The 57,671-nt window shown below is 38.0% G+C and carries 50 protein-coding genes and 1 other RNA gene (2 of these 51 cut by a window edge); 29 read left to right on the plus strand and 22 right to left on the minus strand.

The features are described 5' to 3' along the window. The 3 genes in view from cydB to cydP are tightly spaced (each overlapping or abutting the next) and all read right to left on the minus strand, a layout consistent with a single transcriptional unit that may run on beyond the window. On the minus strand, positions 1–816 hold the 5' portion of the coding sequence (cydB, locus tag FY049_RS17190) for a cytochrome d ubiquinol oxidase subunit II (protein ID WP_004719675.1). The gene continues 330 nt to the left of window position 1, outside the view; 816 of the gene's 1,146 nt are visible here — the first part of the coding sequence; it begins with the start codon at positions 814–816; its stop codon lies beyond the left edge, outside the window. Beyond that, positions 813–2,399, minus strand: coding sequence for a cytochrome ubiquinol oxidase subunit I (locus FY049_RS17195; protein ID WP_004719676.1), 1,587 nt, complete (start codon positions 2,397–2,399; stop codon positions 813–815). The genes cydB and FY049_RS17195 overlap by 4 nt, the downstream gene beginning before the upstream one ends. Next, a complete protein-coding gene (gene cydP / locus FY049_RS17200; RefSeq protein WP_056511741.1) occupies positions 2,399–2,590 on the minus strand; it encodes a cytochrome oxidase putative small subunit CydP in 192 nt (63 codons plus the stop codon). Before cydP ends, FY049_RS17195 begins: the two co-directional genes overlap by 1 nt. Before the next feature lie 546 nt (positions 2,591–3,136). Between cydP and FY049_RS17205 the strand changes: the two genes are divergently transcribed. Then, positions 3,137–3,733, plus strand: coding sequence for an NAD(P)H-dependent oxidoreductase (locus FY049_RS17205; protein WP_446084051.1), 597 nt, complete (start codon positions 3,137–3,139; stop codon positions 3,731–3,733). A gap of 70 nt (positions 3,734–3,803) precedes the next feature. Here the strand turns inward: FY049_RS17205 and FY049_RS17210 are convergent, their stop codons facing one another. The 3 genes from FY049_RS17210 to FY049_RS17220 are packed head-to-tail and all read right to left on the minus strand — an operon-like array spanning position 3,804 to position 5,767. After that, positions 3,804–4,418 carry an OB-fold-containig protein gene (locus FY049_RS17210; RefSeq protein WP_004822174.1) on the minus strand — a complete coding sequence of 205 codons (615 nt, stop codon included), beginning with the start codon at positions 4,416–4,418 and terminating at the stop codon, positions 3,804–3,806. Between the two features lie 14 nt (positions 4,419–4,432). After that, entirely contained in the window at positions 4,433–4,744 is a 312-nt protein-coding gene (locus FY049_RS17215) for a Rieske (2Fe-2S) protein (RefSeq protein WP_162242519.1), read from the minus strand. Between the two features lie 18 nt (positions 4,745–4,762). Next, a complete protein-coding gene (locus FY049_RS17220) occupies positions 4,763–5,767 on the minus strand; it encodes an adenosine kinase (protein WP_262781493.1) in 1,005 nt (334 codons plus the stop codon). A 313-nt stretch (positions 5,768–6,080) separates the two neighbouring features. On the opposite strand from FY049_RS17220, the gene FY049_RS17225 reads away from it, so the two are divergent. From FY049_RS17225 to FY049_RS17235, 3 genes are all read left to right on the plus strand, one after another. Then, the gene (locus FY049_RS17225) at positions 6,081–6,548 is read left to right on the plus strand and encodes a GNAT family N-acetyltransferase (RefSeq protein WP_004719686.1); all 468 of its coding nucleotides are present in this window, start codon (positions 6,081–6,083) and stop codon (positions 6,546–6,548) included. A gap of 536 nt (positions 6,549–7,084) precedes the next feature. Beyond that, the gene (locus tag FY049_RS17230) at positions 7,085–10,024 is read left to right on the plus strand and encodes an insulinase family protein (protein ID WP_056511732.1); all 2,940 of its coding nucleotides are present in this window, start codon (positions 7,085–7,087) and stop codon (positions 10,022–10,024) included. A gap of 27 nt (positions 10,025–10,051) precedes the next feature. Continuing rightward, positions 10,052–11,200: a phospholipase A gene (locus FY049_RS17235; RefSeq protein WP_446084052.1), complete on the plus strand. Its 1,149-nt coding sequence runs from the start codon at positions 10,052–10,054 to the stop codon at positions 11,198–11,200. 409 nt (positions 11,201–11,609) lie between these two features. On the opposite strand, the gene FY049_RS17240 is transcribed toward FY049_RS17235, so the two are convergent. After that, on the minus strand, positions 11,610–13,481 hold the full coding sequence (locus FY049_RS17240) for an ABC transporter ATP-binding protein (RefSeq protein WP_446084068.1): 1,872 nt from the start codon (positions 13,479–13,481) through the stop codon (positions 11,610–11,612). 397 nt (positions 13,482–13,878) lie between these two features. Between FY049_RS17240 and FY049_RS17245 the strand changes: the two genes are divergently transcribed. Together FY049_RS17245 and FY049_RS17250 are read left to right on the plus strand one after the other, a co-directional pair. Then, complete coding sequence (locus tag FY049_RS17245; RefSeq protein WP_004719695.1) at positions 13,879–14,235, plus strand: type II toxin-antitoxin system RelE/ParE family toxin; 357 nt, start codon at positions 13,879–13,881, stop codon at positions 14,233–14,235. Next, entirely contained in the window at positions 14,228–14,530 is a 303-nt protein-coding gene (locus FY049_RS17250; protein WP_004719697.1) for a helix-turn-helix domain-containing protein, read from the plus strand. Before FY049_RS17245 ends, FY049_RS17250 begins: the two co-directional genes overlap by 8 nt. 401 nt (positions 14,531–14,931) lie before the next feature. On the opposite strand, the gene FY049_RS17255 is transcribed toward FY049_RS17250, so the two are convergent. From FY049_RS17255 to FY049_RS17265, 3 genes are read right to left on the minus strand one after another with little or no spacing between them, the layout of a single operon-like run. Next, positions 14,932–16,494 (minus strand): PepSY-associated TM helix domain-containing protein, encoded by a 1,563-nt coding sequence (locus FY049_RS17255; RefSeq protein WP_446084053.1) that lies wholly within the window; start codon positions 16,492–16,494, stop codon positions 14,932–14,934. Positions 16,495–16,497: 3 nt separating this feature from the next. Then, positions 16,498–16,776: a hypothetical protein gene (locus FY049_RS17260; RefSeq protein ID WP_056511720.1), complete on the minus strand. Its 279-nt coding sequence runs from the start codon at positions 16,774–16,776 to the stop codon at positions 16,498–16,500. Between the two features lie 60 nt (positions 16,777–16,836). Then, complete coding sequence (locus FY049_RS17265) at positions 16,837–18,996, minus strand: TonB-dependent siderophore receptor (RefSeq protein ID WP_446084054.1); 2,160 nt, start codon at positions 18,994–18,996, stop codon at positions 16,837–16,839. 229 nt (positions 18,997–19,225) lie between these two features. On the opposite strand from FY049_RS17265, the gene lpxB reads away from it, so the two are divergent. Further along, positions 19,226–20,401, plus strand: a complete 1,176-nt coding sequence (gene lpxB, locus FY049_RS17270) for a lipid-A-disaccharide synthase (RefSeq protein ID WP_056511715.1) — start codon at positions 19,226–19,228, stop codon at positions 20,399–20,401. 159 nt (positions 20,402–20,560) lie between these two features. On the opposite strand, the gene FY049_RS17275 is transcribed toward lpxB, so the two are convergent. Continuing rightward, positions 20,561–21,433, minus strand: coding sequence for a DUF2797 domain-containing protein (locus FY049_RS17275; RefSeq protein ID WP_004719710.1), 873 nt, complete (start codon positions 21,431–21,433; stop codon positions 20,561–20,563). Between the two features lie 32 nt (positions 21,434–21,465). On the opposite strand from FY049_RS17275, the gene FY049_RS17280 reads away from it, so the two are divergent. Further along, the gene (locus FY049_RS17280; RefSeq protein ID WP_419354821.1) at positions 21,466–21,936 is read left to right on the plus strand and encodes a DUF6231 family protein; all 471 of its coding nucleotides are present in this window, start codon (positions 21,466–21,468) and stop codon (positions 21,934–21,936) included. Positions 21,937–22,061: 125 nt separating this feature from the next. Then, positions 22,062–22,664 (plus strand): YidB family protein, encoded by a 603-nt coding sequence (locus FY049_RS17285; RefSeq protein WP_004719714.1) that lies wholly within the window; start codon positions 22,062–22,064, stop codon positions 22,662–22,664. A 56-nt stretch (positions 22,665–22,720) separates the two neighbouring features. Here FY049_RS17285 and FY049_RS17290 read toward each other — a convergent pair whose 3' ends face one another. The 3 genes from FY049_RS17290 to glnL form a co-directional block, all read right to left on the minus strand. Then, a complete protein-coding gene (locus FY049_RS17290) occupies positions 22,721–23,437 on the minus strand; it encodes a hypothetical protein (protein ID WP_327857281.1) in 717 nt (238 codons plus the stop codon). Between the two features lie 120 nt (positions 23,438–23,557). Then, on the minus strand, positions 23,558–25,042 hold the full coding sequence (gene glnG / locus FY049_RS17295; RefSeq protein WP_004719719.1) for a nitrogen regulation protein NR(I): 1,485 nt from the start codon (positions 25,040–25,042) through the stop codon (positions 23,558–23,560). Beyond that, entirely contained in the window at positions 25,032–26,138 is a 1,107-nt protein-coding gene (glnL, locus tag FY049_RS17300; RefSeq protein ID WP_034613940.1) for a nitrogen regulation protein NR(II), read from the minus strand. Before glnL ends, glnG begins: the two co-directional genes overlap by 11 nt. Before the next feature lie 363 nt (positions 26,139–26,501). Here glnL and rimO point away from each other — a divergent pair, with 363 nt between their 5' ends. From rimO to lpxA, 12 genes are all read left to right on the plus strand, one after another. Beyond that, a complete protein-coding gene (gene rimO, locus FY049_RS17305; RefSeq protein WP_004719723.1) occupies positions 26,502–27,845 on the plus strand; it encodes a 30S ribosomal protein S12 methylthiotransferase RimO in 1,344 nt (447 codons plus the stop codon). A 65-nt stretch (positions 27,846–27,910) separates the two neighbouring features. Beyond that, entirely contained in the window at positions 27,911–28,639 is a 729-nt protein-coding gene (pyrH, locus tag FY049_RS17310; RefSeq protein ID WP_004719725.1) for a UMP kinase, read from the plus strand. A 125-nt stretch (positions 28,640–28,764) separates the two neighbouring features. After that, positions 28,765–29,319, plus strand: coding sequence for a ribosome recycling factor (frr, locus tag FY049_RS17315; protein WP_004719727.1), 555 nt, complete (start codon positions 28,765–28,767; stop codon positions 29,317–29,319). A gap of 7 nt (positions 29,320–29,326) precedes the next feature. Beyond that, a complete protein-coding gene (gene uppS, locus FY049_RS17320) occupies positions 29,327–30,079 on the plus strand; it encodes a polyprenyl diphosphate synthase (protein WP_004719730.1) in 753 nt (250 codons plus the stop codon). After that, entirely contained in the window at positions 30,079–30,903 is an 825-nt protein-coding gene (locus tag FY049_RS17325; protein WP_004719733.1) for a phosphatidate cytidylyltransferase, read from the plus strand. Before uppS ends, FY049_RS17325 begins: the two co-directional genes overlap by 1 nt. Continuing rightward, complete coding sequence (ispC, locus tag FY049_RS17330; protein ID WP_446084055.1) at positions 30,904–32,100, plus strand: 1-deoxy-D-xylulose-5-phosphate reductoisomerase; 1,197 nt, start codon at positions 30,904–30,906, stop codon at positions 32,098–32,100. A 2-nt stretch (positions 32,101–32,102) separates the two neighbouring features. Beyond that, entirely contained in the window at positions 32,103–33,458 is a 1,356-nt protein-coding gene (gene rseP, locus FY049_RS17335; RefSeq protein ID WP_224963653.1) for an RIP metalloprotease RseP, read from the plus strand. 36 nt (positions 33,459–33,494) lie between these two features. Then, complete coding sequence (gene bamA / locus FY049_RS17340; protein WP_327857280.1) at positions 33,495–36,068, plus strand: outer membrane protein assembly factor BamA; 2,574 nt, start codon at positions 33,495–33,497, stop codon at positions 36,066–36,068. A gap of 43 nt (positions 36,069–36,111) precedes the next feature. Further along, complete coding sequence (locus tag FY049_RS17345; RefSeq protein WP_004719741.1) at positions 36,112–36,597, plus strand: OmpH family outer membrane protein; 486 nt, start codon at positions 36,112–36,114, stop codon at positions 36,595–36,597. A gap of 3 nt (positions 36,598–36,600) precedes the next feature. Continuing rightward, on the plus strand, positions 36,601–37,671 hold the full coding sequence (lpxD, locus tag FY049_RS17350) for a UDP-3-O-(3-hydroxymyristoyl)glucosamine N-acyltransferase (protein ID WP_056511700.1): 1,071 nt from the start codon (positions 36,601–36,603) through the stop codon (positions 37,669–37,671). Between the two features lie 2 nt (positions 37,672–37,673). After that, positions 37,674–38,159, plus strand: a complete 486-nt coding sequence (gene fabZ / locus FY049_RS17355) for a 3-hydroxyacyl-ACP dehydratase FabZ (RefSeq protein WP_004719745.1) — start codon at positions 37,674–37,676, stop codon at positions 38,157–38,159. Then, positions 38,156–38,944 carry an acyl-ACP--UDP-N-acetylglucosamine O-acyltransferase gene (lpxA, locus tag FY049_RS17360; RefSeq protein ID WP_004719746.1) on the plus strand — a complete coding sequence of 263 codons (789 nt, stop codon included), beginning with the start codon at positions 38,156–38,158 and terminating at the stop codon, positions 38,942–38,944. Before fabZ ends, lpxA begins: the two co-directional genes overlap by 4 nt. A 71-nt stretch (positions 38,945–39,015) precedes the next feature. Here the strand turns inward: lpxA and FY049_RS17365 are convergent, their stop codons facing one another. Further along, positions 39,016–39,867 (minus strand): YbgF trimerization domain-containing protein, encoded by an 852-nt coding sequence (locus FY049_RS17365; RefSeq protein WP_262781470.1) that lies wholly within the window; start codon positions 39,865–39,867, stop codon positions 39,016–39,018. 822 nt (positions 39,868–40,689) lie between these two features. Between FY049_RS17365 and ffs the strand changes: the two genes are divergently transcribed. After that, positions 40,690–40,786, plus strand: an RNA gene (gene ffs, locus FY049_RS17370) — signal recognition particle sRNA small type. Positions 40,787–41,168: 382 nt separating this feature from the next. Here the strand turns inward: ffs and FY049_RS17375 are convergent. Further along, the gene (locus FY049_RS17375) at positions 41,169–41,795 is read right to left on the minus strand and encodes a regulatory protein RecX (RefSeq protein ID WP_446084056.1); all 627 of its coding nucleotides are present in this window, start codon (positions 41,793–41,795) and stop codon (positions 41,169–41,171) included. A 484-nt stretch (positions 41,796–42,279) separates the two neighbouring features. Between FY049_RS17375 and FY049_RS17380 the strand changes: the two genes are divergently transcribed. The 3 genes from FY049_RS17380 to FY049_RS17390 all read left to right on the plus strand — a co-directional run bounded on the left by FY049_RS17380 (position 42,280) and on the right by FY049_RS17390 (position 46,906). Further along, the gene (locus FY049_RS17380) at positions 42,280–43,386 is read left to right on the plus strand and encodes a hypothetical protein (RefSeq protein WP_262781466.1); all 1,107 of its coding nucleotides are present in this window, start codon (positions 42,280–42,282) and stop codon (positions 43,384–43,386) included. Between the two features lie 36 nt (positions 43,387–43,422). Then, positions 43,423–44,259, plus strand: coding sequence for a phosphatase PAP2 family protein (locus FY049_RS17385; RefSeq protein ID WP_056511690.1), 837 nt, complete (start codon positions 43,423–43,425; stop codon positions 44,257–44,259). 127 nt (positions 44,260–44,386) lie between these two features. Next, entirely contained in the window at positions 44,387–46,906 is a 2,520-nt protein-coding gene (locus tag FY049_RS17390; RefSeq protein WP_446084057.1) for a PEP/pyruvate-binding domain-containing protein, read from the plus strand. A 244-nt stretch (positions 46,907–47,150) separates the two neighbouring features. On the opposite strand, the gene recA is transcribed toward FY049_RS17390, so the two are convergent. The 3 genes from recA to FY049_RS17405 all read right to left on the minus strand — a co-directional run bounded on the left by recA (position 47,151) and on the right by FY049_RS17405 (position 49,498). Beyond that, complete coding sequence (gene recA, locus FY049_RS17395) at positions 47,151–48,194, minus strand: recombinase RecA (protein WP_209826022.1); 1,044 nt, start codon at positions 48,192–48,194, stop codon at positions 47,151–47,153. Between the two features lie 160 nt (positions 48,195–48,354). Next, positions 48,355–48,795 (minus strand): RNA-binding S4 domain-containing protein, encoded by a 441-nt coding sequence (locus FY049_RS17400; protein WP_004719756.1) that lies wholly within the window; start codon positions 48,793–48,795, stop codon positions 48,355–48,357. Then, on the minus strand, positions 48,779–49,498 hold the full coding sequence (locus FY049_RS17405) for an HAD-IA family hydrolase (RefSeq protein WP_446084058.1): 720 nt from the start codon (positions 49,496–49,498) through the stop codon (positions 48,779–48,781). The genes FY049_RS17400 and FY049_RS17405 overlap by 17 nt, the downstream gene beginning before the upstream one ends. Positions 49,499–49,732: 234 nt before the next feature. Between FY049_RS17405 and FY049_RS17410 the strand changes: the two genes are divergently transcribed. The 4 genes from FY049_RS17410 (at position 49,733) to FY049_RS17425 (ending at position 55,420) form a co-directional block, all read left to right on the plus strand. Next, positions 49,733–49,945, plus strand: coding sequence for a hypothetical protein (locus FY049_RS17410; RefSeq protein ID WP_446084059.1), 213 nt, complete (start codon positions 49,733–49,735; stop codon positions 49,943–49,945). Positions 49,946–50,250: 305 nt separating this feature from the next. After that, the gene (locus FY049_RS17415; protein WP_004719760.1) at positions 50,251–51,102 is read left to right on the plus strand and encodes a 3'(2'),5'-bisphosphate nucleotidase CysQ family protein; all 852 of its coding nucleotides are present in this window, start codon (positions 50,251–50,253) and stop codon (positions 51,100–51,102) included. 108 nt (positions 51,103–51,210) lie between these two features. Further along, positions 51,211–51,939 carry a histidine phosphatase family protein gene (locus FY049_RS17420; protein WP_004719762.1) on the plus strand — a complete coding sequence of 243 codons (729 nt, stop codon included), beginning with the start codon at positions 51,211–51,213 and terminating at the stop codon, positions 51,937–51,939. Between the two features lie 466 nt (positions 51,940–52,405). Further along, a complete protein-coding gene (locus tag FY049_RS17425; RefSeq protein WP_446084060.1) occupies positions 52,406–55,420 on the plus strand; it encodes a M66 family metalloprotease in 3,015 nt (1,004 codons plus the stop codon). A gap of 128 nt (positions 55,421–55,548) precedes the next feature. Here FY049_RS17425 and FY049_RS17430 read toward each other — a convergent pair whose 3' ends face one another. The 3 genes from FY049_RS17430 to FY049_RS17440 form a co-directional block, all read right to left on the minus strand. After that, positions 55,549–56,073 carry a protein tyrosine phosphatase family protein gene (locus FY049_RS17430; protein ID WP_034615591.1) on the minus strand — a complete coding sequence of 175 codons (525 nt, stop codon included), beginning with the start codon at positions 56,071–56,073 and terminating at the stop codon, positions 55,549–55,551. Between the two features lie 74 nt (positions 56,074–56,147). Next, positions 56,148–57,239: a 3-deoxy-7-phosphoheptulonate synthase gene (locus FY049_RS17435; protein WP_004719768.1), complete on the minus strand. Its 1,092-nt coding sequence runs from the start codon at positions 57,237–57,239 to the stop codon at positions 56,148–56,150. Between the two features lie 143 nt (positions 57,240–57,382). Then, positions 57,383–57,671, minus strand: the 3' end of a protein-coding gene (locus FY049_RS17440; RefSeq protein ID WP_446084061.1) for a sulfite exporter TauE/SafE family protein. 590 nt of this gene lie beyond the right edge of the window; only the last 289 of its 879 coding nucleotides appear in the window; its start codon lies beyond the right edge, outside the window; it ends in the stop codon at positions 57,383–57,385.

The following is a 57,671-nucleotide window of genomic DNA, read 5'->3' on the forward strand; positions in this document are numbered from 1 at the left end:
AATCGGTGCAAGCATGGTGATTGGGTAAATTGAATAGTTATTCATCCAACCATGGTTACCTGTTGTTAATACTTCTTTCGCAAGCGGATTGGCAACAGCATTGGTATTAAATGGCTGTACCAAAGTATATCCTTCGATGCCACCAAAATATAACCAAGCACCCACGCCCAAGAAAGTGACTAAGAAGAGTATACCCATCAATTGTGTTGCTTTAGCAGAACGTTGACGTAATACACCATCTGTACGCAGCATTAACCATGCGCCACCATGTGCACACAACATCGACAAGCTTACTATACCGCAAACCAGTGCAAATGGATTGAGTAGGGCAAAGAAGCTACCTGTATAAGTTGAACGTACAGTCTCATCTAAAGTAAACGGTACACCTAAGAACATATTACCAAATGCAACACCGAAAACCAGCGCAGGTACAGCACCACCGATACATAAGCCCCAATCCCAAGAATTACGCCATTGGGTATTTTGCAGTTTAGAGCGATAGTCAAAGCCAACAGGTCTAAGGAAGAGTGCAAATAAGACCAGCAAGAGCGCCCAATACATACCTGAGAAAGCCGTTGCATAAACCATAGGCCAAGCAGCAAATAGTGCGCCACCCGCAGTCACGAACCACACTTGGTTGCCTTCCCAATGCGGTGCAATGGTATTGATTGCTGCACGGCGTTCATCATCAGTTTTACCTACAAATGGCATCAGTGCCATTGAGCCCATATCGAAACCATCTGTGAGGGCGAAGCCAATCAGTAGAACACCGACTAAAACCCACCAGATAATTTTGAGAAGTTCATATTCGATCATGATTGATTCTCCCCAGTTTGAGCTTGCTGAGCTTCAAGTTTCTCGAAGTGATATTTACCTGTATGTAAAGAGCTTGGTCCTAAGCGTGAGAATTTGATCATTAAATACATTTCGATAATCAATAACACAGTATAGAACGCGGCTAATGCAATGATTGATCCCCATACATCGCCAGTACTTAAACTTGATGCAGAGAGATGTGTAGGCAACACTTCACCAATGGTCCAGGGTTGACGACCACCTTCAGCCACATACCAACCTGTTTGTGCTGCAATCCAAGGTAATGGCAGTGCAAACAATGCAAATTTAAGTAACCATGGTTTATTTTCTGCATTACGTTTTGCCACAGCAAATGTTGCAAGGATAAACAGGAGTAGCATCAAGAAACCAGAAGCGACCATTGCACGGAAAGAGAAGAACAATGCAGTTACATTTGGAATGGTATCTTTTGTTGCTGCTTGAATATGTGCTTCAGAAGCATCTGTTACATTTTCAGTATATTTTTTAAGAAGTAAGCCATAACCTAAATCTTTTTGGTTTTCTTTGAATGATGCCATAAGTTCAGGCGAACGGTCACCAGCACGAAGTTTTTCAAGTTCGCTATATGCCACCATACCATTACGGATACGTGCCTCATGTTGAACCATCAAATCTTTAAGCCCAGTGACTTCTTTATCGAGTGAACGTGTGGCAATAATACCCATCGCATACGGAATTTTTATGGCATAGTCAGTACGTTGTTCTTCCTGATTTGGAATACCAAATAAAGTAAATGGCGCAGGTGCTGGATGAGTTTCCCACTCAGACTCAATTGCAGCCAGCTTGGTTTTTTGAACATCACCAAGCTCATAACCAGATTCATCACCCAATAAGATGACTGAAAGTGTAGACGCTAAACCAAAGATTGCAGCGATGGCGAAAGAGCGACGCGCAAATGGTAAATCACGTTTTTTCAATAAGTAATAACTTGAAATGGCGAGAACAAAGATTGCACCAGTGACATAACCTGCAGACACCGTGTGAACAAATTTCACTTGAGCAACTGGGTTAAAAATCAAAGCACCAAAATCGACAAGTTCCATACGCATGGTTTCAAAATTAAATTCTGAACCGACAGGATTTTGCATCCAACCATTGGCAACTAAAATCCATAATGCGGATAAATTCGAACCCAGCGCAACTAACCATGTCACACTTAAATGTTGAACTTTTGAAAGGCGATCCCAGCCAAAGAAGAATAAACCAATAAAAGTTGATTCTAGAAAGAATGCCATCAATCCTTCAATGGCAAGTGGCGCACCAAAAATATCACCCACATAGTGAGAGTAGTACGCCCAGTTTGTACCGAACTGGAATTCCATGGTCAGACCAGTGGTTACACCTAATGCAAAGTTAATACCGAAAAGTTTGCCCCAGAATTTGGTCATGTCTTTATAAATTTCTTTACCAGAAATCACATAAGTGGTTTCCATAATGGCAAGAATAAAAGCCAGACCTAGAGTAAGTGGTACAAATATAAAGTGATACATCGCGGTCATTGCAAATTGGAACCGCGAAAGATCGACCACGCTTTCAGAAATCATCAACGTGTCTCCTTGATTTGGGAAGGACTGCCAGCAATACGCTCAGCAACTTGGTTATCAAAATTTTTAGGAATAGTCGGCGCATCAAACCAGATATGTTTAATCGTCATTAAAAGTGCAATCTTAATTATTAATATGATTGCAATTTCCCTGACAAGCCGCCGGTTTAAATCATTAGGTTTTAAGCTCATGCGTTAAGCCTATTATTTAAATATGCTTATATTATTAAACAAAACACCACAAGAAATAAATAGATAAAACAGTTAAAATAAAAATATATTATTAAATTTAAATTAAACAATGACTTAAAAATTTGTGTTGTTAAAAAATATACTAATTTTTATTGATTTTAAAGTTGATTAAAACACTTGTAATTAATAAAAATAAAACCTAGTAAAATAGTATTGTTTAGATTTTATTAAACCAACTAAATTGGTTTGAATTAAGTTTGGTGAGAAATTATTCCGATTAAAATGGTTGGTTTAAATTTTTGCTGAGTTTATTATTTTAGAAAAAATCCAATTGAGTAACAAATATGGGGGGAACAATAATCGTGATTTATGCTTAAATTTTAGTCATAATTAAAAGTTGAAAGATGTTTCTATTTTGATAGTTGGGTATTTATTTGATTATGTACAACTTCATCTATATTTGGATTTTTGCTGAAGTTCAATGATTTAAATTCCTGTTCATTTTATCTAATAAATTATAACTGGTTGAGCTGAAAGGAAATCACCATGAAATGTTTAGTTGTTATTGCTCACCCTGTAACTGATAGTCTTTGTCAAAGCTTGGCGAAGACCGCAATAGCGACTTTAATTGCCAATGGTCATGAAGTTGTGATTGAAGATCTGTACGCTTCTGGTTTTTCACCAGCACTGACAGATGAGGAACGTCAAAGTTATTACAGTCCTACATTTGATCAAACTGTTGTCAAAGAGAATATAGATGATTTACTTTCCGCAGAAGCTTTAATACTGGTCTTTCCGACTTGGTGGTTTGGTTTTCCTGCAATGCTGAAAGGCTGGTTTGATCGTATTTGGGCTCCTGGAGTTGCTTATGATCATGCAAACGATTTGGGTGCAATTCAACCTAAACTCGATAACCTAAAATACACATTGGCGATTACTTCATTGAGTTCAGCTTGGTGGGTAGATCGTTTGGTACTTTGGCAACCAGTAAAACGCATATTGAAAATCGCATTATTGAGTACCTGTGCACCAAAATGCCATTTTCAAATGTTGTCACTGTATAAAGCTGAATCACTTACTCAAGTTCAAATTGCATCATTTTGTGCACGGATTGAAGCTAAAATTGCAACTTGGCCAAAATGAGGGCAAGTTATGATTAGATTCAGCTGGAGACGTAATAAAGGTATTGGATGTGCTAAACCGAGTCAGACTTTTAATACTGATCTGAACTAAATAGATGATTTGAGATCGAAATTTTCTTGGCAATATAATGTGATTTTCTAAAACGTATTAAGATGATTTGAGATTGAAATTCTAACTCACCAAATTCTGGTTCGACTTGGATATAGTGCAGTTGTCCATTTTCATCACGGACCCGTGCTTGAGCTGAAAATCCTGGTCGTGCATTACCACTAGAGACTGTAGCCAATCGTCCAAGCAAGTCAACTTGATTCAAGGTAACTTTAGGTTTTATCACCTGATCCAAACAATGAATCATAAACACGGTAAAGAAGATTGCAATCACCAATGCGGGTAAAACCACATAATACCAAGCGGCAAATACTTGTTTGCTTGCAAAGATAGAGAGCTGTAAAAAATAGCCTGCAAAACTAAAATTCAATAATAAAAAAACGAAAATAAGTACTTTGGAAAATTTAACTTGTAACAGCGGCGACTCAATGAGCCAATCTGGTGAAATTTTTTTCAGAAAGGTGCTTGGCCGTAAGCCGATATAGTAGCCAAAAGTTTCTGCCATACTCAGCAGAATTAAAGCCAAGACACTGAGGTGAAAGGGCATTAATTCATGTTCAAATAAGAATCCAAGCATGGCAGTTTCCAACCTTATTCGTCCTCGATGTAAATACCACCATCTGAATGGACTGAAATATTCACTTTTTCAAGTTTATCACCCAGACATGGTCCTGAAATACATTCACCTGTTTCAACTTCAAACAAAGCACCATGTGTAGAGCATTGAATATATTCGCCGTCTTGGTCTAAAAACTGATTTTCCAGAAATTCCAGTTCAGTTTGTAGATGAGGGCAGACATTTTGGTAGGCATAAAATGCACCATCACGTTGAGTGATAAAAATGGTGTCGCCAGTCATTGTGTCAAACGCACGTGCCTTACGCTCTTCAATTTCATCGGTCATTGCAATTTTTTCAGACATTTATGCACATTCCTTTTTGAACGTTTCGAGTAGATTTGCGTATTCTGCAACGTCTAGGCGTGGTCCAAACTTAGACACCACTTCACTTGAAATAAGAATAGCAAGTTGTGCCGCAGTTTGTAAATTTTCACCATTATTTAAAGCATATAAGAAAGCACCTGAGAATGCATCACCAGCACCATTTGCATCTACTGCATTTACTTTACGACCTTGAACATAAAAATGCTGTTTTTGATCTGCGACTAATGCACCTTTTTCACTTAGTGTAATCACCACATCAGTACTTAGTGTTTTTAATTTATTCAGCGCAGCTTCAACGGAGTCAGTTTCTGTATACATCATGGCTTCTTGTTCATTACAGAAAATTAGATCCACACCATCATCGATTAGTTCATTTAGACCTTGACGTGCATATTGCACCATTGCCGGGTCAGATAGGGTCAATGCGATTTTAACCTTGTGATCACGGGCAATTTGACGTGCTTGTTTTACGGCTGCGCGTGCTGAATCACTTGTAGACAAGTAACCTTCGATATATAACCATTGCGCTGTTTTTAAAGGTTCGAAATCCATTTGTAGATCTGAAAGTTCTGCAGTAATGCCGAGATAAGTTTGCATCGTGCGTTCTGAATCTTCACTGACCAGAACCATACATGTACCCGTAACACCTTCACTGATCGATTTTTTCGAAGTTTCGATGCCTGCTTCATTTAAGCCGTCGAGATAAATTGTGCCTAGATCATCATTTCCAACACGGCACGCATAAAATGCTGAAGAACCTAAGGCACTGAATGCCACTGTGGTATTGGCAGCTGAACCGCCAGATGCTTGACCTTTATAATTTTGGCTGGCTTTTAAATTATTGTATAGCTGAGTTTGAGACTCACCATCTGCGAGTTGCATGGTGCCTTTTTGCAAATTTTGTTCAGCTAAAAAGAGATCTGATACTTTAAATTCTTGGTCAATGAGTGCGTTACCAATTGCAAAAAGGTCAACTATAGCCATGTTCTTCATCACATCAATGTTAAAAACATAAAGTTTACACGAATGCTCAGCTTTACAGTAGTTTGTTGAAAAAATTTCAATTACATTTGTCAAATATGGTTTGTTGGAATTTTATAACTTGATGGTGTGCTGAACAAAACCTGTTTTTGAGATGATTATTGCGTAATTTAAGCCATTGTGTTGATCAGTGTGCGTGATTAAATTAGATTGTTTCACGGTGATTGATTGAGATCGCTGGGTTAGGTTTTGTTTAGAAATAAACATAGGCATAAAGTTAAAACTGTCTACAGACCCTAAATATATTGGAGGTTGAGTGAATATTTTAATTCAACAGGTAGATCAATTGCCTGCGCAAATTCAAGATTTAGCCGTAGTTGCTGAAAAAGAAGGGTTTCATTTTATTCAACGTTTGGTTGATGAGTTTCAGCAAGGCACTAATAAATTTAATCGACATGGTGAATTTTTATTGGTTGCGTTTGATGGAGATAAACTGGTTGCATGCGGTGGTTTAAATATTCAAATCAGTGAAGATGGTGATACAAAGCAGAACCCTGAAACTCAGCATAAAATTGGTCGGGTACGTCGTTTCTATGTATTGCCTGAATACCGAAAAACTGGATTGGGTAAAAGTTTATTGCTCGAACTTGAAAAAAGAGCAAAATCTAATTTTTCTGCCTTGTGCTTAAGTAGTGAAAAAGATGCAGCGCCATTTTATCAAAAGCAAAATTATGTTTTTGTCTCAAATCACCCAAATTATAATTACTTTAAATATTTAATTTAGTGAATTTGGAAATCCCTTGGCCTATAGCGCTTAACTTTGAGTAGCAGCATAATTCGATCAAGGGGCTGCTGGTTTATAGCTATAGGCTTTAAGATACTTTTTATTCTTGGAGATGAATCCATGTTGATCTCCAAAAAAAATTTCTTGGTAAACATACTAAAAATAGCCTAAGCAATTCTTTTCTATAAAAAGCTCTTGATACAGATAACACTTGTTTAATCATTTTCAGGGAAAGCCTATTTAGATTGGTTCACAATCTTTACTCATTATCAGAATACATAGAAAACATTAGCCTAAAAAGGCTCGAAGCATCACTAATTAAAATATTGAGTTAAAAAAGTTAAGTTTTACAGTGATGATAGAATCTTTTGATCATCACTTTTTTATTTATCTCATTGCTGATTCTTGATATTTGAACAGCAAGTCGTGATGAATCCTGATTGATTTACTAAGAATTAGTGTTAGGAATGAATCGCATTTATTAAAGTTTCGGTTATACTTAAACGTATAGATAAACATTTAATATTGGAGATCGCATGACTGTAGATGTCACTGAAACCTTATCTCAAACTGTTCATCCTGCGTTTCAGCTGGTACGTCAACACCATGTAGAAGCTTTAGACATTTTAGTGTCTGAATATAAACATAAAGTGACTGGTGCAATGCACTACCATTTAGCAACTGATCATGACGAAAATGTGTTCCTTGTTGCTTTCCGTACTCAACCGATGGATTCCAAAGGTGAGGCACATATTCTTGAACATACAGCATTGTGTGGTTCAGAGAAATTCCCAGTACGTGATCCATTCTTTTTGATGATTCGTCGTTCATTAAATACTTTTATGAATGCGTTTACAGCAGCTGATTGGACCGCTTATCCATTTGCAACCCAAAATAAAAAGGATTTCCAAAACCTTTTGGAAGTCTATTTGGACGCGGCTTTTGCGGCCAATTTAAATCCATTGGATTTTGCTCAAGAAGGTATTCGTATTGAGCTGGAAAATGGTGAGCCTGTTTATAAAGGCGTGGTATTTAATGAAATGAAAGGGGCAATGAGTTCACCGTCAGATCAGCTTTATCATCAGCTTGCGCATCATTTGTTCCCGAAAACAACCTATCATTATAATTCTGGTGGTGATCCGAAGGATATTCCTGACCTAACTTATGATGAGTTAGTGGCGTTTTACAAATCACATTATCATCCGAGTAATGCAGTATTTATGACTTTTGGTGATGAGCCTGCTTATAAACTGCAAGAACAATTTGAAAAGTTGGCGCTGTCTAAATTCAGCAAAGGTGAAACGATTTACTCTAAAGAAGAGCAGAGACTAACAGCTCCGATTGAAGTACAAGAAACCTATGCTGTTGATGCAGAAGATTTAACAGACAAGACCTATCATATTTTGTCTTGGTTATTGCCAAAAACCAGTGATGTTAAACTTCGCTTGGGTATGCGTTTGGTTGAAGGGATTCTTTTAGAAAACTCTGCTTCGCCGTTGCGCCATTATTTAGAAACATGTGGTTATGCACAGTCTACAGGTCCAATCATGGGTGTAGATGATTCTAACTATGAAATGACGTTCTATTGTGGAGTTCAAGGTTCAAATCCTGAGCATACTGAAGAATTTAAAAATGGCGTGCTTAATATTCTTCAAGATGTTGCTTCTAAGCCTATCGATAAAGACATGGTTGATGCAATTTTGCATCAAATTGAATTACATCAACGTGAAATCAGTGGTGATGGTACGCCGTATGGTTTAACACTGATCCTCAATGGTTTGGGCAATGCAATTCATCATAATGATCCAATCCATGCTTGGGATGTAGATACTGCCATTGCAGAAGTAAAAGAAGAACTCAAAGATCCGATGTGGTTATCCAACTTGATTCAAGTTCATTTATTGGATAACCCGCATCGTGTACAAATGACTTTAGTTCCAGATGCAAATAAATCTGCTCAAGAAGCAGAAGATGAAAAAGCACGTTTGGCGAAAATTGGTGAGGCTTTGTCAGAAGCAGATAAAGCTGAAATTATCGCCCAGACAGAAGCTTTAAAAATTCGTCAAGAAACACCAGATGATTTGAGCTTATTACCTAAAGTTGGTTTGGAAGACATTCCAGCTGAATTGGCCATTGTTCAAGGCCAATTGCGTGAAGTGATTTGCAATGGGGTAGATACACCATTAAATCTGTACCATGCAGGTACAAATGGAATTTACTACCAACAAGTATTGATTCAAATACCAGATCAAATTGTAAAATCGCCTTATTTTAACTTACTGTCTGTTCTCATGGGAGAAGTCGGTGCGGGAGAATATGATTATCTTGAACTTCAACAGTTACAGACGGCAGTCAGTGGCGGTTTGGGAATGGGCGCTTCACTTCGTTCTAAAACCGATGACAAAGGTCAAATTAGTGCATGGTTGACCTTAACAACCAAATCTTTAACGGATAAGTTTGATGCAATTCAGTTGCTTAAATTGGCTTTTGAGCAACTACGTTTTGATGAAAAAGATCGTATTATCGAACTTTTACAACAACGTAAAACACGTTGGGCTTCTCGTTTATCGGGTTCTGGACATAGTTATGCAATGCAAATTGCCTCACGTCATATGAGTGCGTTGGCAAAACGCGATTATGACAATACAGGCCTAGGCGCATTGAATTGGCTAGGTGATTTGATCGCAAAAATTGAAAAAGATGATGCGGCATATGATGCGTTTATAGATGAGTTAAAATCAATTCATAAAGGCTTAATGCTTGCACCAAAACAATTTTTATTGGTGTGTGAAGAGCATCATTCAGAGCGTTTAGTTGAAGAAGTGCAAACGGTTTGGGATAAACTTGCAGTTGATCAATCTCCTGTCTATTTAACGCAAGTGGCTATGGATGAGAGCAATGCAGATCAAGCTTGGTTAATTCAAGCCAATGTTCAATTTTGTGCTTCTGCTTACCAAGCTGTAGATGTTGCCCATCCAGATGCAGCGCCGTTGATGGTGCTTGCAGGCTATTTACGCAATGGTTTCCTACATAGTGCTATTCGTGAAAAGGGTGGTGCATATGGTGGGGGCGCAAGTTATGATGGCAATGCTTGTTCGTTCCGATTCTATAGTTATCGTGATCCACGCCTTGCAGAAACTTTCCAAGACTTTGAAGCAAGTTTAGATTGGTTGTTAAACAAAGAGCAGCATGATTATCAGCTTGAAGAAGCTATTCTCGGTCTGGTTTCCAGTATGGATAAACCTGGTTCACCAGCAGGTGAAGCCATTACTGCATGCTATGCATTGCTTCATGGACGCACACCTGCGTTTAGAAAGCAATTACGCGAGCGCTTATTAAACGTTACTATTGACGACCTTAAGCGTGTCACACAAACTTATTTACTTGAGCAAAAGCCTGTAAGAGCTGTAGTCGCTCCAGTTGCCAAAAAAGAAGTGTTGGAACAATTAGGTTTTGAAATTAAGAAAGTAAATTAACCCTATAAATTCTTTCTGGAGAATTCTATGTCGTTCAAAAATTTTGAACGTACACCATTGAATCTGAGCATCTTAATGATGCTCAGTTTTGGTTTGGTGACCATTGCTCATGCAGATGATACTGCACAAGTGAATCCTGCAAGTACGCAAGCCTGTGTTGCACTCGAATCTAATGCTGACCGTTTGGCTTGTTACGATAAAATATTTAAAATACCTACAGTTGCTCCGCAAGTTTTGGTGTCAGAGCAACGTGCTGCCTTAGATATTCAAAAAGCCGATGTTGAACCTGAAACCCTCAAAGATAAAATCACCCAGAAAGCAGAAAATTTATTTGCGATTCATGGCGATAAAATTGATCCGAATACCTCATTACTTGATCGACGTTGGGAGCTTTCTCAAGACAGTAAATTAGGTACGTGGAATATTCGAGCGAACCAACCTGTATATTTACTTCCCGCATTTTGGACCAGTAAGAAAAATGAATTTCCACAGAGTCCAAATCCTCAAAACACCGTGGATGAAGATCAAAATTTAAAGTCGATGGAAGCGAAATTCCAGATTTCTTTAAAAACCAAAGCTGCCGAAAATCTGTTTGGGAACAATGGTGATGTTTGGGTCGGTTATACCCAATCTTCTCGCTGGCAAGTTTATAACAGTGAAGAGTCTCGTCCATTTCGTGAAACAAATTACGAACCTGAAGCGAGTTTGATTTTTAGAACCAATTATAATTTATTAGGTTTAAATGGTCGCTTACTGGGTCTGACTTTGAATCATCAGTCAAACGGACGTTCTGATCCGCTATCACGTAGTTGGAATAGGGTCATTTTAAATCTTGGTTTTGAAAAAGATAATTTTGCCTTAATGGTACGTCCGTGGTATCGCATTGAAGAAGATTTTCAGGATGACAATAACCCTGATATTAAAAATTATATCGGTCGTGGTGATTTGACCGCATTCTATCGCTGGAGTGACAATGATTTTTCTTTGATGCTACGTCACTCTTTAAAAGGTGGGGATGACTCGCATGGTGCAATGCAATTTGATTGGGCATTTCCAATTAAGGGCAAGTTACGTGGGCATTTTCAATTGTTTGATGGTTATGGTGAAAGCTTGATTGATTATAATCACCGTGCGACCTATGTTGGTCTAGGTGTTTCGTTAATGAATTGGTATTAATCATTTAAAATAGCGTTGATTGGCTAGATTTAAATAAGAAGCTGTCTTTATACAAGGTAGCTTTTTTGCTTCTGATTATTGAGTTATAGGGAATAGCTGTAGTTTTATTTGGGTAAATAAAGGGAGATCCTATAGCACTATTTTTATACTAGATTAAGTATGGCAACAATCTAAGTACGAATGATGGAGGGCACTTAATTGTAGCGAAACAACCACTTCTATTGCCTCATAAAGCCGACTAATTCTTGTTTCAAAAAAATATAATCATATAACTGAATACAGTACCTAAAATATATCCAGATAAAGCTATGCTTGATGAAATAAGCGCTTAATCAATAGAATAGACGCAATAAAAAACCACGCTATTTTTAACGTGGTTTTTTATAATTTGGCTATTTAAAGGCTTTATTTACGAAGTACTGACTGTTGAATCTTCATCCTCTGAGGCTTTTTGTTCAGGTTCAACCAAAAAACCACCTGTCTGTCTATGCCATAAGTGTGCATAAATACCATTTTGTGCGATCAGTTCCTCGTGAGTACCTTGTTCTGCAATTTGACCTTGATCTAAAACAATCAAACGATCCATTTGAGCAATGGTTGAAAGACGGTGAGCAATCGCGATCACAGTTTTATTTTGCATTAACTCATCTAAGCTCGATTGAATTGCAGCTTCAACTTCGGAGTCTAAAGCACTGGTTGCTTCATCCAAGATTAAAATAGGCGCATCTTTTAAAAATACACGTGCAATGGCAATACGTTGACGTTGACCACCAGAAAGTTTTACCCCACGCTCACCAACATAAGCATCATAGCCAGTACGACCTCTTAAGTCTGAAAGTTGCGGAATAAACTCATCTGCTTTGGCTTTTCTTACTGCTTCATACATTTCTTCATCAGTCGCATCAGGACGACCATATTTGATATTTTCCGCAACTGTACGATGCAATAAAGAGGTATCTTGGGTCACAAGCGCAATATTTTTTCTTAAACTGTCTTGAGTGACTTCTTCAATATTTTGACCATCAATGGTAATTTTTCCATTATTGATGGTGTAAAAATGTAAAAGTAATTGAATTAATGTAGATTTTCCAGCGCCTGAACGTCCAACAATACCAATTTTTTCACCTGGTTGAATGTTTAAATTAAAGTGATCAATGACTTTTTTGCTGTTATAAGCAAATGTGACATCACTAAATTTAATATTGCCTTGAGTCACAACAAGTGGTTTGGCATCTTCTTTGTCTTGGATATTAATCTGACGACCTAAAGTTTGCATGCCATCTTGAATTGTGCCGACATTTTCAAATAGGGCAGAAGTTTGCCACATCATAAACTCAGCCATACTGTTAAGTTTAAGAATCATGGCTGTTGTTGCTGCAATCACACCAATCGCTGCTTGACCCTGTAACCATAACCAAACGGCAGTACCTAAAACACCAAAGAATAAAACGGCTGTTAGCAAATTGATGCAAAGTTCGTATGCAGTGCCTAAACGCATTTGTTTGAACACTGTACGCATAAACTCTTTCATTGACTCTTTTGCATACTGGCTTTCGCGGCCTGCATGTGCAAAAAGTTTTACTGTCTGAATATTGGTATAGGCATCGGTTACACGCCCAGTCATCACCGCACGCGCATCGGCTTGTTCTTTGGAAATTCGTCCTAATCTTGGAATGTAATATAAGGCTGCACTAATAAACAACGCCAACCATAATAAAAGTGGAATCAATAGAATAGGAGAAATTGATCCCAATACAATGCTGATGGTGATGAAATAGATGACAACATAAGTCACCATGTCGCCCAAAATCACCCAAAACTCACGTACCGCTAGTGCCGTCTGCATGACTTTGGCAGATAAACGTCCAGCAAAGTCATTATGGAAGAAGTCTAAGCCTTGGCGTAGCATTAGATTATGGAATCTCCAACGCAAACGCATTGGAAAACTACTGTATAAAATCTGATGTCTGATAATGGATTGCATACTGGCAAAAAAGATATTTGCCAATAAAATACAGCTTAAAAAGATCAAATTTTCACGATGATTTACTAAAAAGTCTTGAGGTTTAGACTGTGTTAACCAATCGACTAAATGTCCGATTTGTGAAAAAAACAAAGCTTCAAAACTTGCTGTTGCAGCAGTGAATAATATTAAAATCAATAAATAACGCTTAACACCAGTCGCGGCTTGCCAAACAAATGGAAAGAACTTGGTGGGTAATGGTTCGTTTAAACCTTTCGACGGATATGGATCGACTAACTTTTCAAACCATTGCAGCAACATAAAATCCTCGTGGAAATTTTATAGATTGATTAAATTGTAAAATATTGAAATGAAGTTACAACCTGAACAGCTTAAATTATTTTAAGGCAAATTCAGCAGAAATTGGGAGAATAGTGGGGTAATGTAGATTGTATAGTTTTCGCGGAAATTACACCAGTTATTTATATCGAATAAAAACGATTTATAGTATAGCCAAAGATAATTAAAAAATTATTGTACTTTGACAATCTAATCGTAAATTGAACATTAATCTTCTAACACTTTAACAATCATAAGAAAGTAAAAACACTGCTCGAATGTTTTTTACATGAGCGTTCAATTCTTAAAAGAAACTTTGCCTTTCTATAAGTACTATATTAAAATATAGATTACAGTCTATATTTCTAGGTTTCGCATGTGGACAGTCATTACAACGGATTTGTTTAATGAATGGCTTGAACAGCAAGATGATTCAACACAGGAAAAAGTCTTAGCTGCATTGGTCGTTCTACAACAGCTGGGGCCAAGTTTAGGTCGCCCTTTAGTTGATACCGTAAATGACTCGAAATTCACGAACATGAAAGAATTACGTGTTCAGCATAGAGGTAAACCACTAAGAGCCTTTTTTATATTTGATCCATTACGACAGGCTATTGTGCTTTGTATTGGTAATAAGGGCGGTAAAAAGCGTTTTTATAAAGAGATGTTAGATATTGCAGAACAGCAATACGAACTTCATCTTTCAACCCTAGGAGATCAATCTAATGGCTAAAACCTTACAGGAACTATTGGCTGGTCGCTCTCCAGAGAGTCAAGACCGAATTCAAAAAATGGCTGATGAACTACGTTTACAAACGCAGCTGCATCTTATTCGAGAAGAATTAGAGATTTCGCAAAAAGAATTAGCTGAGATACTTGGAATCAAGCAGCCTTCACTTTCAGCAATTGAAAATCGTGGTCATGATCTTAAAATTTCAACAATAAAGAAATATGTTGAAGCAATGGGAGGGAAGCTTCGCATTGATGTAGAGCTTCCCACAGGAAAACATATTGAATTTAATGTTTAACTGTTGAAAATGGAAGCGATAAGCTTCCATTTTTTGATAGGAATGAGCACGATTATGCTGAAAATTATCTAAACTTAAATTTAATTGAGTCTAGAGCTGTGTTAAAACGCTAAATGTCTACTTTTTTATTTTGGGTTTTAAATCATTGACAAAGAGTATCAATCCAAACAGTATTGGACTACTCAGTATGCACAAGGCCACAAAAGAGATGCTATTGCCATAATTTAAACTGAATAAAAATAAAGCCAAGATGATCAACGCAAACGAGATAACTTTTACCAATTTCACATGTTGCGCTAAAACAGACAATTTACTTTTCTGAGTCTTGGTGATCTGCTTTGAGCTGATCAAATACAAGCTATAACTGGCAATCAGTATCAGGAGAAATGCAAATACCAATATCATGACACAGACTCCTGCGCTGATTTTTGTTCCAGTTTTTTCTTGATCTTCGCAACAGCTTTGTTTTGAATCGGTGTGATTCTTTGATGTAAAAAAATCGCTAAAATGGCAAATAACCAGATCATTAAGTCCACACGTAAAAATAACCAATAGTCCTGTAATGAATGAATATATTGATTAGAAATCAGATAATAGACATTTAAAATAGGCAAGGCTAATGTCATGGCAATCAGCAACTTGAGCTGAGTTTTCCAGAGATATTGTTGTTTTGTGCAGAGCGCAATTATAAAACTGAATAACCATAAAGTGAAAAATGTATAGACTTCATAATTCGGTGTATCTGCTTGAAGTTGCACAAAACGATTGGCATATAAATAACCCAACATCGCAATGGGTAAACCAATAATCATCGTGGTATTGAGTCGATTTACCAGATAATGTCCAAAGTGAAAATGATCATTTTTCTTTTGTAATTGTCGTTTTAAACTCCAGAGCAATAAGCCCGAAGCAATCATTGCACAGCCCAGAAGACCAGAGAAAAACAAGCCTAAACGTAATAAAGGTTGGGCGAAATTCGCCATATGCAGCCCATACATACTGGCATTTAATGTTGCAATTGCACTGTTATTACGAGTATTCTCAATTAAAGCACCAGTAGCGCCATTAAAGCTAAGTTGTGCTTGATTACGTGTAATCGAATGATCTTCTAAGGCAGTAATCGTGAGCTTGGCAAGCTGTGTATTGGGTTGATCTACGGTTATGTTATCAATATTAGTTTTTCCCCATTGCTGTTGGGTTTGTTGCAGGAAATGTTGAATAGATAACATATTCTTCGGCTGCGCTTGTTGAGCCTTGTTTGCAGTTGAAACATGACGAATTTCATCAAAATACTGATATGGATTATCTGGATAGGCTTTTTTCATCCCTGCGGGGAAAAGCAGATAGAAAAAGATCGCTAAGCCGGTAAATGTAATGGTTAAGAAAAAGGGCAATGCGATTACCGAACTTACATTATGAAAATCTAAATATGAACGCTGACCTTTAAATGCTCTTAAGGTAAAGAAATCGGTAAATATCTTTTTATGGGTAATAATGCCTGAAATCAAGGCTATAAACATAATTAACGCTGCAAAGGTGACAATCAAACGCCCAATCGAATAAGGCATTCCATAAAGCTGATAATGAAACCCATAAAAGAAATCACCGCCTTGTGTGGCAGAAAGACTCAATTCTTTACCTGTATTGGCATCTAAAGTTTTACTTTCATAACCACCATCTGCTTTTTGCCAATAAATTTTATTTGCAGGGGTATTCTGGTTTGCAACGGCGATATACCAACTTTTTGCATCTGGGGCATTTTTTTGCAAATAAGCAAATGCAGACTGTATAGCGGATTCCTGTTTGATCTGCATACTCGCGAATTGTGGTTGCATCCACATACTAATTTCATGGCGATAATATGTTGCAGAACCTGTCAAAAAAATTGCAAATAACAGCCAGCCGAAAGTAAGCCCGATCCAAGAGTGTAACCATGCCATAGATTGACGAACAGATTTATGCATGAGTTAACCTATAAACTTGGAAAATAGGAAAAAAGTAGCAACCAGAGCTAGGCTGATCAGCGTAAGTTTTTTTAAAGAATGTATACAAAAGCTTAGAATCACAAAAATAATGTAAAAAATAAGTGCGCTAAATGCCGCCAAGTAAATAGATTCAGCTTTGGCAAAATAAGGATAAAATACATCAATTAAAGCTAAGGATACTAAATAACTGCACACATAGCCCATACCAAAAGCCAGTATAAAACGATAGAGCACTGATAAAGGGTAGAGCACAATCTGCATAACGATCACTTTCTTGCAATTGAAAACGCCTTAATCTTAAAAGATTAAGGCGAATTCAGATTAGTATTTAAATTTTACAGCAACACTATAGTTTGCAGATGGGCCATAAAAAGCCTGACCATCTGGGAAGCTATATAAATATTTTTTGTCTGTCACATTGTTTGCATTTGCCTGTAGCGAAATATGCTTATTCAAGTCATAGCTACCCATCAAATTCACAAAAGCATAAGCATCTTGGGTAATTGTACTCTTTTCAGAAGAGTCATACAGCTTGGTCGAATCTTGCCATTGTAACGCTGCGCCAATTTTCAGTTTAGGTATAGCTGGAATAGTATAGGTGGTTAAAAGTTTAATGGTTTGGTTAGGGTTGTAAGTACGTGCCTCTCCGCCATTTTTTAAATCTTTTAAGCTAAATTGGCTATAGCCAAATGCCAGATTTAAATAATCTGTTAATTGTTCTGCCAGTCCAACTTCTACCCCTTGAGAGCGCAAGTCACTGGTTTCAACTTTTCGATTGAGAGGGTTTCCGTCAGAGTTACGTAATGGGTAATTACTTTGTTCTGTACGAAACACCGCCAAAGTTCCAGTGAGTTTGTCATCTAGCCATGAACTTTTAATACCTGCCTCATAGCTTTCGCCTTCAACTGGTTTGAGTGCTTTATTATCAGTACCTAATCCAGATTGTGGGCGGAAAATAGAGGTATAGCTTAGATAACCCGTGTATTCAGGGTTAAAGTTATAGGTAATGCCAGCATAAGGAGATACTTTGTTTTCATCATAGGCCATTGATGAACCATAACTTTCACCTTCACTTTTAGCTTGAACATAATTTAAACCGAGTAAAAGTTTTAAATCATCGTTTAAGTGTAGGCGTGTTGCAGCATATACAGAATTGAGCTTTTGAGTATAGTTTGCAGCATCACTAAAAGCAGACCAAGTTACTGATTGGGGTGTCCAGCTTGCCCAGTTTGTGGTGAGCTGACGTAAATAACCTTTGGAATAATCATTGTAGATATTAATATCATTGATCATACCTGAAGTTTGTTGATCAAACTGTTTACTTTGTAGATAACTATAACCCAGTGTCGCTTCGTGTTCTCGGCCAAATAATGAATAAGAGCCTTGTAGATTTAAGTCAGCAAAATGTCTTTTTAGGCTTTCTTTTCCGCCCCAAGCGGTAAGGGCTACATCCGCTCCATTTTGATCAGGGTAACCAAAAAAATAGAGTAAGTTACTGTTGTGGTCGGTTTGGGTGTAGTTATAGCTCAGCTTTGCTGTCCATTTATCATTAATTTTTTGCTTTAGCTCAGCAAAAGCATTTTGTGACTTATTGTCACAATAGGCCCAATCTGGATTAGGATTATAATTTCGGTTATAAGAAAGTTGATTTCCATCTGCACCGAGAAGTGGTAAAGCCCCCCAATTATTTGCATTAGGTTTGTTTTGTTGTTGGCTATAACCGACTGTCAATAATGTGCTATCACTTAAATCCGCATCAATGATGCCAGAAAATCCATTTTTCTCGGATGAATAGCGATCTAGATAAGAATCTCCAGTTTGTTCATAACCCATCAAACGTCCGCGGATGCTGCCTTCTTTGTTTAATGCACCTGAAACATCTGCTTCATAGCGTTGGGTATTCCAAGAGCCATAACTTAGCCCAGCATTGGCTTGAAATTCTTGGGTAGGACGCTTACGGATATAATCGATTGTTGCGCTTGGATCACCAAAAGCATTGGTTAAGGCATCTGCACCTTTAATCACATCAATACGATCGTAAAAATATGTATCAGGGTTGGTATTATTATAATTGTAGCTGCTAGAAGGGAAGCCGACGCCATCAGTTAAAATATTTGAGATTTCAAAACCACGAGCAGTGTAGGTTGAACGTTCGGTTTCTTGACTGCTGACAGTAATACCAGGCGTATTACTTAGAGCCTCACGTGCACTATTGAGTGCAAAATCATTTAATTGCTGACGTGTCACAACATTCACTGTTTGTGGTGTTTCTTTGACTGGAATATTCAGCTTGGCCGCACTTGCAGATTTTTTAACGATATAAGATTTTGATTGTTCAGAGCTTAATTCAGTTTGATCAGCTGCGGCTTGAACTGAAATCGTGGGTAGATTTTCAATATCTGCAGCAAAACTCTGCTGAGCACTGAGTACCGCTAAACTAAGAATAGAGAACTTAAAACTGTGTGGGAGAGAATTCAGCATTGCTTATCTTAAATGATAATAATTATCGCTTAGTTTATTGTTAGTAGCATGAGCTTACAATAGTCGTGCAATTGAAAATATAAATAGAAAATAAAATAACGATAGAAAATTAGATGAATTGTTATATAAATTCACGCATTTGCCATACCAGTATCCTGTTTTGACTATTCACAATTAAATCTTATGAATATGCTATCATGCACTTATAGTGCTGATCAGGAAGAATATCTTGCAAAATCGAAAGCTTAAAATTGGAATTGTCGTAGGTGAGGTATCGGGGGATACTTTAGGCGCAAAACTTATTCGTCGTTTTCGTGAACAGGGTATTGATGCTGAATTTGAGGGGATTGGTGGTCCTCAAATGATTGCAGAAGGATTTAACAGTTTTTATTCAATGGATATTTTATCTGTGATGGGAATTGTTGAAGTGCTTAAAGATTTAAAAAAATTATTTGCAGTACGTGATGGTCTGGTCGAGAGATGGTCTGCCAATCCCGTAGATGTTTTTATCGGTATTGATGCGCCAGACTTTAACTTACGCCTTTCAAAAAGTATAAAACAGAAAAACTTGCCTATTAAAACGGTGCAATATGTCAGTCCATCTGTATGGGCTTGGCGACAAGGACGGGTGCATGGCATCAAAGCCAGTGTTGATTTAGTGCTTTGTCTATTTCCGTTTGAAAAAGGCTTTTATCAACGGTATGACGTACCAGCAGCCTTTGTTGGGCATCCACTGGCAAGTCAATTGCCATTACAAAATCCAATTTTGGATGCCAAGCAAGAGCTTGGTTTAGATATCAGTCAAAAGCATATTGCCTTGTTACCGGGGAGTCGACGTGGTGAGATTGAACGACTTGGGCCGTTGGTGTTGGATGCAGCAAAAATTCTTTATCAAAAATATCCAGATTATCAGTTCCTGATTCCTGCCATTAATGATTTACGCAAACAGCAAATTCAGGAATTATTAAAGCATTATCCAAGTGATTTGGTTGCAAAAATTCATTTACTGGAAAATACCGATAAAGAATCAAAAATTGGTCGTCAGGTCATGAATGCTGCCAATATTGTGGCTTTGGCATCGGGGACAGCGACACTTGAAGCATTATTGTTACATCGCCCAATGGTGACTTTTTATAAGTTGAATTGGTTAACTTATGTGATTGCTAAATTTTTAGTGAAAATTCCGTATTATTCATTGCCGAATATTATTGCGGGTAAAAAAGTGATTCAAGAGCTTATTCAACAAGATGCCACAGCAGAAAATTTGGCCAATCAAATTGAAAAATTAATGAATATTGAAACTGCACAAATTCAGGTGATGCAATTGATCACCATGCACAAGCAACTTTTGGCTGGAAATAGTGAAGATCCAGTTCAGGCGATTTTAGCAATTTTAACAGCTTGATTTTTAACGCTAGCAACTGATTAAGCAAATATTCGTTTGCTTATCGAACTGCTGGAAAACCTTGTAATCAGTTTAGAAAACATTTAACCAATAAAAACTCCTCTAAATCTAAGATAAAGAGGAGTATGTATAAATCAATTTTGGGGTTTGGGGGTAAAACTATTCCGCCCGAACTTTAAGTTCATAACCTGTATATTTACGAATATTGATGACACCCGTATCCATAATCAAGTATTGACCTTTGATTCCTTGTAGCTTGCCCCGAATGATTGGGGTTTTATCTAAATTGTGCGATTTAACTTTTTCAGGGTAAATATCGACAGGGTAGATGAATTCACGAGGTAATTCATTTTCTAACAATTCAACCGTTTCATTAAATTCAAGATTTTGCGCAAACTCATCGCGAATACTTTGAATCTTAGGGGAAAATTCTTGAACCAATTCATTACGAATTTCAATCAGATCAATCGGTTCAGCTTCACCTTTAAGTAGCTTTCGCCAATCCGTTTTATCTGCAACCTGTGTTCCAAACATGACTTCAAGTTGACCTGAAAGACGGCGCGAACCGACTTTTAAAATAGGCAGTGCTTGGGTCGCACCTTGGTCTAACCAGCGTGTTGGCATTTGACCTAGACGGGTAATCCCCACTTTTAAAGCACTTGAATTTGCTAGATATACTATATGCGGTTGAAAGCAAACCTCATGAGCAAAATCATCTTCACGGCAAGTACCTAAATGATAATGGCAAGTTTCAGGCTTCATGATACACATGTCGCAAGACGCCTTGGTTTTCATACATTTAAAGCAGTGGCCTTGCGAATAAGACTTCGGTGTTTTTGCGCCACAAGAAACACAATAAATATTTCCTGTCGCTTCAATCTCAATTTCCTGGCCTAAACTAAATGGTAGCTCGGTTTCTGAGCGATCTAATATAAATTTATATTCAACATTTGCCTTATGTGTTTGTTGATCAGTTACACTAAGGTCTTTAAGACCTGCATGCATTTTATGACAAATGCCTTGTAGTTCCATGTTTAATTACTCGCTTCAAAAAAGGTGCAGTTATGGCTGAGCAAAATGTCATCACTTCAATGCTAGACGATTTATCGCAAGAACAGCCAATTCAAACTGCATTGTGTATTGGGCAAAATTTGGCGCAATACCCTACAAATTATTCAATTCAATGGTCCCATTTTAACGTATCTGAGTTTTTAAGTCTGCCTTTTACGCAACGATATGATTTAGGATTTGTACTTTTAGATACAGATGAAATGTCTGGGGTGACCGATTTGCAGAAATCCCAGTTATTGGTCAAGTTGCGTGATTTACTGGCAAAACGAATCGTCGTGGCATGTCAGTTAAAAGATGAACAGTTGCTCAGATCGCTTGGTTTTACTCAACTTATTGATAAAACATTACATCAAAATGATTTTGCACTTTGGCAGTTTAATATTTTGACCTATAAGCATGTACCAGATTGGTTTAATTCTAAGTTTTGGGCCAACCCAGAAAACTGGAATAAATTTCGTTGGTAATGGTTTTATTTTAGTTATAAAAATCAGCCTTAAGCTATTGCAAAATTTAACAATTCCAATTTTGGTGAATAGGATAAAGCCAAGTATGCTGTACTTGTCTCATAAAACTTAAAAAAGGAAAACTCATGACAGATTTAACCAATATTGTGGAAATTCTGGCAAAACAAGCACTTGGCGGACAACAACAATCACAAGGCGGGCTTGGTGGTGGATTGGGCGGGGTACTTGGTTCAGTACTCGGTGGCTTGGGTGGGCAGCAACAACAATCACAAGGTGGATTGGGCGGCGTACTCGGTTCAGTTTTAGGTGGTTTGACAGGTGGACAACAACAACAAGCACCACAAGCGGGTGGTTTTAATGCTTCTTCTTTATTGATTGCAGTTGTGCCATTAGTCTTGGGTTGGATTCAACAAAATGGTGGCCTACAGGGTGCTTTGGCTAAATTGCAAGGTGCAGGCTTAGGTGGGCAGGTTCAAAGTTGGGTCGATCCGTCACAAGGTAATGGTGCTGTAAATGTTGAGCAAATCCAGAGTTTATTTGGTGGTCAGCAAGTCGAGCAAGTTGCTCAACAAGCCAATGTTCCGACCAATGAAGTGTATGGTGCAATCTCTACAGTATTACCGCAAATTATTGATTCACTCACACCACAAGGTGATGCAACAGATCACACTGAAGCCAATGGTGATATTCAAAATGTCATGAATTTGGTATCAGGCTTTTTAAAGTAAAATCGAACATAAAAATGATCAAAGCTAGTCAATAGATGTTGACTGGCTGATTTTAATTAAGGCTTAGGGTCATCCCCAATTGCTTCGCTACTTTTTACGTCGCCATTCTGTTTCTTTTTAACATATTTAATTTGCCCATATCCTTCAGCATACCATTCATCCAATGTTTCATCTCCGATTTGAGAAATGAAATGACATGCATTATCGAACTTTAAGGTATTGTCATCATTGTCAATTAAAGTCAGATCCTCAAACCCTACAAATACTAAGTCAATCGTCTTATTGTTTTCAGACTTATCATTGTTATCCATTTGCGACTCAATGACTGCGTTATACGTCATTTGGAACTTTTGCTGTGGTTTGAGATTGGATGGGAATGTTGGAAGCGGGGCTTGATAGGTGGTTTTTACCAGCACATCATTAGGATTTGATCCGAGCGCAGCAATACCATAGTCTAAGTTTGCAAGCATGGTACGGCCAGTTAAATCGTAGATATAATCTGTGCGCACACCTGCGCCTTGTCTAACGATTGCTATCGCATTCTGATTGTTAAAGGTTGTGGGAACAATCTGGATTTCTGTCTCTTCATTGTTGTTTAGAGTAAACTGTTTGTTGGGTTCTAACTTAAAGCAATTATCTGAATTGGCTGCTTTATGTACTTTTTTAACCACTGGTGCTTCTGCTTGATGTTCAGAACTGTCATGCGGTTTGTTTTTAGAACAAGCAACACTAAAAATAGAAAGTAAGCTAAGTAAAACAACAGTTTTGTTCATTTTTATCCTAGACGATAAAGTTTAAATTTCACGAGGCTATTTTTCACCATGAGCCAATAAAAAACAACCATATTCTTACGAAATATGGTTGGAGTAAACTTTATATTTATGAATGGCTTATTATTCGGCTAAAACAGTTTTGTCTTCCTCTTCATCATCTTCAGCAGAATCCATACCTAATTCTTTGAGTTTGCGGGTTAAAGTGTTACGCCCCCAACCTAAGAGTTCAGCAGCATGACGTTTACGACCACGGGTTTGTTGAAGTGCTGCGATGATCAAAGTACGTTCAAACATTGGGGTGGCAATGTCTAAAATTTTCATTTCACCATTTTTAAGCTTTTGAATCGCCCATTGCGCCAGTAACTCATCCCAATGATGTAATGCAACACGGTCGATACCAGCTTGCGCTTGACCTTGATCATCAGATTTATTGATTGGAATTTGTTTTAATTCTGACGGTAAGTCTTCTGGATAAACTTCACGGCCTGTGATCATCACAGTTAACCAGCGGCAGGTATTCTCGAGTTGACGTACGTTGCCTGGCCAAGGCAGTTTTTGAATATACTCTTGCGTTTCTGGGCGTAAAATTTTTGGACTAACCCCGAGTTCTTTACCCGCGCGTGCCAAGAAGTGTTGTGCCAACATCGGAATATCTTCAGAACGATGAGCAAGTTTAGGAATATGAATACGAATGACATTTAAGCGATGATATAAGTCTTCACGGAAACGGCCATCATTGACCAACTTTTCTAAATCTTGATGTGTTGCTGCCACGATACGAACATCAACACGAACTGGAATATGACCACCAACACGATAAAATTCACCATCTGCCAAAACACGGAGTAGACGTGTTTGTGTTTCAAATGGCATATCACCAATTTCATCTAAGAATAAGGTTCCACCATTGGCTTGTTCAAAACGACCTTGGCGTTGAGTATTGGCACCAGTAAATGCACCTTTTTCATGACCAAATAATTCAGTTTCAATCAAATCTTTTGGAATAGCTGCCATGTTTAAAGCAATAAATGGTTTACTGCTTCTTGGTGAGTGGCGATGTAAAGCATGCGCAACTAACTCTTTACCTGTCCCAGACTCCCCGTTGATCAATACGGTAATATGCGATTGAGATAGACGTCCAATGGCGCGGAAAACTTCCTGCATTGCAGGGGATTCACCAATAATCTCAGTAGATTGAATTGGGGTGACTTTGGCAGATTCTTGTTGTTGCAGCTTGTTGATGTGCAAAATGGCACGATTCACCAACGCAAGTGCTTCATCAATATCAAAAGGTTTTGGTAGATATTCAAAAGCACCTGTTTGATAGCTCGATACTGCAGATTCTAAATCTGAGTGTGCTGTCATAATAATCACAGGCAGATCAGGATAACTTCCTTTGACTTTTCCTAGGAAGGTTAAACCATCAATGCCGGGCATACGAATATCAGTGAGAATGACATCTGGCGCATTGCTTGGAAGCTGATCTAAAGCAGATTGTGCTTCTTCAAAACTGGTGACATCAAAGCCTTCTTCTTTAAATGTTTTTTCCAAGACCCAACGCATAGCACGGTCGTCATCGATCACCCAAATTTTATTATGCGACATGGTTAGACTCCCAAGGTAGATATAAGCTAAATACTGTTTTTCCAGGAACGGATTGGCATTCAATCATTCCGTTGTGTTGATGCATGATATTTTGTGCGATGCTTAAGCCAAGACCTGTTCCTTTGGCACGGCCAGTCACAAGCGGATAAAACACGGATTCTAAAATTTCTTCAGGAACACCAGGGCCATTGTCTTCAATATCAATACGAATGGCTGATTTATTCAGTACGCCATTAATCGTCACCAAACGTTGAATGCGTGTACGCAACATCAGTTCAGGTTGATGATCAATAAAAAACTCACGATTCTCAGTCATCGCCTGTACCGCATTGACACTAATATTGAGCATCACTTGAATCAGTTGATCGCGATCTGCTTTGACATCAGGCAATGAAAGGTCATAGTCTCGTGTGATTTTAATTTTTTTCTTGGTTTGATTTACAATTAAAGAGCGAACACGTTCAAGCGGTTCATGCACGTTGACCAGTTCGTAGCTCGGGAGCTGACGTGAACCCAGCATAGTATCAGCAAGGTTTCTTAAACGATCGACTTCACTGATAATAATATCGGTGAACTCCGCATATTGTGGATCGTTTAAACTACGAGCAAGCAGTTGAGTTGCACCACGAATTCCACCTAATGGGTTTTTGATTTCATGTGCAACACCTCGAATCAGTTGCCGTGCAACTTGGTGTTGTTGAATCAGGTTTTCTTCTTTAGAAATTTTAAGCATCCGATCAATCGGATTTAATTCAATTAATAGTAATGGGTGATAGGGTCTTCCTGTATTTAACTGTGATACGGAATAATCAACATGCATGTCTTTAAAGTTAACATTGATAATCGCTTCACGGCGTGTATAGGCTTGACCTGTTTTTATTGAGTTGTTTAATGCTTCCAAGGTATTAAAGCTATCATTTGGTGCATGTAAAATATTAATCACTGGCTGACCTGCCGCACGAAGCAAGCTAATATCAAACAATGCTTCGCATGATGAATTAAGATAAAAAATATTTAAATTACAATCGACCAAAAGAATTGCAGTGGTTAAATTATCCACCAGCAATCTATAATCAATTGTTGGGTATTGATCCATTAGCAGAGCTTTCCTGTCTTTAAATAGCGCAATGGCATCTGCACCTCGTTTTCTATTTTTCCGAACATGGGTGATTGAATCGGTTAAATCGTCCTGATATAAAGCAAGATGCACGCCAACTTTTAAATACTGCGCAGTTTTCTTACATGAATGATAAAAATTGCGCATTTACTGCGCTTTATTCAAGTGTAAAAACCTGCATTCATATTACGCTATCATTATATTGTTCCAAAATGGTGCATTGTAGTAATTTAATTATTTGATTGGATGTATTTTGGTGCATTATACAAAGAGTGCAGTTTCCACCTGTTTTTATCTCTTGAAAAGTCATACAATACGCGGATTATAGTGGAGCGCAGATTCATGAAGTCCCCCAAAGTCGGTTTTGTATCTTTAGGTTGTCCTAAGGCATTGGTAGATTCTGAACGCATTTTAACGCAGTTAAAGACTGAAGGTTATGATGTTGCATCAGATTATGAAGGTGCTGATTTAGTTGTTGTGAACACCTGTGGTTTTATTGAATCTGCAGTACAAGAGTCTTTAGACGCAATTGGTGAAGCCATGAGCGCCAATGGTCGTGTGATCGTCACAGGCTGTTTGGGTAAAGATGAAGATAAAATTCGCCAGATGCATCCAAATGTCTTAAAAGTGACAGGTGCGGCGGCGTATCAAGATGTGATGGAAGCTGTCCATCAGTATGTTCCAGAACCACCGAAACATAATCCTTTTGTAGATCTTGTACCTGAGCAAGGTATTCGTTTAACACCTAAACATTATGCTTATTTAAAAATATCAGAAGGCTGTAACCATCGTTGCACATTCTGCATTATTCCAAGCATGCGTGGTGATCTTGTGTCACGTCCTGTTGGCTCTGTATTAAATGAAGCACAGGCGTTAAAAAAAGCGGGTGTAAAAGAAGTCTTGGTGATTTCTCAAGACACCTCCGCTTATGGTGTAGATACCAAATATAAGCTTGATTTTTGGAATGGTCAGCCTGTTAAAACCAAATTCTATGACATGTGCGAAGCGCTCGGTCAGTTAGGGATTTGGGTGCGATTACATTATGTTTATCCATATCCACATGTGGATGCGGTGATTGACTTAATGGCACAGGGTAAAATTCTTCCGTATCTAGACATTCCTTTTCAACACGCCAGTCCGCGCATCTTAAAATTGATGAAGCGACCAGCTCATAGTGAAAACACCTTGGAACGTCTAAAATTATGGCGTGAAAAATGTCCTGAATTGGTTATTCGTTCAACATTTGTCGTGGGTTTTCCAGGTGAAACTGAAGAAGATTTTCAAATGTTATTGGACTGGTTGCAAGAGGCGAAACTTGATCGTGTGGGTTGCTTTACCTACTCACCTGTAGAAGGCGCAACAGCCAACGATTTGCCTGATCATGTTCCTGAAGAAATTAAGCAACAACGCTATGAACGTTTTATGGAAGTTCAACAAGCGATTTCTGCTGAAAAACTGCAAAGTCGTATTGGCCAAACCATGACAGTTTTAGTGGATGATCTTGAAGAAGAATTCCCAGTCGCAGTTGCTCGCTCTTATGCAGATGCACCTGAGATTGATGGTAATGTTTTTGTTGAAGATATTGATAAGTCAGTGATAAAAGCTGGTGATTTACTTGAAGTCGAAATTACAGATGCAGATGAATACGATTTATTTGCCAAGTTGATTCGCGTTAAATCAGCTTAAGTGTTGCCGATTTCGATTTGATTAAATACGAATAAAATTGTAGATATAAGTATTGGAGTTTTGTGATGTTAGATTCTAAAAAGCCACGCTATGAGCGAATTTTGCTGAAACTTTCGGGTGAAGCGCTTGCGGGTAATAAAGACATGGGGATTGATGCCCAAGTCTTAGATCAAATGTCTTTATCTATTGCTCACTTGGTTGGTTTGGGTGTGCAAGTGGGTATCGTGGTGGGTGGTGGTAACTTATACCGTGGTAGTCAATTGCAAAAAGATGGTTTGGTTGGCCGTGTAACGGGTGACCAAATGGGTATGCTTGCCACAGTAATGAATGGCTTAGCATTACGTGATGCTTTGGTTCGCCGTAACATCAAAACCCGTTTAATGTCAGCATTACCAATTGGTGCAGTAGTTGAAGCCTATTCAAGCCGTGATGCAATTCGCCACTTAACTCAAGGTGAGGTGTGTGTATTTGTTGCAGGAACAGGTAATCCATTCTTTACAACGGATACTGCAGCGTGTTTACGTGGTATTGAAATTGAAGCAAATCTTATTTTAAAAGCCACTAAAGTTGATGGTGTCTACAATAAAGACCCAAGCAAATATGATGATGCTGTTAAATATGACCATTTAAGTTTTGATGAAGTTTTAGATGAGAAACTTGGTGTCATGGATTTAACTGCAATTTGCTTATGCCGCGATCACAATGTGCCACTTCAAGTATTTGATATGAACAAGTCTGGTGCTTTGCTTTCTGTGGTAATGGGCGAAAAAGAGGGCACTCACGTTACAAACTAATGTACGTGGGTAGTAAAGCTCTTTATACTACTGCAATTTTAGATTAGGGTGTATTGACACTTCGCCTGTTTATGAAATGTCATTAGACCTCATACACATTTAGATAAATAAGTAAGGAAGATCATATGATTAACGATCTTAAAAAAGACGCAGAAGACCGTATGAATAAGTCATTGGAGTCTTTGGAACATGGTTTTGCAAAGGTTCGTACAGGTCGTGCGCATCCATCGATCCTAAATGGAGTTATGGTTCCTTACTATGGTTCTGACGTGCCGTTAAACCAAGTGGCTAACGTGGGTGTTGAAGATTCACGTACTTTGTTAGTTCAACCATTTGAACGTTCAATGGTTTCTGCAATTGATAAAGCAATCCGTGAATCAGATTTGGGCTTAAACCCAGTAACTGCTGATGCGATTCGTGTGCCAATGGCAGCTTTGACAGAAGAAACACGTAAAGATATGCAGAAAGTTGCACGTAACGAAGCAGAAAATGCCAAAGTTGCGATTCGTAACATTCGTCGTGATGTTTTAGGCGATATCAAATCATTATTAAAAGATAAAGAAATTTCTGAAGATGATGAACGTCGTGCAGGTGATGATATCCAAAAAATTACCGATAAATTTGTTGCTGAAGTGGACAAACGTCTTGCTGCGAAAGAAGCTGAATTGATGAAGGTCTAAGATTTAAATGACCACATCTGAAGACAACCATCTTCCAAAACATGTTGCCATCATCATGGATGGCAACAATCGTTTTGCAAAAAAGAAACAACTGCAAAAAGGTGACGGACACCGTGAAGGTAAAAATGTCCTTGATCCGATTGTAGAGCATTGCCGTAAAGTTGGCGTTCAAGCGCTTACTGTGTTTGCTTTTTCAAGTGAAAACTGGAACCGACCACAGTATGAAGTTGATTTGTTAATGAAATTGTTGGAAGACACAATTCATGAGCAAATTCCACGGATGGAAAAATTCGAAATTTCGTTGAGATTTATTGGTGATCGTAGTCGGCTTTCTCCAGAGCTACGTGAATTAATGTTGCATGCTGAACAAAGGACTGCTAAGTTCAGTAACATGACTTTAACAATTGCAATTAGCTATGGTGGTATGTGGGATATCGCAGATACTGCACGTAAACTTGCGCAACAGGTTAAAGATCAACAAATTGATGTGAATCAAATCAATACTGAGTTATTTGCACAACAAATAAGTTTGGGGGATTTGCCACCCGTGGATTTATTGATTCGTACAGGCGGTGATTACCGACTGTCTAATTTCTTACTGTGGCAGGCTGCATACGCTGAGTTATATTTTACTGAGACATTATGGCCAGAATTTACAGTGCAAGAGTTGGATCATGCGTTCAATATTTTTTCAGGGCGTGAAAGACGTTTCGGAAAAACCTCTGAACAAATTCAACAAGAACATATAGAGAATTTATAATGTTAGAGCGGATTATAACCGCATTGGTATTGGTGGCAGTTGTACTGAGTTGTATGTTTGCAACAAAATCTCAATATCCAATGTTAGTGTTAATGATTATCGCAGCTGGGGCAGCAGGTTATGAGTGGTTTAAACTCATGCCACATGAATCTGACCATGTGAAGAAAATAAAAGCTGCTGGATTCGGTGTATTGACCGCTTTTTTTTCAGGGTTAGCATTATATTTTAATGATTTGGCGCTTATTCTTTGGAGTGCCTCTATTCTCACTTGGTTGTGTAGTCTGTACTGGGTAAAACATTATCCTGAATACGATGGCTGGTACAATATCACTTTAAATATTGTTGGCTTGGTTTTAATCAGTGCCGCTGTTACCGCTATTTTTGAAGTTTGGAAAAGCTCGCCTTGGTGGTTGATGTACCTGTTCCTGTTAGTTTGGGGCGCGGACAGTGGTGCATATTTTGTTGGGCGTAAATTTGGTAAGCGTAAACTTGCACCAGATGTGAGTCCAAACAAATCAATTGAAGGTTTGATTGGTGGGATTGTCACTGTTGCGATTGTGATCATTGTGGTTCAATCGATTTATCTACATTTAACGCTTCCACAACATATTCTTTTCCTAGTTTTGTCTATTGTGACTGTGTTTAGCTCTGTGCTTGGCGACTTGTTTGAATCTATGATTAAACGTCGTGCAGGAATTAAAGACTCAGGTCGTATCCTTCCAGGACATGGTGGGGTGCTTGATCGTATAGATTCATTGCTTGCTGCGGCTCCGTTTTTTGCGGCTGGCATGTATGTTTTAAAACTTATTGGTGTAGATTTATAGATGTCACAATCTGTTTGTATATTAGGTGTTACAGGTTCTATTGGGCGCAGTACTTTAAAAATTTTACAACAGCATTCGGACCAGTATTCAGTTTTTGCAGTGACTGGATTTAGTCGAATCAAAGAACTCAGTGAAATATGCAAACAATATCGACCGAAATGTGTTGTTGTACCATCGGATAAAGTAGATGAGTTACAACAGCTACTTGCTATACATCATATTTTTGATATCGAAATCCTCACAGATGAAGCAGGGCTTATTACCGTATCGGAACATCCTGATGTAGATGTAGTGATGGCAGCAATTGTTGGTGCAGCAGGATTGTTGCCTACTTTAGCCGCAGTGAAAGCAGGTAAGCGCGTTTTACTTGCCAACAAAGAAGCCTTGGTGATGTCTGGCGATATTATGCTTCAAGCAGCTAAAGATCATCATGCTTTGTTACTGCCTGTCGACTCTGAACATAATGCTATTTTTCAATGTCTTCCTCAAAATTATTTACAGATTCAACCCAATGGTGAGCCTCAATTGGGGGTCAAGCAAGTTTTGTTGACTGCTTCAGGCGGCCCATTTTTAAGTTTTAGTTTAGAACAATTAAAAACCGTAACACCTGCACAAGCCTGTAAACATCCAAATTGGTCGATGGGACAAAAAATCTCGGTAGATTCTGCAACCCTGATGAATAAAGGTTTAGAATTGATCGAAGCATGTCATTTATTTTCAATTAAAGAACAATTTGTTACAGTTGTTGTTCATCCACAAAGTATCATTCATTCAATGGTTCAATATGTGGATGGTTCAACTTTGGCTCAAATGGGTAATCCTGATATGTGTACGCCGATTGCGCATGCACTTGCATGGCCTGAGCGGATTCAAACTCATGTCCCGCCTCTGGATTTATTTGTCCATTCACAACTCGATTTTCAAGCGCCAGATATTACGCGTTTTCCATCGCTTAAACTGGCTCGAAATGCTATGCAGGCGGGTGGATTGGCACCGTCTATTCTCAATGCTGCTAATGAAATTGCTGTGAGTGCTTTTTTACAGCAAAAAATTGCGTTTTTAGAAATTTCACAAGTGGTTGAACATACCTTAAATCACGTTCAAAATGGTTTGGCAGATTCGATTGACACGATTTTGCAGACAGATCAACTTGCGCGCCAAGTTGCTTCACAACGCATTACACAATTGGGAAGCTGATCATGAGTGTTCTATTTATCATTGTTGCTGCCATATTCTTACTTGGTCCGCTGATTGCAATTCATGAATTTGGACATTATTGGGTTGCACGTAAACTCGGTGTAAAAGTACTGGTCTATTCGATTGGTTTTGGTCCAACTTTGTTGAAGTGGACATCGAAAAAATCAGGCATCCAATATCAACTTTCAGCATTACCACTGGGTGGTTATGTCAAAATGTTGGATGAGCGTGAGGGGAATGTTAGTGCTGAAGATTTACCGTTTGCATTTAACCGTCAGGCCCCATGGAAGCGTATTGCGATTGTTGCTGCAGGTCCATTGATCAATTTGATTTTTGCAATAGTCCTATTTTGGATTCTATTTCTTCCTGCACAAGAGCAATTAAATACTCGTGTTGGTGTAATTCTACCCAATACACCTGCTGCAACAGCTCAAATGCAGATTGGCGATAAAATTGTTGCTGTAGATGGAACAGATGTCAGCACTTGGGAAAAACTCAACTATGCCATTGTTGATCGTGTTGGTGAAACAGGTCATATCGATGTTCAAGTTGAGCGCAATGGTCAGCCGCAGAGTTTTGCTTTACCGATCAAGAATTTCTTAAAAGACCAAAGTCAGTCACCATTTGATGTGCTAGGTTTTACCCCATATCGTCCACAGATTCCTGCAACTGTTTATAAGTTAAGTAGTGATGGCGCTGCGATTCGTCAAGGGATGAAAGAAGGTGATCAAATCATTTCGATCAATCAAGTGAAAATGAAAGATTGGTTTGATGTGGTAGATGTGGTACAAAAATCACCTGAAAAATTACTTAAAGTTGATGTGTTGCGCCAAGGGCAGATTGTACATTTACAAGTAATGCCGCAAGGTAAACGTGACAATATGGGAAATGTAACAGGTATGTTGGGTGTGCAAGCACAGACTGATAAACTGACAATTCCTACTGAATATAAACAAACAATTCAATATAATCCTGCTGAAGCTTTTGTTGTTGCTGTTGAAAAGACTGGACAACTTTCAGCAATGATTTTGAATTCGATGGTGAAGATGGTGCGTGGTTTAATTGGCTTAGATAATTTGTCGGGTCCAATTACTATTGCAAAAGTCGCCGGTCAAAGCGCTGAAATGGGGTGGCAAACATTCATTTCATTTATGGCTTTGATGAGTGTGAGTTTGGGGATTTTAAATTTATTGCCTATCCCGATGTTAGATGGCGGTCATTTGGTTTATTACATTATTGAAGCAATTCGTGGTAAGCCTGTTTCTGAACAAATACAATTGGTTGGGTTAAAAATTGGTATGGTACTGCTTGGTAGCATGATGCTTCTTGCAATATTTAATGATTTTATGCGTTTATAACGCAATTGTGGATTAACTTACTGGAAAATAATAGGCATGCAGCACTCACATTTATTTATGCCATTAGCGCTCGTTAGTGCGATGGCAGCTGTACAGCAAGTACAAGCGGCAGATGAGTTCATTGCACGTGATATCCGTGTGGATGGCTTGGTTCGTTTAACGCAACAAAATGTTCTTGCACTTTTACCAATAAATAGTGGTGACCGTGTCAATGATCCTGCAATTGCGGATTCAATTCGTGCTTTATATGCTTCAAATCTTTTTGATGATATACAAGCATCTAACCAAGACGGTGTCTTGGTGTTTAAAGTGATTGAACGTCCAGTAATTTCAAAAATTAATTTTAAAGGCAATAAACTGATTCCCAAAGAAGCTTTGGCGGATGGTTTAAAGAAAATGGGCTTGGCCGAAGGCGAAGTGCTTAAAAAATCTGCCTTACAAACTTTAGAAACTGAGTTAGAGCAGCAATATGCTCAACAAGGCCGTTATGATGCAGATATTAAAGTTGAACAAGTTGCTCAACCAAATAACCGCGTTGAATTGAATATCAATTTTAATGAAGGTAAGCCTGCAAAGGTTTTTGATATCAATATTATTGGTAATACCGTATTTAAAGAAGACGACATTAAACAGGCGTTTGCGGTAAAAGAAAGTGGCTGGTTATCGGTTATTTCTCGAAATGACCGTTATGCACGTGAAAAAATGTCAGCAAGTCTAGAGTCATTGCGTGCGCTATATCTCAATAAAGGTTATATTAATTTTGATATTAACAGTTCAAATTTAAATCTTAGTGAAGATAAAAAACATATCTTTATTGAAGTTTCAGTCAATGAAGGCGAGCAATTTAAATTTGGCGAATCTAAATTTTTAGGTGATGCACTTTATAAAACTGAAGATTTAAAAGCGCTGCAAATCTATAAAGATGGCACAACGTATTCTCAAGAAAAAGTCAATGCTGTAAAGCAGTTACTACTCCGTAAATACGGTAATGCGGGTTACTACTATGCAGAAGTAAATGTAGTTCCTGAAATCAATAATGAAACCCATATTGTTGACTTAAATTACTATATTAATCCTGGTCAACAAGTGACTGTGCGTCGTATTAACTTTACCGGTAATACTAAAACTGCGGATGAAGTATTACGTCGTGAAATGCGCCAAATGGAAGGTGCTTTAGCAAGTAACGAAAAAATTGACTTGTCTAAAGTTCGTTTAGAACGTACTGGTTTCTTTAGTAAAGTTGATGTTAAACCTGTTCGTGTACCGAACTTGCCAGATCAAATGGACTTGAATATTGATGTTGAAGAGCAACATTCTGGTACCAGTACATTGGCTGTAGGTTATTCTCAGAATGGTGGTATCACATTCCAAGCAGGTTTAAGTCAAACCAACTTTATGGGGACAGGTAATCGTGTTTCTATCGATTTATCTCGTTCAGAAACCCAAGATTACTATAATTTAAGTGTCACTGACCCATATTTTACTATTGATGGTGTCAGCCGCGGTTATAACATGTACTACCGTAAAACCAAGTTGAATGATGACTATAACGTTAACAACTATGTGACGGATAGTATTGGTGGTGGTGTTACATTTGGTTATCCAATTGATGAAAACCAAAATATTAGTGCGGGCCTAAACATTGACCAAACTAAAGTAACCACTGGTGCTTATGTTTCTACCTATGTACGCGATTATTTGTTAGCGCATGGTGGTAAGCAAACAGATACAAGTAGTTATTGTGATGGTTCATATAAGTCACAAAAAGAAATTGATACTGAAAAAGGGAATACACCACCAAATCCACTGCCTGAAGGCTATGATTTAGCAACTAACTGTGTTGATGATAAGTTTAATTCATTGGCCTTAGATGAGTATGGAAGTGCCTTTGAAGGTAAGTTCTTAACTTATAATTTAAACTTGGGTTGGTCATATAATACACTGAACCGTCCAATTTTCCCTACAAACGGTACTTCACATCGTGTTAATGCTGAAATCGCATTACCAGGTAGTGATGTTGAATATCAAAAAGTTACTTATGATGCACAGACTTATTTCCCATTAGGCCGTGATTTCGTATTACGTGGCTACGGTAAGTTGGGTTATGGTAATGATTTACCATTCTATAAAAACTTCTATGCAGGTGGTTTTGGTTCAGTCCGTGGTTATGACAACAGTACATTGGGTCCAAAATACCCTGGTGTGACCTATAACGAAAGAAAAACCAAAGATTACGACCCAGAAGAAGTCGGTGGTAATGCTTTAATACAATTTGGTACAGAATTGGCTTTACCTGTTCCATTCAAGGGTGATTGGGCGCGTCAGATTCGTCCTGTGATTTTTGCTGAAGGTGCACAAGTCTTTGATACAGACTGTAGTACAGCGACTGGTGATCTTTATCTGGATGGTTCAAAAACACCAATTAATGCAAAACAGTACTGTAAAGACAATAATGATTTTGACTTTGGTAACATGCGCTATAGCGTGGGTGTAGGCTTTACATGGATTACCATGATTGGCCCACTTTCGTTGAGTTATGCATTCCCATTGAATGACAAACCAGGTGATGAAACTAAAAATATTCAATTCGAGATTGGTCGTACTTTCTAAGTACGATCTTTTTACGAGATTTAACTTAATATAAGGAACAATGATGAAAACAATGAAAATGGCCATTATGGGCTTAGGTTTGGGTTTTGCTGGATTGGTTCAAGCCGCTGGTTTTGGTGTGGTTGACCTAGAAAAAGTTGTAGAAAGTAGCACCTACTTAAAGCAACAGAATGCAAGTTTAGAACAATCGGTTAAGCCGCAAACCACGAAGCTTGAACAAATCACTAAAGATATTGAAGCATTGAAACAAAAAGCACAGGCTCAAGGTGCAAATGTTCAACAAATTAATGCGCAATACCAAGCAAAAGTGAATGAATTCCAAACGATTCAGCAAGGTGTTCAGGCTAAAGTACAAAGTACAATTCAAAACACTAATGCAACTTTTGAGGCTCGTGTAAAGCAAGTTGCTGAACAATTGCGCCAAGAAGGTGGATTAGACTTTGTTTTGAATAAAAATTCAGCACTTGCTTATGACGCAAAGAGTGATTTAACTGCTAAAATGATCCAAAAGGTTAATGCAATTAAATAATCAATGAAATCAAATCGTTTTCATCTCGATGAATTAGCTCAGCTTGTACAAGGTGAGCTAATTGGTCAACCCAATTTTGTTTTAGATGGGCTTGCAAGTTTAGAACATGCGCAATCCAATCATATTTCTTTTGTAAATAACGACAAATATTTGAATGAAGCTCAAAACTCTAAAGCCGGCGCTTTGATCGTCACGGCAGAGTTAAAAGAACAGCTTACAAATTGCCAAAATTTTATTGTTGTCCGCAATCCCTATCTTGCCTTTGCAATTTTAACCCATCAGTTTGAAGTTAAAGTAAGCAAACGTGGTATTGAAAGTACTGCGCAAATTTCTCCTTCAGCAATTATTGCAGATGATGCTTATATTGGTCATTATGTTGTGATTGGTGATGATTGTGTCGTCGGTGCAAATACAATTATCCAATCGCATAGCAAAATTGATGATGGTGTTGAGATTGGCAAAGATGGTTTTGTCGATTCTCATGTAACCATTACAGGCCAAACAAAAATCGCAGATCGTGTTCGGATTCATTCCAATACTGCAATTGGTGGAGAGGGCTTCGGTTTTGCACCTTATCAAGGAAAGTGGAATCGTATAGCTCAATTGGGTTCTGTACGTATCGGAAATGATGTGCGTATAGGCTCAAATTGTAGTATTGATCGTGGTGCTTTGGACGATACAATCATTCATGATGGTGTCATTATTGATAACCTTGTGCAAATCGCCCATAACGTGCAGATTGGCGAGAATACTGCCATCGCAGCCAAGTGTGGTATTGCAGGCAGTACGATTATTGGCAAAAACTGTGTTCTTGCAGGTGCTGTTGGTATCGTAGGGCATATAAAAATCACGGATAATGTCACAATTACTGGAATGTCAATAGTCACAAAAAGTATTTCTGAGGCAGGTTCTTATTCTTCAGGTACTGGACAATTTGAAACAAATCATTGGAAAAGGACGGTTGTGCGCTTAAGACAATTAGCAGATGTGCCATTGACCAAACTGGTGAAACAAATAGATCATATGCAGGCTCAAATTGAGTCCATTGAATCAACTTTAAAGTCGCGTAAATAATTATGACTGAGTCTAAATCTCTACCTTTTACGGTTCCTGAATTACCAATGCAAACCCAAACGATTCGTGAGTATTTGCCACATCGTTATCCATTTTTGCTTGTCGATCGTGTAACTGAAGTTACAGAGAATGGGATTGTAGGATACAAAAACGTTTCAATTAATGAAGAATTTATGCAGGGTCATTTCCCAGGCTATCCAATTATGCCGGGTGTTTTGATCGTTGAGGCGATGGCACAAGTTTCTGGTGTGCTCGGTTTTATCATGAATAATGAAAAACCAAGACCAGGCTCTTTGTTCTTATTCGCTGGTGCTGAAAAAATACGATTTAAAAAACAAGTCGTACCAGGCGACCAACTCGTGCTAAAATCTGAATTACTCATGCAAAAACGTGGCATTTACAAGTATTTATGTACTGCCAGTGTTGACGGCGTGGTAGCAGCAACCGCTGAAATTATCATTTCTCATCAGAAATTAGAGCAGGCATGAGCAATAACGACTTAATCCACCCAACCGCTATTATTGACTCTTCTGCAGTGATAGCACCAGATGTCCAAATTGGACCATATTGTATTATTGGTCCGCAAGTGACGATTGGTGCTGGTACCAAACTTCACTCACATGTTGTGATTGGAGGCTATACACGTATTGGTGAAAATAACGATATTTTCCAATTCGCAAGTGTAGGTGAAATTTGTCAAGATTTAAAATACCAAGGTGAAGAAACTTGGTTAGAAATTGGCGACAACAATAAAATCCGTGAACATTGCAGCTTACACCGTGGCACTGTTCAAGATCGAGGCCTAACCAAAATAGGAAGCAATAACCTATTGATGGTGAATACGCATATTGCACATGATTGTTTGATTGGAAATAACAATATTTTTGCAAATAATGTCGGCATCGCTGGCCATGTTCACATTGGCGATTTCGTCATTGTGGGCGGGAATTCAGGTATCCATCAATTCTGTAAGATTGATTCTTATAGTATGATTGGTGGTGCATCACTGATTCTTAAAGATGTTCCTGCTTATGTCATGGTTTCAGGTAATCCTGCGCATGCTTATGGTATGAATGTTGAAGGGATGCGTCGTAAAGGCTGGTCTAAGAATGTGATTCAAGGCTTAAGAGAGTCGTTTAAATTGATCTATAAAGAGAATTTAACCACTGAGCAAGCCATTGAAAAAATTCGTCAAGAGATCCTTCCAGAAGTTGAAGAAGTCCAGTTATTGATTGATTCAGTATTAGAATCTAAGCGCGGTATCGTGCGTTAATTGTTAAAGATTCCATAAAAAAATGCCTCTATTGAGGCATTTTTTTATGGTTTAAATTGTGAATAAGCGGATTAACCTTTTTTGAAAAAACCTGCTTCTTCTGATTTAGGATAGGTGCTTAACAGTTTGCTTTTATAGACATTTGCAGTTTGTGTGTTCTTGTTGACATCTTTGGCAATACTATAAAGTTGGTATAAAGCACGCGGTGCTTTAGACGAGTTTGGAAATTTAGCTGCTACGATTTCATAGTTTTTCTTGGCTTCATTGTAATTTGGTGGATCAATTGCCAATTGAAACTCAGCTAACCAAAAATAAGCATTTCCAGTATAAATGCTGTTTGGATAGTTTTTAATAAAGTTTTGCATAGGGGCGATGGCTTGTTTTGCACCACCTTTTTTATAGGCATCTAAAGCAATGGTGTAGGCTGCTTTTTCCAGTGCGACAGGATCACTGGTATTATTGCTACTGTTGGCTGGTGTTGCTGAATTTTGAGTTGCTGATGCCGGGCTATTCGTTGTAGCTTTGCTTGCAGTGGTTGTTTGATCGGTTGTGGCTGAACTATCGACAGGTGCATTTTCAGCAGGTGCTTGTTCTGGTTGATTGCTTTCAGGTTCAAGTTTCTGATTGAGCAGTTCAAGACGCTGATCTAAATCGGTATAGCGGTTGGTGAGTTCTTTGTTTAGTTGATCAATGGCATGATCTTGTTCTTCAATCTTGCCACGTAATTCACGAATTTGATTTTCTAATTGTTGATTCTTTTGTATTAAATCCCAATTCATATTTCCAGCAATGGGTGCTGGTGAATTCGCTACATCATTTCGAGACGATGCAGTATCACTTAATCCACGAGATTCTATAGGGATTGCATATAAAGATGCTGAACTGAGTAAGGCAATAGAAAACAGGGCATGCTTTTTTAGCATAATTTAAAATCCATCAAAGTCAAAATTTCTCAAATAGACTGATATGGGCTATTTGAAAATCAATAATTGTTATCATTAAAAACGGCTAGGGACGGAATTGCAAGATGCTTTTACAATCTTCAGCTAATTCTAATGCAATATGAAGCTTTTTTGTATTTTAACGCCTACAATCTATGAAATGATGCCTTTAATACATGAAGTGGCGCTGATATAAATTTCAGTCGTATATTTTCTGATGCTTGATAAGTTCAAAGAGCTATTGAAACTATAGTCAACCTGTTAAAAAACTCAGGCACAAGAATATAATTTTTCTTAATTAATATTTTTAATTAAATCAATTGTTTGATTATGAAAAAGCTAACAATGCCGCACGTTACATTCAAAGTTTAAATAGCTTTGCGTAGACGATGCCTCACTTTTCGTAGGGGATGCCAAACCTTGCGCTGCAAACAAAGCAGTGCTTTGTTTTTGCTCATGTTGGGTGAGGGGTACGTCCTGTAGCCCCGCCCAACGGCGACATTCATGTCGCCCTACGATAGAATCACCATCTAGGATTCAAAAGTACAAAAAATGAATTGATAACTAACAGTTTCTAAAAGTTCACACAAAAGCATAAGCTTCATTTCATTTGTGATCTATGATTTGATGCAAATCACTTGTATGAATAATTAGGTGGTTTGACTATAAAAGTTAGAATTACTGTTAAAAATTAACCATATTGATGATGAAATAAGCAAACGAATGAATAACTTGAGAAAATCACAATGTTAGGCTTGAAAGAAAATTAAAAATCTCTATACTCTGTTCTTGCAATGGTAGCCCTGCTGGTGGTTTCGCAATTGTACTCTGAAAACCCCGCCAGGACCGGAAGGTAGCAACGGTATCAGAAATACGATGTGCCGAGATTTTGCTAGTAGGGCTGCCACCAGATTTCTAAATCTACCAATAATAATAACTCAATATATCTATTCGATTTATATCCTGCATTTTAAAACAATATCTGCTATTTAATCCCTGAAAATTTATATTCTCAATCTTTAGACCATCTGATTTAATTCAACTATCATTTTTAGTCGTGACTAAAAATCTATCACCCTTACTGAGCTTATATTGAAAATACGCGTATAGTTTTATCGATGAATGAAATGATAGCTTGTACAGTGCTAAAAGATATTGGATCTGCTTAGAATTTATAAGAAATCAAAAGTGAGGAGGGAATTCTATCAATAGATTTTCAACCTAAGATTCTCAACCTACCGTTTAATGAAAAGTTGATCTTGAATTGTATCGACTGACCATCATCAATCATCATTTGGTTTTTTTGAAATTGCTTTCATAATCGCATCCATTTCAAAACCACGATATTGTAAAAAGCGAATTTGTTTGGCTTTAATTTTTGGATCTTTACTGACCTCTGTACCATATTTTTTAACTTTCAATTGATAGGCTTGTTCATACCAATCAATTTCTGCAATATCCTCTTGTACTAAGGCTTTATCCAGTTGTTTGGCACGTAAAGCCAGTTTGATTCGATTCGGGCCCTTACCTCTACGGACTTGGCTACGTACAGTCATTTCCGCTACACGTTGGTCACTTTGGTAGTTATTCGCTGACAGCTCATCAACCAAAATTAAAACCTCCTCACGGCTTTGCGCATAGGTCATCAGCTTTTCAATCAGATCAGCTTTGGAATATTCTTTTCGAGTCAACACCGCAAAAGCATAAGAACGCAAACGTGTACCTGTTAAGCCCTGTGGTTTGGGTGCAAGATCCTGCTCCGCATTAAAGGCGTGTTCATCATTTGCAATGCCAGACTCAGGTTCTGCAGTTTGAGATGTAGAATGCTGATACGCTGTTGTTTCTTGTTCACCAAATTGCTGTTTGAGTTTTTGGTAATCTAACAATTTGGGAAATTTTGCTTGGCTCATAGCTATTGATAACAATCTATTTATTTCAGAGATAAACGCTAGTTTAGCTTTAATTCATTTTTTTAACAGTGCAAATCCTATACGGATGAATTTTCCTCCGCCTAAATAGCAAAGAATCTAAACCAGTATAAGAGGGGAAGATAAGCAGATATCAGGGTTTAGATTTTTATTTAAAGCGCTTCATGTCGAAGCTTAATAACGCCTAAACTGGCTTACCGATACTATCCGTTTCTATTTGATCAATGATTCGAATTGATTTAGGGCGAAGGTAACGAGGGGGTAAATTTTTAAGTAATTCGCTATGATTTATAAGCTAAAAGACAGAAAATTGACAATCTAAAGTAATAAACAGTGATTGCAGAATCGTTATGCTGTTGCTAGGATGTTTTTTTAATCGATTTATAAATAAATAAAAATGTTCTTGCTTTAGAATTGCTTAGAAAAAATTGATGAGCAAGTTTAGACTGTATTAAAGGAAAATAGCTTGAAAAAACTTTCAGTTTGGCATGTGGGTTTAGCTCGCTTAATCACTGGATTTTATTTTTCCAAGATCCATGTGATTGGAGAACGTGCTTCAAAGCCGACTTTATATATCGCAAGTCATCGTAATGGTGCAACTGATGGGCAGGTCTATACATGGGCAATTGATAAAACCCCTTCATTAATTTCGATTCAAATGTTACGAAAATGGTTTCTAAGACTCATCTTTGATGGGATTGCTGTGGTGCGTCCACAAGATACTCAGCGATATAAAATTTCACATGATTCAGTTGCTTCGCCTATACAGCTTGCAATTCAACAGCTAAGTTCAGGTGGTTCATTGTGTATTATGCCAGAGGGTTCGAGTGAGTGGCGAGAAAAACCTGAAGCTTATAAAGAAGGTATGGCACGTATTGTAAAGCAGCTTAAGCTCAATCAAATTGATTTTGTTGTGCAATGTATGGGAGTGTTTTATACCAAGCCTGATGGATTTCGTAGTCAAGTGAGTATTGTTTTTGGCTCAGCATTTATGCCACAGGAAAGCACAGTTGATGGTATTTTTTTGGAAATGTCTGAACGGTTAAATGATGTATCTGTAAATTGCGAAAATGTTCAACAGTTCAATCAGATTCAGGCAATGGCTTGGAATCACATTAAATATCTCGAACCATCCATACAGTTAGAATCACAACAATATCAAACGCAGGATTATGGGGAATTATTTTTAGCGTTGCAGTCAAAAGCAAAACATAATGATCTATCCGTTGACTCGGCTATAAACCTTGAAATCAAAAAGTCGCTAAATCCTACAAGAAAAATTCTAAATCCTATGATTAAAATTCTATTTTTTATTGGCTTTTTCCCAACTGTTCTCTTTGCACTACTGGCACAAAAAGGTTCAGATGGTCGTAATAATCTCACTTTTTTTAGATTGTTGGGTGGTTTTTATGGCTCAATTTTGACCTGTATTCTATGGATAGTTGGATTATTTATTGTGCCTGTTTATAGCATCATAATCATGCTACTAGGCTGGATTGGTTGGTATTTTTACCCAGAACCAGAACCTATTGCATTAACGACGAGATGCTTAAATAAAGATACGATTGATTAAAATCCAATAAATATATTTTAACCACAAGGAAAATAAATGAAAAAAACAATCTCAGCGGCATATTTAATAATTTTATTCATATTAATTTCATTGGCTGCAGTCGGTATGATCCGTTCAGCACAATATCAAAGTTTAGCTCTGTTTTCTATTGTGAGTGTATTGTGGTTAGTGAGTGTCTATTTACATTTCAAAAAGTTAAATTGGCCTTGGTATGGACTATTACTTTTTTTACTGTCGTGGGGAGTATTTCCACTCATGACGCTCATCTCAAAATTTGTACTGCCATGGTCTGCCGATGCTTTATTACATAATATCGATCAGCATATTTTTTTCGGAAAAATCCTTGTTGATTATTTTCATTATGAAAGTTATCCAGTGCTCGCAGATATCATTTCATCTTGCTATTTTTTCTTTTATTTTCTTGTATTGGGGAGTGTCATTTTATATACCGTTAAAAGACAGTCTATAGCAGGTCAGGTATTTTTTAACTCAATTATTTTGCTCTATAGTATTGGTTTTGTTGGTTATATTTTATTTCCTGCAAGCGGACCAGCATTTACAGTTGCGCCGCAAATTGGCGGTGGTGGCTCGATTACACAGATGGTGACTAAAAGTGTAAATCAGGGGGTGACAGGAATGGATGTTTTTCCAAGTTTACATACTGCAATTTCAATTTTTATCGTTGGCTATTTACACCAAACAGGTTTTAAAAAGATCAGTTTGATTCTATCTCCGATTATTCTTGGAACCATCTTTGCAACTATTTTATTACGTTATCACTATGGTATAGATGTCATATTTGGCATTATTTTAGCCATAATTGTACTGAAACTTAGTCAAAAATGGCTCAATCAAACGGTGTATACGGTATGAATTGCAGTAGTGGAGGGGGATGTTAATTTAAAGTAAATTGAAACGTGATCATTTTTGATTGAATTTAAATTTTTTATATAACCAGAACATGATGAACAAAAGTTAAAATTTATAAGGGTGCTTTAAAATGAATAATACCATAGCGGAACATCAGCGAGAACAGCAAACAATCTTGCTGCCATTACAACAATTTGAAGATATTGATGTTACCCAAGTCGGAGGCAAAGGTGCGGGATTAATTCGCTGTCAGCAAGCGGGTTTGCCTGTACCAGAGGCTTATATTATTCCCGCGTCAGTGTATACAGAATGGTTTAGCCCTTTTAAACAAGATATTCAACACATCCTCGTTGATACACATTCTGCACAGGAAAAAAGTAGCGCTGTACGTGAATTTTTAGCAAAACAAATATTGCCTCAAGCTTTAATAGAAAGTCTTATTGATTTACAAAGCCGTTTGACGGATACCTTTTTTGCCGTTCGTTCATCGGGCAGTGCAGAAGATTTGCCAGGTGCTGCTTTCGCAGGTTTACACGACACGATTTTAAATGTCCATGGAATTGATCGCTTACAGCAAGCGGTTTTACAATGCTGGTTGTCGTTGTGGAATACTGAAGTGATTGTCTATCGTGAGCGTCTAGGAATAGCTGATGACACGATTAGTATGGCTGTAGTTGTACAGAAGATGGTGAATGTTCAGGTCAATGATGCAGCAGGTGTGGCATTTTCTATAGATCCTGTAGGTGAAAATATAGAACATGTTTTGATTAATTCTGCTTTTGGTTTAGGTGAAACCGTGGTGGCAGGAGAGTCAGAAGTTGATGAGTTTAGAGTGGATCGTGAGGGTCAAATCAGTACTGAGTTTATTGCGACAAAGTCACATGCGTTGGTTTGGCAATTAGGCCAATCTACTACAGTTTTATTATCACCTGAACAACAAAATCAACGTTCTTTAAGCCCTGAACATGCAAAGCGAGTTGCAGCGCTGGCGAGACAAGCAGAGCAATTCGCAACATTTCCACAGGATATTGAATGGGCTTTTGAAGGTGATACACTTTATATTTTACAGTCACGACCTGTAACACGTTTTGCACCCAAATGGACTCGAGATGAGTCTGCAGAACGTTTCCCAAATCCTGTTACCCCACTAACTTGGCAGTTGTGTGAGACAGGCTTTCATACCTCATTGAATTATTCATTTCGCTTAATGGGGCTACCGCCATTTCATGATAAATGGTTTGTGGTTAAAGATAATTATGTCTATGGCAATCAAAATGCAGTCCGTGTCTATGCGGGACGTATGCCGATCGCATCATTAAATACGCCTGAAAAATTTGCTCAATTTATTGAATCTGGTGGTTTATGGCAATTTACTTGGATCAGTGAATTACCCACTCGCTGGATGAATGATTTAGATTCTTATTTATTGGCAATTGGACGTTTTAATCATATCGATTATCAATATAAATCCATAGAAGAGTGTTGGGATTTACTTCAACAAATTAATAAATTAGGCACAGAATACTTCTTACCGAATATTGCAATTTCATTGACTCAAAATTTACTTTATCAGACTTTACGTGCAGTGCTGGTACAGTTTGAAGGAGACAATGCACAGCATATTTTTGATTTATTGATTTCAAATACTGAAACCAAAACAGGTATAGTCAATCAGGCGATGTGGCAAATTTCACGCCAGTTACGTGAATATCCAGCATTATCTACCACTGCTTTTAATGATGTTCAGAGTTTAGAACTTGCCTTGCAAGATTATCCAAAAATTCAGCAAGTATTTAATCAGTTCCTTACACAACATGGACATCGTGAAGTTGATTTTGATGCTTATCAACCAACATGGGTGGAAGTACCGCATATTGTCTTTGCACAAATTCAGATGATGGCAAAACAGGATGAGGATCATCATAAAGCAACCTATTGGCAAAAGCGTGACAGCATGCTTGCAACTGAGTTGGCTTTATTAAAAGCTGTACCTGAAACGTTTAGATTCTTTTTACAAGAATTGATTCGTTTAGTTCGTACTTATACTGCTTTGGATGATATTGAACATTATCATACAACACGTTTAACGATTCCTTTCCGTAAAGCAGCCCATGAAATTGGTATTCGTCTTGTAAATTATGGTGCTTTGGATGATGCATGGGATGTGTTCTTTATTCCGCCTGAGAGTTTACAACAAGCAATTGAAGATAAAGATTTTAGCCAAATACGTAACATTGCTATCACACAAAAAGCACAGTATCTCGATGCTCAACAAAAAACAGCTGAATGGGTTTATGGTGAAAATAATGATTTCATGCAACAAGGGGGCAATGTTCGTAAAGGTTTAGGTGGAAGTTCAGGACAGACTGAAGGCGAGGTATATGTCATTACAGACCCAAATCAGTTTATTTATTTTCCAAAAAATGCCATATTGGTGGCGAAAACGACTAATCCAGCGTGGACGCCTTTATTTTATCAAGCCAAAGGTGTTATTACTGAAAGTGGTGGTCCATTATCACATGGTGCTGTAACAGCGCGTGAATTGGGTATTCCTGCGGTAATGAGTATTCATGGCGCATGTAGTTGGTTAAAAAATGGCGATCGAGTCAAAATTGATGGTCAAACAGGTATGGTGATTTTAGAGGAATAGAATCATCTGGATTTAAAGGGCATTGATTAGGCTATCTTTGAAAGGTCCTTTTTTAAATCATAGATCAATATAAAACCCCCCTCATCCTAGCCTTCTCCCGAGGGGGAGAAGGGACTTTCAATATCAATATGATTGATTCTAAATGATCATATTTTGGTTTATCAAATAAGATCTATTAGAGTTTATGATGCGATATAAAAAAAAGCACCATGAGGTGCTTTTTGTTGAGCTTTAAATATGTGGATTACACATCTAAAAAGTCAGGCTCTTCTTCTTTCTCTTCCGCTGGTGCAGCATTGGCAGTGGTTAAAAGTTTTTCACGAATCATACGATCAAGATCTTGAGCCAATTGAGGGTTTTCCTCTAAATGGCGAATGACATTGTTTTTACCTTGACCGATTTTGTCACCTTGATATGAGTACCAAGCACCTGCTTTTTGTACGAGTTCTTGTCCAACTGCAAGATCAACCAATTCACCTAAGTGGTTTACACCTTTACCATACATAATTTGGAAAAGTGCTTCACGGAAAGGAGGCGCCATTTTGTTTTTAACAACTTTGACTTTGGTTTCAGAACCTACAATTTCATCGCCTTCTTTAACTTGTCCAATACGACGAATATCTAAACGTACAGAAGCATAGAACTTCAATGCGTTACCACCAGTTGTGGTTTCAGGGCTACCAAACATCACCCCAATTTTCATACGAATCTGGTTAATGAAGATAACCATACAGTTTGAACGCTTGGCATTACCTGTGATTTTACGTAAAGCTTGGCTCATCAAACGTGCTTGTAGGCCCATGTGAGAGTCACCCATTTCGCCTTCAATTTCGGCTTTAGGGGTTAACGCTGCTACAGAATCGACAACGATCATATCGACTGCACCTGAACGAACCAACATATCTGCGATTTCAAGTGCTTGCTCACCATTATCTGGCTGTGAAACTAAAAGGTTGTCTATATCTACCCCAAGTTTACGTGCATATTGTGGATCTAAAGCATGTTCCGCATCAATAAAGGCACATGTTCCACCTGCTTTTTGGCATTGCGCAATGGCTTGTAGCGTCATTGTCGTTTTACCAGAAGATTCAGGACCGTAAATTTCAACGATACGACCTTTTGGTAAGCCCCCAATACCCAATGCAATATCAAGTGTTAAAGAGCCTGTAGAAACCGCTTCAACCGCTTGAACAGTGTTATCACCTAAGCGCATCACTGTGTTTTTACCAAATTGTTTCTCAATTTGGCTCAGTGCCGCATTCAGTGCCTTGCTTTTGTTATCATCCATCTCGTAAACCTCAAACGATGTAATATCACTAATATCTTAAGTGGATGTCATTAAATTTGATCTTTCGTCCACGGCAGTAATAGTGACAGAAAATAAAAAATGGTTCTATATTAAAAAAACATTAGTACGACATAAGATGTCGTACCCAACCTAAACGAATTCAGTCATCATCATAGGACCAAGATTGGTCAAATTGTTGATCATTTTCTTGTTTAAATTTGCTAATTTGTCGTCGATCTTTTTTACTTGGTCGATGATCAGGGCGTGCTAGATTATGCAATTTTCTTTGGGATGAAATCAACTCTCTACGTGCCACACTCACCTCAGTTTCTTCATAAAGTTGTTGGGCAATCGGTGCACCGCCACGAACAACGGAGAGTGCTTTAATGACTACCGTTTTACGATCAAAACCTTGTTGTATGGTGAGCTCCATTCCAACACGAATCTCTTTTGAGACTTTAACACGTTCATTATTATGATGAACTTTACCACCCTCGATTGCATCTTTGGCAATAGAGCGTGTTTTAAAAAAACGTGCAGCCCAAAGCCATTTGTCTACACGCATTGTTTCAAGTTGTTGTTTCTCAGGCTGTTTTGACATCGACATCCTTATGTTCTAAATCTGTTGACTGTAAATTTGCTAATGCTACTTTTTTCAGTAAAGGTAAAAGCTCAGTTAAATGATTGATTGCAGGGTATTCCAATTCTAATTGATGACGCGCAGCACGACCACTGGAAGGTTGAGTAATCGTGATTAAGTGTGCTATACCAAACTTTTCAGCACCTTTTAATACTGGGATGGTGTCATCCACAAAACATGCATTTTGTGGGTCAAATGGATGCTTTTGCTGCAGAATTTGCCAAAACTCAATAAACTCTTTGGAATAGCCAATTTCTTCACTACTGATCATTACTTCAAAATAAGGGCTGAGATCAACATTTTCAAGTTTAAGTTTTAAGCCAGCACAATCTGCATTGGTCAGTAACCAACAACGATAACCTTGTGCTTTTAATTGTTTTAATAATTCAAAACAGCCCGTTCTTGGGGTGATTTTATCTTTAAAATCATATTGTAACTGTAGGACATCAACCCCAACTTTTTCAGACCAATATTTTGAAGAATACCAGCAGAGGGTATGATTATGTTGTTGATAAAATGCATTTAGAATGTTTTGACTGTGCTCTAAACTACATTGATGGGTTTCTGCATGCCGTTCAGGGAGTTTTGTGTTCCAGATCAGATCATCAAAAGCTAAATCAAGGAGTGTACCGTCCATGTCAAAAAAGATGATCGGTTTTTGCATTCAAGGAACTCCAAAGTTTTTTAAAGTTTAACAAAGACTCTATGAACGTGTAAATTTTAATAAAATAAATGTGAGATGATGAGCAGGAAAACTCACCATTTGCGGATTTCTTTTACTCATCATTTATCGCTTAGCTATGCTCTCAAAATTTGATCCAACTACATATATTATAATTTAAAGCATTAAATCTAAATGCTATAACACTTAGATCCAAACGATATAAATGAGGCTTAAATGAACGTATTAGATACGATAAATTCTGAATTACATCAAGCAGCGATGCTATTAGATAATATTTCAGGAAAAATTCAAGAAGCACCAGAATTGGAAAATAGGGAAAATATTTTGCTTATCGGCAAAGCGCTCAGTCATATTTTTGAACTGCAAAAAAATATACATGAACATAGACCTGATTTAAAAAATATTCATAAACAAAACAACGATTAAAATTCAAAGCATCTGAAGTCTGAATTTTAAAGTTGTGATTAATTCTATAAATACAATTAATGAAAACAATATGTTATTGGTTAATTCATCCATATTAAAAATGAATTTCATTAAATAAAATTTTAAATAGGTTGAATAGACTTGGACTAATCTAAATCAAATGAAAATTTAGAAGTCTATATAGTGTTCAAAAAGCATATCGAATCTCAGGATATTTATTAGTTAAAAGCTATTGTTTTCATGCACTCAACATAAAAAAATGGTAGGCTTGTGGACAAAAATCAGACATCCTACAGGTCGGATCAATGTTTATTACCACTCAAGCACCACAAGATGAACAAATTTTAAAATTAGTTCCAGTTTTGGCATCTGCAAGTCAAATCTTGCTCGAGGAATACCAAAATTATTGTGCTGGAAATGCGTTTAATATTGATAAAAAGGATGATCAGTCACCTGTTACCCAAGCTGACTTAAAAGTGAATGCCTATTTAATAGAGCAATTGGCGAAAATCACTCCTGAAATTCCAGTGCTATCAGAAGAGAGTGATTACTCTCAACGACATACATGGAATATCTGTTGGATGCTGGATCCTTTGGATGGAACTAAAGAATTTATTCATGAACGTGATGAATTTACGATTAATTTAAGTCTAATTCACAACCACCAAACCATATTTTCAATCATTGCTGTACCGACAGAGCAAGTGATGTATTTGGGATATTTAACAGAATTGCCTTATAAATATTGCTTTATTCACCGTACTTGGGAACGTTATTGCAAGTTTAAAGCTGTAGAGGAAGATGCAATTCAAATTGGACTAAGCCATAGCAGTAAAAATCCAAAGTATCAGCAATATATTGATTATATTGAACAAGAGTCGCCTGTCATTAGACGAGAGGCGGGCAGTGCCTATAAGTTTTGTATGATGCTTGAAGGCGAAATTGATATTTATCCAAGATTTCATCCTACCTCTGAGTGGGATACCAGTGCAGGACAAGGACTATTGGAAAGTATCGGTGGCGGATTACTGAGTTTAGCTGCGGTACCATTTACCTATAATCAACGTGATACCGTGTTAAATGATGGGTTTATCGCATTTCGGAATGTCGAAAATAAAGAAATTGCTTTAGAAGCATTAAGCAATGTGAGCTTTTAATCTGATATACATATGCATTTTATAGATAATTTAACATTTTTAGATTAGATTGAGCGCTTGGCTGCATATGTTATAGTAAGCTTGTATAAAAATGAGTTTTAAGTTGATATGGCCTTAGATTTATTGCCGAACAGTATGCTAAAAGCAATAGATTTATTGCCCGATGCGAAAACACCTGTAACCTTATTCACGCGTCATTCAATTCGTGAGGTTGTGAATGGGCAGGGGCTGGCAGGTTATGATCTGCAATTAACTTCCCAAGGTCGTGATTTAGCGCAAGCTTGGGGTTGTTATTTGATTGAAAATACGGATCGTGTGATCCAACACTGTATTTCAAGCCCCATTCAGCGTTGTGTCGATACCGCAGCTTTGATGATTCAAGGCGCTGACGGAATTTCTCCTTATCCCAATACCCATCATATTGAAATTGTAGAAAAGGGCTTATTGGTTGAGCCGGGAAGCTTTGTGCTGGATATTAAACAGGCTGCTCCCTATTTTAGAGCACAAGGTGCTTTAGGTTTTATCAATAGTTTTGTAAATAATGCCTTACCTGGTATGAAACATCCGATTACGGGTGTGGTGGATGTGCTTGAATTAATCTATGAAACACATCCTACGCTAAACAACGGTATTAGTTTGGCTGTGAGCCACGATACGATTCTTGCTGCGATTATTGCGGTGATTTCAAAACGTACTGAAATCAGTCAAAGTGACTGGCCAGAGATGATGGAAGGCCTATTTGTTTGGTTTGAAGGCGAGCGTTTTGCAGATAGTCATTTAAAATGGATTTGGCGAGGCGAACGTGGTGAATTGTCGATACGTGAGTTTCAGCAATAGTTGCTTTTTAAATTAAAAATAATTATGTTGAGCGAATCATATTGATATTGAAAGCTCCTTCTCCCTTTGTGTAGGCGATGCCTGATCTTGTGCTACTAAATCTGTATCCCCGCATACCCACACACAATGGGCGACATTCATGTCGCCACGCGATAGCAACACGCTGTATGGTTAAACTCAATTTATTTGAGTAATTAAAAACTCCCTCCTTAGAAAAAGGTGAGAAGTATTAACTTCACAAGGGAGAGGATTTAAAACCCTAGTGTCGATAAATAACAACCTAAAACTCAATAAATCCATAAAAGTAAAATTTAGGGCAATACGCCATTTTTATATTTTTAAAATAAAAATCACATGATTATAATCAATGTGATATATTTAAATAATTGAAATATATAATTATTTTAATTTAATCTCAGAAACTAAGGATAGAGATAAGTCGTTATAAATATGGGGAAGATATGTGATGCAATTACGGTTTAAATATTTAACAATTTGTACGCTTTCAGCAATGCTTATCGCATGTGGGGGTGGTAGTGATAGTCATTCTACAAATGATCAGCCATCGAATATACCGCAAAACCCTGGCGATGGTACAAATGAGTTACCGGGGGATGGTACACCAGAAACCCCAAACAACGGTTCAGGTGGTTCAAACGGTGGATCAACTGAGACTCCTCCTGAGAGTGGTTCGGGTGGCTCAAATGGTGGTACGACTCAACCTCCTGAAACTGGTTCAGGCGGTTCAAATGGTGGTGCGACTCAACCTCCTGAAACTGGTTCAGGCGGTTCAAATGGTGGTGCGACTCAACCTCCTGGGAATGGTTCGGGCGGTTCAAACGGTGGTACGACTCAGCCTCCTGAGGGCGGTTCGGGTGGCTCAAATGGTGGTACAGGCACAACACCACCTGTAGTAGAAAAATATCCAGAACCAGTTAAAAATAAAATCTCAAGCAGTGTATTAGGCTTTTATGATTTTAATGCACAGGGTGGAAATCGCTTATTGCGCAATGATTTAAATGGTGACTTTGCTGCAATGCTACAGTTTGCCCAAAGTCATGTGGTAAACCCGAAGAATAATGAACAGGATAAAATGCCACGCTTAACAACGCAGAAAGATGCATTGTTATTGGTTACACCTTTGGTTTCGATGGGAGATGTTGATAAATTACAAGCGGAAATCTATCAAGGTAACCAACTGATACGTACCGTAAATCTAAAAGAGCCTTCACGTCTTGCTGCTTCAGATCAATCTAATCAGGATGATCGAGCGCGGGTAATGTATTCTAAACAGGCATGGTCAGTAGCATTAAAGTGGGATGAGGTACGTTCAGGATTATCCATCCGTATTATAGACTCTGTAAACAATCGCAGTGGTTCTTTAGCTGGGACAGATATTGATTTTGCCGCACCAGGCGAGTTGGTGGTGCAAAGTATTCGTTTAGGTTTATTGACTGATGCACCTAAATCCAATGGTCACTATATGCTGTTGGAACCTGAAAAAGCAGGAACCGATTATTTCCAAACCATCCCTGCTGCAAAAATGATAGTCAGCAAATACGATGAAATGAAGCTTAATCGGGTTATGGTTGCAAGTGGTGTCATTTACGATTCTGTCAGTGCAACAAATGGTGGTGTCTATGATGGAGATATGCGTGAAAACACCGCTAAATCGACATTTAGTGTTGGAATTAACTTAGCGAACTGGGGTGTCACCAGTTCATCGATGCAAAGCCAAGAGCAACCACAAGTGACTCAAAGTGTGGTGATTCATCATGCCAGAGGTAAATATGCCAATGGCGAGTCCAATCATGGCTTAAGTGGTGGAAATGGTATTTTGACATTGATCGATTCTGTGGGGAATGAATTTAGCCATGAAATCGGGCATCACTATGGTTTAGGGCATTATCCTGGCTCAGTCGAAACAAGTGGAAGTCCTACAAATTATTTCTGGTCTGCACACCATGCGGACAGCGGTTGGGGATACATTGCATTTCGAAATAAAATGCGTGGCAATTTAAATTGGGGCAATACCAATTTAGGGGATGGCAGAAATGGTGTACCAAACTTCCAAAATCTCTATGCCTATGGTTGGGATGCCATGAGTGGAGGATCCAGCGCCAGCTCGATTTCCAAATATACCCACTATACTGGTTATAGTATGTGGTTAAAAATTCAACCTGCTTTTGATAAATACGTGTGGGATCCAAACTCTACGACAGGTTATAAAAAATGGAATGTAGCAACACGTGAAATGGTAGATGCACAACCCAAAACACCAAACTCAGGCAATGTTTGGTATAACAGTACCAATGGTAACTTTTTAAAACCACGGTTGTTTAGTGTGCCTGTTTATACGATTTTAGGTGGCTATGATCCAGTCAATCAGGTGGGGATTATTTATCCTGCGGCACGAGGCAATTGGGGCAATGTCTTTAATCTACCTCAGGCCAACACGACTGGCACAGCTGCAAGTTGCTGGTTAAATGTGCAGTATGCCAACAAAGTAGAAAATATTGCACTTGCTCCACAACGGGTAAATTCAGGTAGCAATGCCAACAAATTCCATATCAACCTTGCGCAAAGTGATACACCTCAAAATGTTGATCTTTACTGCCAAAAAGCAGGTCAGCAAGCAGTGAAATTGTCGAATATCAATATTCCAGTCACTACACAAGCAATGGCACCTTTTGTTTCTATTGGTAAAGAAGCAGAGTATTCGGCATTAAGAACACTTGAAATGCCACAGCTCGAACAAGCTTTGCTGAATAATAAAGGTAAAGAGGTGGTCAGCCTAGATGCGGATTCACGCTTATTATTTGACTCTTATCGTCAATTTAAAACTGAATTGTCAGCGGACGCGCAAACAGAAATGGTCCGTTATACCCAACAGCAAATTAAACTTTATCGTTTAAATCGCTGGATAAATGCATATCGAACTGATCTCGAAAGTGGCAATGTTGAAGCAATTGAGGCATTTAATCAGTTTGTGGCAAAGTTGGAACTAAGTACTGATTTCAATTTAAACCATGTTTCCAGCATTAAAAACGGGACAAATTGTCTAAAAGTTGAAACACTGGCTAATGGCAAATTGAATGCTTATATCAGTGGTAAGAGCGGCTGCACGGGTGATGACACTGAACAGTGGATCTACGATGCAATGGGTAAAATCCACAGTAAAAAATATATGGATCAGTGTTTAGCCAATCAGGGTGGGGTGATTAATCTAAGCTCATGTAACCATGATGCAGCAAGCCAAGTGTGGGCGATGAATGCCACACTGCAACGTATCGAGCAAGGTTCAAAATGTTTTGATTTGGAATATGGCTATTTAAGCAATAACCGAGCACGTTTGATTAGTTATAATTGCGGTACTGGTGGGAATCAAAAATGGACAAATCTTACTGCCAATAACAGTTTGATTTTGGCTGCAACCCGTGCTGAAAATTTAGCTTTGATCAAGCAGCTTCTAATCAAGTAACCATTGATCAAATAAGCAAATCAAAAATTAATTAATCACAATAAAATAAGTGCCATAAGGCGCTTATTTTTGTTCATGTTGATGATTTTACTTAAATGCATCAATGATTGGACTGTTGTTATGTTGGTTTAAGAAAACTGATCCGCATTCATCAAAGAGTGTTGTAAATCTTCAGTGGCTTTACGCCCTTGTAGTTGTAAGGCAACGGCATGTATTAAACCGGTCCAAGTTTCATTAGGTTCCCAAATTTGATGCATCAACTCTTGTGCGGTTGGCATATCGATATCCATATAATATTGGCGGTATAAATACATCAAACAACTCACCCGCATATTTTTTGCACAATGTACCCAAACAATTTTTTCCTGTACCAAATGTGCGATCAAATCTAACACAAATAAGCATTGATCATCTGCTGGTGTATCCCAATGGATTGGAATTTGAATGTAGTTGAGCCCAAACTCAGCACAGATTTTATCTTCATGTTCAAGGTGTAAGCTGGCATCTGTAAATGCCAGATTGATGATTGTATCTACGCCGTATTCTTTAATCTGTTTCAGTTGTTCAGCACTCGGCTGACCTGAAGTCAGTAAATGTTCGTGGACAAACTGGAAGTTTGCGATTTGACAGAGTTCTTGTTCAAGTTCGTTCATAGCATTCTTACAGAAAATGTTTAATAACATCATAAACAAAAACGCCATCTATGTAGATGGCGTTTTTATATTAATTAACGATTTGGTAAAATTTCTTTTAAAGCTGCATCCATTTCCAGAAGCGCTTTTTCAGTGGTTTCCCAATCGATACAACCATCAGTCACCGATTTACCATATTCTAAATCAGCCAGATTTTCAGGAATATCTTGGCGTCCACCTTTAATATGGCTTTCAACCATAATGCCGACAATAGATTTATTGCCATCTAAAATCTGTTCGGTGATATTTTTCAACACAAGCGGTTGTAAATACGGATCTTTATTTGAGTTAGCATGACTGGTATCAATCATGATTTTATTGCTTACTTTGGCTTTTGCTAACGCATTTTCCGCTTCAGCAACAGAGCCCGCATCATAGTTCGGCTTACCATTACCACCACGTAATACAACGTGTGCATAAGGGTTACCGCTGGTACGAATCACTGAAACTTGGCCTTCGTTATTTAAACCCAAGAAACTATGACCATGTTTAACAGACTGCATGGCATTGGTTGCAACGGTTAAACCACCATCTGTACCGTTTTTAAAGCCTACAGGTGACGAAAGACCAGAAGACATTTCACGATGCGTTTGGCTTTCCGTTGTACGTGCACCAATTGCAGACCATGAAATAAGATCTTGGTAATATTGTGGTGAGTTCGGGTCAAGCGCTTCAGTCGCACAAGGTAAGCCTTTATCGTTTAACTCAAGCAATAGTTTGCGACCTAAACGTAGACCTTTTTCAATATTAAAAGAATCATTCATATCTGGATCATTGATCAAACCTTTCCAACCAACGGTTGTACGAGGTTTTTCAAAATAAACACGCATGATGATATATAAAGTATCTTTTACTTTTTCACTTAATACTTTTAAACGATTTGCATAATCATGTGCTGCAACAGGGTCATGAATAGAACAAGGGCCAATCACAACAAATAGACGTTTATCTTTACCATCTAAAATATTACGAACAGTTTCCCGACCATGAAGTACAGTTTGGTAGGCATTTTCATTTAATGGTAATTCAGCTTTAAGTTCCGCTGGGGTTACCAGCGTTTGAATGCTTTGGACATTCACGTCATCAATATCTGATTGAGTAATTGGATTTGAATTTAATGTATTCATTGCCGTCACTGGGTATTAGAAACATACAGAAAGTATTTTTAGTGGTCAGAATATAACACGAATTGGCCGAAGTTTTGTCATAAATAAATCATTAAAACTTTACGGTCAATTCATAATTATTAGTTATCAATAAAAGCTTAATTTTAAACCTGTGGTTGTTGGATGGATAGCGTCACCATTGCAGCCTGTGGTTTTTCTACAGGTTTGGATTTAACTGGGTTTAAGATAAAGTTAATACCCAAGGCAAATAGGGTGATCCCCAAAACCTTGCGAATCATTTTTTCTGGCATTTTAGAACTGATCAAGGTCCCTACCACAATTGCAGGAATTGAGCCCACCAGCAACCATCCAAGCAGATGAAAATCTACATTGCCAGATGTCATATGCGCAAACCCAGCAACAGAGGTTAACAAAACAGCATGTACCACATCA

This window comes from Acinetobacter sp. 1125_18A (assembly GCF_052824985.1).

Excerpts from the sequence above, each read along its gene's own strand:
- FY049_RS17195 (WP_004719676.1), bottom strand. The coding sequence starts at position 2,399 with ATGATTTCTGAAAGCGTGGTCGATCTTTCGCGGTTCCAATTTGCAATG.
- cydP (WP_056511741.1), bottom strand. The coding sequence starts at position 2,590 with ATGAGCTTAAAACCTAATGATTTAAACCGGCGGCTTGTCAGGGAAATT.
- FY049_RS17205 (WP_446084051.1), top strand. The coding sequence starts at position 3,137 with ATGAAATGTTTAGTTGTTATTGCTCACCCTGTAACTGATAGTCTTTGT.
- FY049_RS17210 (WP_004822174.1), bottom strand. The coding sequence starts at position 4,418 with ATGCTTGGATTCTTATTTGAACATGAATTAATGCCCTTTCACCTCAGT.
- FY049_RS17215 (WP_162242519.1), bottom strand. The coding sequence starts at position 4,744 with ATGACCGATGAAATTGAAGAGCGTAAGGCACGTGCGTTTGACACAATG.
- FY049_RS17220 (WP_262781493.1), bottom strand. The coding sequence starts at position 5,767 with ATGGCTATAGTTGACCTTTTTGCAATTGGTAACGCACTCATTGACCAA.
- FY049_RS17230 (WP_056511732.1), top strand. The coding sequence starts at position 7,085 with ATGACTGTAGATGTCACTGAAACCTTATCTCAAACTGTTCATCCTGCG.
- FY049_RS17235 (WP_446084052.1), top strand. The coding sequence starts at position 10,052 with ATGTCGTTCAAAAATTTTGAACGTACACCATTGAATCTGAGCATCTTA.
- FY049_RS17245 (WP_004719695.1), top strand. The coding sequence starts at position 13,879 with ATGTGGACAGTCATTACAACGGATTTGTTTAATGAATGGCTTGAACAG.
- FY049_RS17250 (WP_004719697.1), top strand. The coding sequence starts at position 14,228 with ATGGCTAAAACCTTACAGGAACTATTGGCTGGTCGCTCTCCAGAGAGT.
- FY049_RS17255 (WP_446084053.1), bottom strand. The coding sequence starts at position 16,494 with ATGCATAAATCTGTTCGTCAATCTATGGCATGGTTACACTCTTGGATC.
- FY049_RS17260 (WP_056511720.1), bottom strand. The coding sequence starts at position 16,776 with ATGCAGATTGTGCTCTACCCTTTATCAGTGCTCTATCGTTTTATACTG.
- FY049_RS17265 (WP_446084054.1), bottom strand. The coding sequence starts at position 18,996 with ATGCTGAATTCTCTCCCACACAGTTTTAAGTTCTCTATTCTTAGTTTA.
- FY049_RS17275 (WP_004719710.1), bottom strand. The coding sequence starts at position 21,433 with ATGGAACTACAAGGCATTTGTCATAAAATGCATGCAGGTCTTAAAGAC.
- FY049_RS17280 (WP_419354821.1), top strand. The coding sequence starts at position 21,466 with ATGGCTGAGCAAAATGTCATCACTTCAATGCTAGACGATTTATCGCAA.
- FY049_RS17285 (WP_004719714.1), top strand. The coding sequence starts at position 22,062 with ATGACAGATTTAACCAATATTGTGGAAATTCTGGCAAAACAAGCACTT.
- FY049_RS17290 (WP_327857281.1), bottom strand. The coding sequence starts at position 23,437 with ATGAACAAAACTGTTGTTTTACTTAGCTTACTTTCTATTTTTAGTGTT.
- glnG (WP_004719719.1), bottom strand. The coding sequence starts at position 25,042 with ATGTCGCATAATAAAATTTGGGTGATCGATGACGACCGTGCTATGCGT.
- glnL (WP_034613940.1), bottom strand. The coding sequence starts at position 26,138 with ATGGATCAATACCCAACAATTGATTATAGATTGCTGGTGGATAATTTA.
- rimO (WP_004719723.1), top strand. The coding sequence starts at position 26,502 with ATGAAGTCCCCCAAAGTCGGTTTTGTATCTTTAGGTTGTCCTAAGGCA.
- pyrH (WP_004719725.1), top strand. The coding sequence starts at position 27,911 with ATGTTAGATTCTAAAAAGCCACGCTATGAGCGAATTTTGCTGAAACTT.
- frr (WP_004719727.1), top strand. The coding sequence starts at position 28,765 with ATGATTAACGATCTTAAAAAAGACGCAGAAGACCGTATGAATAAGTCA.
- uppS (WP_004719730.1), top strand. The coding sequence starts at position 29,327 with ATGACCACATCTGAAGACAACCATCTTCCAAAACATGTTGCCATCATC.
- FY049_RS17325 (WP_004719733.1), top strand. The coding sequence starts at position 30,079 with ATGTTAGAGCGGATTATAACCGCATTGGTATTGGTGGCAGTTGTACTG.
- ispC (WP_446084055.1), top strand. The coding sequence starts at position 30,904 with ATGTCACAATCTGTTTGTATATTAGGTGTTACAGGTTCTATTGGGCGC.
- rseP (WP_224963653.1), top strand. The coding sequence starts at position 32,103 with ATGAGTGTTCTATTTATCATTGTTGCTGCCATATTCTTACTTGGTCCG.
- bamA (WP_327857280.1), top strand. The coding sequence starts at position 33,495 with ATGCAGCACTCACATTTATTTATGCCATTAGCGCTCGTTAGTGCGATG.
- FY049_RS17345 (WP_004719741.1), top strand. The coding sequence starts at position 36,112 with ATGAAAACAATGAAAATGGCCATTATGGGCTTAGGTTTGGGTTTTGCT.
- lpxD (WP_056511700.1), top strand. The coding sequence starts at position 36,601 with ATGAAATCAAATCGTTTTCATCTCGATGAATTAGCTCAGCTTGTACAA.
- fabZ (WP_004719745.1), top strand. The coding sequence starts at position 37,674 with ATGACTGAGTCTAAATCTCTACCTTTTACGGTTCCTGAATTACCAATG.
- lpxA (WP_004719746.1), top strand. The coding sequence starts at position 38,156 with ATGAGCAATAACGACTTAATCCACCCAACCGCTATTATTGACTCTTCT.
- FY049_RS17365 (WP_262781470.1), bottom strand. The coding sequence starts at position 39,867 with ATGCTAAAAAAGCATGCCCTGTTTTCTATTGCCTTACTCAGTTCAGCA.
- FY049_RS17375 (WP_446084056.1), bottom strand. The coding sequence starts at position 41,795 with ATGAGCCAAGCAAAATTTCCCAAATTGTTAGATTACCAAAAACTCAAA.
- FY049_RS17385 (WP_056511690.1), top strand. The coding sequence starts at position 43,423 with ATGAAAAAAACAATCTCAGCGGCATATTTAATAATTTTATTCATATTA.
- FY049_RS17390 (WP_446084057.1), top strand. The coding sequence starts at position 44,387 with ATGAATAATACCATAGCGGAACATCAGCGAGAACAGCAAACAATCTTG.
- recA (WP_209826022.1), bottom strand. The coding sequence starts at position 48,194 with ATGGATGATAACAAAAGCAAGGCACTGAATGCGGCACTGAGCCAAATT.
- FY049_RS17400 (WP_004719756.1), bottom strand. The coding sequence starts at position 48,795 with ATGTCAAAACAGCCTGAGAAACAACAACTTGAAACAATGCGTGTAGAC.
- FY049_RS17405 (WP_446084058.1), bottom strand. The coding sequence starts at position 49,498 with ATGCAAAAACCGATCATCTTTTTTGACATGGACGGTACACTCCTTGAT.
- FY049_RS17410 (WP_446084059.1), top strand. The coding sequence starts at position 49,733 with ATGAACGTATTAGATACGATAAATTCTGAATTACATCAAGCAGCGATG.
- FY049_RS17415 (WP_004719760.1), top strand. The coding sequence starts at position 50,251 with ATGTTTATTACCACTCAAGCACCACAAGATGAACAAATTTTAAAATTA.
- FY049_RS17420 (WP_004719762.1), top strand. The coding sequence starts at position 51,211 with ATGGCCTTAGATTTATTGCCGAACAGTATGCTAAAAGCAATAGATTTA.
- FY049_RS17425 (WP_446084060.1), top strand. The coding sequence starts at position 52,406 with ATGCAATTACGGTTTAAATATTTAACAATTTGTACGCTTTCAGCAATG.
- FY049_RS17430 (WP_034615591.1), bottom strand. The coding sequence starts at position 56,073 with ATGAACGAACTTGAACAAGAACTCTGTCAAATCGCAAACTTCCAGTTT.
- FY049_RS17435 (WP_004719768.1), bottom strand. The coding sequence starts at position 57,239 with ATGAATACATTAAATTCAAATCCAATTACTCAATCAGATATTGATGAC.